General features: G+C 65.6%; 29 protein-coding genes and 1 other RNA gene (1 of these 30 cut by a window edge). 15 read left to right on the forward strand and 15 right to left on the reverse strand.

Features of this window, described 5'->3' with window-relative positions:
* The 9 genes from ffs to recR all read left to right on the forward strand — a co-directional run.
* An RNA gene (gene ffs, locus IAE34_RS20190) (signal recognition particle sRNA small type) lies at nucleotides 1-60 on the forward strand (it extends 37 nt beyond the left edge of the window).
* A gap of 240 nt (nucleotides 61-300) precedes the next feature.
* Nucleotides 301-1,083, forward strand: coding sequence for a transporter substrate-binding domain-containing protein (locus IAE34_RS20195; RefSeq protein WP_200140718.1), 783 nt, complete (start codon nucleotides 301-303; stop codon nucleotides 1,081-1,083).
* 198 nt (nucleotides 1,084-1,281) lie between these two features.
* The gene (locus IAE34_RS20200; protein WP_200140719.1) at nucleotides 1,282-2,328 is read left to right on the forward strand and encodes an N-acetylmuramidase family protein; all 1,047 of its coding nucleotides are present in this window, start codon (nucleotides 1,282-1,284) and stop codon (nucleotides 2,326-2,328) included.
* A 1-nt stretch (nucleotide 2,329) separates the two neighbouring features.
* A complete protein-coding gene (locus tag IAE34_RS20205; protein ID WP_233631264.1) occupies nucleotides 2,330-2,950 on the forward strand; it encodes a hypothetical protein in 621 nt (206 codons plus the stop codon).
* A gap of 81 nt (nucleotides 2,951-3,031) precedes the next feature.
* Nucleotides 3,032-3,457 carry a hypothetical protein gene (locus tag IAE34_RS20210; protein WP_200140720.1) on the forward strand — a complete coding sequence of 142 codons (426 nt, stop codon included), beginning with the start codon at nucleotides 3,032-3,034 and terminating at the stop codon, nucleotides 3,455-3,457.
* Between the two features lie 9 nt (nucleotides 3,458-3,466).
* Entirely contained in the window at nucleotides 3,467-5,404 is a 1,938-nt protein-coding gene (locus IAE34_RS20215) for a hypothetical protein (RefSeq protein ID WP_200140721.1), read from the forward strand.
* Between the two features lie 141 nt (nucleotides 5,405-5,545).
* On the forward strand, nucleotides 5,546-7,600 hold the full coding sequence (dnaX, locus tag IAE34_RS20220; RefSeq protein ID WP_200140722.1) for a DNA polymerase III subunit gamma/tau: 2,055 nt from the start codon (nucleotides 5,546-5,548) through the stop codon (nucleotides 7,598-7,600).
* A 63-nt stretch (nucleotides 7,601-7,663) separates the two neighbouring features.
* Nucleotides 7,664-7,999, forward strand: a complete 336-nt coding sequence (locus IAE34_RS20225; RefSeq protein WP_200140723.1) for a YbaB/EbfC family nucleoid-associated protein — start codon at nucleotides 7,664-7,666, stop codon at nucleotides 7,997-7,999.
* An 82-nt stretch (nucleotides 8,000-8,081) separates the two neighbouring features.
* Nucleotides 8,082-8,684 (forward strand): recombination mediator RecR, encoded by a 603-nt coding sequence (gene recR / locus IAE34_RS20230; protein WP_200140724.1) that lies wholly within the window; start codon nucleotides 8,082-8,084, stop codon nucleotides 8,682-8,684.
* A 49-nt stretch (nucleotides 8,685-8,733) separates the two neighbouring features.
* Here the strand turns inward: recR and IAE34_RS20235 are convergent, their stop codons facing one another.
* From IAE34_RS20235 to gcl, 8 genes are all read right to left on the reverse strand, one after another.
* The gene (locus IAE34_RS20235; protein ID WP_200140725.1) at nucleotides 8,734-9,732 is read right to left on the reverse strand and encodes a sulfate ABC transporter substrate-binding protein; all 999 of its coding nucleotides are present in this window, start codon (nucleotides 9,730-9,732) and stop codon (nucleotides 8,734-8,736) included.
* Nucleotides 9,733-9,825: 93 nt separating this feature from the next.
* Nucleotides 9,826-10,656, reverse strand: coding sequence for an ion transporter (locus IAE34_RS20240; RefSeq protein WP_200140726.1), 831 nt, complete (start codon nucleotides 10,654-10,656; stop codon nucleotides 9,826-9,828).
* 46 nt (nucleotides 10,657-10,702) lie between these two features.
* The gene (locus IAE34_RS20245; protein WP_200140727.1) at nucleotides 10,703-11,578 is read right to left on the reverse strand and encodes an urea transporter; all 876 of its coding nucleotides are present in this window, start codon (nucleotides 11,576-11,578) and stop codon (nucleotides 10,703-10,705) included.
* A 74-nt stretch (nucleotides 11,579-11,652) separates the two neighbouring features.
* The gene (pyk, locus tag IAE34_RS20250) at nucleotides 11,653-13,068 is read right to left on the reverse strand and encodes a pyruvate kinase (RefSeq protein WP_200140728.1); all 1,416 of its coding nucleotides are present in this window, start codon (nucleotides 13,066-13,068) and stop codon (nucleotides 11,653-11,655) included.
* On the reverse strand, nucleotides 13,065-14,339 hold the full coding sequence (locus IAE34_RS20255) for a glycerate kinase type-2 family protein (protein ID WP_200140729.1): 1,275 nt from the start codon (nucleotides 14,337-14,339) through the stop codon (nucleotides 13,065-13,067). The genes pyk and IAE34_RS20255 overlap by 4 nt, the downstream gene beginning before the upstream one ends.
* Before the next feature lie 81 nt (nucleotides 14,340-14,420).
* Nucleotides 14,421-15,305, reverse strand: coding sequence for a 2-hydroxy-3-oxopropionate reductase (locus IAE34_RS20260; RefSeq protein WP_200140730.1), 885 nt, complete (start codon nucleotides 15,303-15,305; stop codon nucleotides 14,421-14,423).
* Between the two features lie 88 nt (nucleotides 15,306-15,393).
* Nucleotides 15,394-16,176 (reverse strand): hydroxypyruvate isomerase, encoded by a 783-nt coding sequence (hyi, locus tag IAE34_RS20265; protein WP_200140731.1) that lies wholly within the window; start codon nucleotides 16,174-16,176, stop codon nucleotides 15,394-15,396.
* A 60-nt stretch (nucleotides 16,177-16,236) separates the two neighbouring features.
* Complete coding sequence (gene gcl / locus IAE34_RS20270; RefSeq protein WP_200140732.1) at nucleotides 16,237-18,012, reverse strand: glyoxylate carboligase; 1,776 nt, start codon at nucleotides 18,010-18,012, stop codon at nucleotides 16,237-16,239.
* 233 nt (nucleotides 18,013-18,245) lie between these two features.
* Here gcl and IAE34_RS20275 point away from each other — a divergent pair, with 233 nt between their 5' ends.
* Complete coding sequence (locus IAE34_RS20275; protein WP_200140733.1) at nucleotides 18,246-18,686, forward strand: GlcG/HbpS family heme-binding protein; 441 nt, start codon at nucleotides 18,246-18,248, stop codon at nucleotides 18,684-18,686.
* Nucleotides 18,687-18,714: 28 nt separating this feature from the next.
* Here IAE34_RS20275 and IAE34_RS20280 read toward each other — a convergent pair whose 3' ends face one another.
* Entirely contained in the window at nucleotides 18,715-19,326 is a 612-nt protein-coding gene (locus IAE34_RS20280) for a TetR/AcrR family transcriptional regulator (protein ID WP_200140734.1), read from the reverse strand.
* 174 nt (nucleotides 19,327-19,500) lie between these two features.
* Here IAE34_RS20280 and IAE34_RS20285 point away from each other — a divergent pair, with 174 nt between their 5' ends.
* Both IAE34_RS20285 and IAE34_RS20290 read left to right on the forward strand, forming a co-directional pair.
* Entirely contained in the window at nucleotides 19,501-19,659 is a 159-nt protein-coding gene (locus IAE34_RS20285; protein WP_200140735.1) for a hypothetical protein, read from the forward strand.
* A gap of 128 nt (nucleotides 19,660-19,787) precedes the next feature.
* Entirely contained in the window at nucleotides 19,788-20,708 is a 921-nt protein-coding gene (locus IAE34_RS20290) for a DUF808 domain-containing protein (protein ID WP_200140736.1), read from the forward strand.
* Nucleotides 20,709-20,753: 45 nt separating this feature from the next.
* On the opposite strand, the gene IAE34_RS20295 is transcribed toward IAE34_RS20290, so the two are convergent.
* The 6 genes from IAE34_RS20295 to puuE all read right to left on the reverse strand — a co-directional run bounded on the left by IAE34_RS20295 (nucleotide 20,754) and on the right by puuE (nucleotide 26,834).
* Complete coding sequence (locus tag IAE34_RS20295) at nucleotides 20,754-21,536, reverse strand: outer membrane protein OmpK (protein WP_200140737.1); 783 nt, start codon at nucleotides 21,534-21,536, stop codon at nucleotides 20,754-20,756.
* Nucleotides 21,537-21,954: 418 nt separating this feature from the next.
* Nucleotides 21,955-23,310 (reverse strand): nucleobase:cation symporter-2 family protein, encoded by a 1,356-nt coding sequence (locus tag IAE34_RS20300; RefSeq protein WP_200140738.1) that lies wholly within the window; start codon nucleotides 23,308-23,310, stop codon nucleotides 21,955-21,957.
* Nucleotides 23,311-23,447: 137 nt separating this feature from the next.
* Nucleotides 23,448-24,776, reverse strand: a complete 1,329-nt coding sequence (locus IAE34_RS20305) for a urate hydroxylase PuuD (RefSeq protein WP_200140739.1) — start codon at nucleotides 24,774-24,776, stop codon at nucleotides 23,448-23,450.
* A 57-nt stretch (nucleotides 24,777-24,833) separates the two neighbouring features.
* Nucleotides 24,834-25,337: an ureidoglycolate lyase gene (locus IAE34_RS20310; RefSeq protein WP_200140740.1), complete on the reverse strand. Its 504-nt coding sequence runs from the start codon at nucleotides 25,335-25,337 to the stop codon at nucleotides 24,834-24,836.
* A gap of 55 nt (nucleotides 25,338-25,392) precedes the next feature.
* Nucleotides 25,393-25,908 (reverse strand): 2-oxo-4-hydroxy-4-carboxy-5-ureidoimidazoline decarboxylase, encoded by a 516-nt coding sequence (gene uraD, locus IAE34_RS20315; protein ID WP_200140741.1) that lies wholly within the window; start codon nucleotides 25,906-25,908, stop codon nucleotides 25,393-25,395.
* Nucleotides 25,905-26,834, reverse strand: a complete 930-nt coding sequence (gene puuE, locus IAE34_RS20320) for an allantoinase PuuE (RefSeq protein ID WP_200140742.1) — start codon at nucleotides 26,832-26,834, stop codon at nucleotides 25,905-25,907. The genes uraD and puuE overlap by 4 nt, the downstream gene beginning before the upstream one ends.
* 396 nt (nucleotides 26,835-27,230) lie before the next feature.
* On the opposite strand from puuE, the gene uraH reads away from it, so the two are divergent.
* From uraH to IAE34_RS20335, 3 genes are all read left to right on the forward strand, one after another.
* A complete protein-coding gene (uraH, locus tag IAE34_RS20325) occupies nucleotides 27,231-27,584 on the forward strand; it encodes a hydroxyisourate hydrolase (protein ID WP_200140743.1) in 354 nt (117 codons plus the stop codon).
* A 270-nt stretch (nucleotides 27,585-27,854) separates the two neighbouring features.
* On the forward strand, nucleotides 27,855-29,576 hold the full coding sequence (locus IAE34_RS20330; protein WP_200140744.1) for a ShlB/FhaC/HecB family hemolysin secretion/activation protein: 1,722 nt from the start codon (nucleotides 27,855-27,857) through the stop codon (nucleotides 29,574-29,576).
* A gap of 34 nt (nucleotides 29,577-29,610) precedes the next feature.
* The coding region (locus IAE34_RS20335; protein WP_200140745.1) for a two-partner secretion domain-containing protein at nucleotides 29,611-44,010 on the forward strand (14,400 nt) is incomplete at its 3' end.

Consider the following 44,010-nt stretch of genomic DNA (forward strand, 5'->3'; position numbering starts at 1 on the left):
CAGGCCCGGAAGGGAGCAGCCACAGCGGGAACATCGAGTGCCGGGGTGTGGCTGGTGGGGCTGCCTCCATTTCAGAGCTTGGAAATTCTCTCCGGCGCTGCCTGAATAGCCTTCGATTACCTCATCGATCTCCACTTGGCCGTTGATTCGCTCGTCGAGGCTAACTTGTCGCGATACATCCTGAGCTTGGGCCTCGATCCCCATGTGATCGATTTCCGTAGTCAAACCGCCCTCAAAGCCCTATGTTCTCTTGCCCACCGTGCCACCAGGCGCGGCCTCGATCGGTCAGGAGACCCTCCCATGAAAGCGCTGCTGCTTCCCCTGTTGGCCTGCACCTTGCCGCTGGCCGCTCACGCCGCGGACATCGCCGCAGTATCACCCTCGCGGCTGGACAGCGTGCTCGAATCCGGCCAACTGCGGGTGTGCATGACCGGCGACTACAAACCCTTCAGCTACTACCGCGCCGACCAGACCTTCGAAGGCATCGACGTCGACCTGGCACGATCCCTGGCCACCTCGCTGGGGGTCAAGCCGGTGTTCGTCAAGACCACCTGGCCGACCCTGCTCGATGACTTCTCCCGGCAGTGCGACGTGGCCCTGGGCGGTATTTCCATCACCACCGAGCGCCTGAAGCGGGTGGCCTTCGCCGAGTCGCACCTGGTCGATGGCAAGGCGCCCATCATCCGCTGCGCCGACCAGGGCAGGTTTCCCGACTTCGCCGCCATCGACCAGCCTGGCACCCGCGCCATCGTCAATCCCGGCGGCACCAACGAGCGCTTCGCCCGCAGCCATTACCAGCACGCCCAGCTGACTCTGCACCCGGACAATGTCAGCATCTTCCAGGAGATCGTCGACGGCCGCGCCGACGTGATGGTCACCGATGCCAGCGAGACGCGCTGGCAGGCCCGCCTGCACCCGGAGTTGTGCCCGGTCAAGCCGGACCAGCCGCTGCAGTACGCGCAGAAGGCGATCATGTTGCCGCGCGGCGACGTGCCGTTCAAAGCCTACGTGGATGGCTGGCTGAACCTGGCCAAGGCCAATGGCGAGTTTGGGCAGATCATGGATCGCTGGTTGAAGCAGTGAAGCCGCGATGAATAGGGCGTTCCCGCCGGCGTGACGAATGCCAGTTCGAAGACCTGTTCCACATCTGCAAGCGCCGCATCTGGACAACTCAAAACGCCCTTGCTAGTTTCCCCAGCCATGTATTTCGAAGTGTAACTAAAAGTCCGCATTTGATACTGAAATGCTATTACTTCGCTCACTTGGCAAGGACGCAATCCTATGAAAAGCCTGCAAGGCCTTCCCAGTCTTATCAGCGCTTCGGTAGGCACTCCCGGCAAGGCGCGTAATGTGCCGACCGATGTCCAGTGCATTCAGTACCTGTTCAACCTGATCGGCGCGCAGATGGGTTTCCCGCTGCCGGAAAACGGCCGTTGCGACAACCAACTGGTGCAGCGCATCAGCCAGTATCAGTTCCGTCAGCTCAAGTACGCGCACCCCGATGGCGTGGTCGATCCCCGTGGGCGTACTTTCAACAGCCTGATCGAACAGGCCGTGCGCGTGCCGGTCAAGCTCAGCCCGGCGCTGCGCCTGCCGACCTTCATCAATGCCTTCGCCAACAACGGCGATGCCCAGGTGCAGGGCACGGTCAACCATTACCTGGACCGTGTGCGGGCGATGATCGAGGCCGAGCGGCGCAATCGGGCGATGGTCCTGCAGGTGACCTGCGACGGCAATACCAGCCTCAGCGACACCGATTACGACAACGCCGCCAAGCAGTTGGGCAACGGTATTTCAGCCAACTTGATCAAGGCCTTCGCCACCGTCGAGTCCGGCGGGCGCTCGGGTTTCGGCCCAGCGAAGCTGCCGGTCATCGCCTTCGAAGGCCACGTGTTTCAGCGCCTGACCAAGCACAAGTACGACCAGACCCATCCGCTGCTGTCGTACAAGTACGTCAAGAAGGCCGGGCCGCAGTGGCAGACCAACAACAAGGACCAGGCCAAGGCCTGGGAGACCATGGCCACGGCCTTCGGCCTGGATCAGGATGCCGCTTTGCAATCTGCATCCTGGGGCATGTTCCAGATGATGGGATTCAATTTCGCCGACTGTGGTCACGCCAACGTGTTCGAGTTCGTCGCGGCCATGAAGCTCAATGCCGGCGCCCAGCTCAAGGGTTTCCTGGGCTTCTGCACCAAGCGCCCGGCCTTCATCAAGGCGGCGAAGAACAAGGACTACGTCGGCATGGCGACCAGCTACAACGGCTCGGACTACGGCGACTACGACGTTCGCATCAGGAAAGCCTACGAGGCCCTCGAAGGGAAGAAATGACATGAGCCATTCGTTCACTCGCCGTTTGTTCGCCACTGCCACCTTGCTGATCGGCGTGGTGGGCGCCGTACAGGCCGACGCCGCCGCCTTCAAGCCCGGCAAATACGACGCGCTGATGCTGGCCGTCACCCCCGATCATCAGGTCGAGGGCTTCTATTCCGAAACCCTTGGCCAGGGCGTGACCCGCACCTGCGCGTTCTACTTCAAGGGGCCGATCCAGGCCGACGGCGTCGCGCCGCTGGCCACCTGGGAACACGACCGGTTCCCCGGTAGCCTCAAGGCCACCGACGACGGCGTAACCCTCACCATCCCCAAGGGTCGCGAGCATTCCGGTTGCCCCAGCGTGATCATGCCGCAGATCGCCACGGGGCTGGATCTGAGCCGTTACGCCGACAAGCCGTGGATCGGCCTGCTGAAGGTCACCGCCGACAAGGCCTACCTGCGCAAGCAGGCCCGTGGCAGCGCCGCCAAGCGCCCCTACATCGTCAAGGACGATGTGGTCGGCGTGCTCGCGGTGAAGGATGGCTGGGCCAAGGTGGAATACCTCAACGACGAGGACCGCTCGTTCACTGGCTGGATCAGCCAGGACCAGTACACGGGGCTGGTCCCGCCCAAGGAGTGAGGCGCCGCACCTGCATTTCTCGGCAAACAGGCTTATGATGCGCCTCTCGCAGCCCACCCATTCCTGAGAGAGGCCTTCAGCATGGATCAGGTCGACGATCTGACCCGCCAGCGCATCCGCGACTGGCAAGCCCGCCGTTTGCTCATCAAGGACCAGATGGCCGCCGAGCCCGAGCGCGTGCTCGAACTGTCCCGCCTGCTCGACCAGATGGAAGAGGAGCACGAGCGCATCCTCGGCGAGGCCACGCAGGGTACCGCCGAAGCGCCGCAGGCGCCCGACACCGCGCCTGTGCCCGGCCTGGACTTTCGCCTGAGCATCTCGGCACGCAATGCCGCCGACCTGCGCCAGCTGCTGAGCCTGGCCTTGCACGAGCTGGACGGCGCGCTCCTCGCCCAGGCCGGCGCGGAGCAGGGGGCGCGGCACGTCTACCCGGGCGGCATGTCCGGCTCGCTGGGCACGTATGCCTACGAGCTGGACGCCAACCCCCATCCCGATTCCGCTGAATGACCGGCGCCGATGCAACCTGAACACTACGATTTCGCCGGTGCGGCGTTCCTGCCGATCAGCCTGGACGTCTGCCAGGGCCTGCTCGAAGACGCCGCCGGGCTGGACGCGCTGGGCGATCCGCAACTCGCGGCGCTGCTGGTGATCCAGAACCTGCCCCAGGCGCGCGAGCAGGTCCTCGACCCGAGTGCGGCCGAGCGCATGCTGGCCAAGCTGCTGCAGTGGTCGGTGCATGGTCCGCGTTCGCCCGGCGTGAGCCTGGCCAGCGAGGCGCGGCGCGTGTTCGATGCCCACCAGCTGTACTTCGGCCTGGAGCTGCTCAAGGGCTCGCGCCTGCACCTGCTCGACGCCGATGAAGTGGCCGAGTGCGCCTATCTGCTGCCCGACGGCACCTGGGACAGCCGTTTCCGTGCGCGACGTCACCAGCGCCACAACCCGTTCAGCCAGCAGGCGGTGACGGGCCTGAACAAGGAGCGCTGGCTCACCGCCGAACAGGACAAGCTGCTGCGCGTGCTGCGCGCCAACCCCGACGAGGACCTGCACGTGCAGGGCTATGCGGGTATCGGCAAGAGCTACCTGCTCGGCGCGTTGATCGACTGCCTGCCCAGGGGCCGGGTGCTGGCCCTGGCGCGCACGCCGAACAAGCTCGACGCCCTGCGCCGGCGCATCGGCGGCGGGCGCCGCGGCAGTACTTTCGGCGACCTTGCCCAGGCCCTGCTCAGCGGGCCTGGACGGGCACCGGCGCGTGCGGTCGCGCGTCTGCCGAGCAAGCGCGCCGTGGCCGAAACCCTGGCCATCATGGGCTTTCGCCAGTACGACGGCGAAAAGACCCTGGACATCTGCCTGGAGGTGCTCAGGCTGTACTGCGAATCGCGCGACCACAGCCTCGGCCCGCGCCATCTGCCGCATTTCGCCCAGGCGCTCTCTAGGGTGGACGGCCAGGTGCTGCTCGAATATGCCAGCCGCCTGTGGACCTACCTGCAGGATCACCCGGCGTGGGATCGCCACACCGGCATCACCACGCTGCTGCTGCTCAAGCGCGCCTGCCTGGCCGGGCACGAGGTGCCGAGCCGCTACAGCCATGTGATCGTCGACGAGAGCCAGGACATGCCCGGCCCGCTGTTGCAGATCATCGAGCGGGGTCGGCAGGTATTGATCACCCTGGGCGACGAGTACCAGCGCGCGGACGGTCCTGGCCTGCGCCGGGGCCGCCAGGTACGCCAGCGCGACATCGCGTTCTCGGTGCGCTGCGGGCCGAAGGTCGAAAAGCTGATCAATCCGCTGATCGGCGTACATTCGAACAAGTCCAAGCTGGCCTTCGAAGGCGCAGGCAGCGTGGACGTGGGGCTGGAGCACTACCCGCTGGATTTCGTCCCGCCACCGGGCTGCGTGGTGCTCACCGCCTCGCACTGGGACTCGATGAAATGGGCGCTGCAACTGGCCGACAATCAATGCCGCATCGGCTTCGCCGACAACGCCGCGATGAAGCGCTTCATGCTCAATGCCGTGCGCCTGTTTCGCGCCGACCTGTACGGCCCGGACAGCGACGAGGAGCCTGCCCACCCGGCGTTCGCCCACACCCTGGACTGGACTCAAGTGCGCCAACAGCACCGCTTCGACGAGTCGTTCCTGTGGGTCGAGGCCCGTCTGCACGAGGGTTTTCGCGTCGCCCAGGTCAATGCGCTGGCCGCGCGCCTGAGCGAGGAGGCCGACCGGCTGCTGCTGATGCCTGCCCACGAGGCGGGAGGGCAGGAGTTCGATCAGGTTTTGCTGACCCAGGAGCTGATGGCGCTCAACCCATTCCAGGACGCCTACGCCTTCGACAACCGCATCTGCGCGGTCTACATCGCCCTGTCACGGGCGCGTCGGCACCTGTACCTGCCCTATGACGTGGACGAATGGGTGGTCTACCACAAGGGCCAGCCATTCAGGCAGGTGCACGGTTACTGAGGTGCGTGTAGAGCGCGGCGCGACGCCGTTGATCTCGTTTGCCGCGCTGCCAGGCCAGGGCGAGCGGTGCAGGGTGCAATTTTGCCCCCGCTCCGCTAGCATTGGCGATCTTCCGCTGGTTCTGGCTGCGATGGTTTTTCGATGAGTTATCAGGTTCTTGCACGTAAATGGCGGCCCCGCTCGTTCCGCGAGATGGTCGGGCAGACCCATGTGCTCAAGGCATTGATCAACGCCCTGGACAACCAGCGGCTGCACCATGCCTACCTGTTCACCGGCACGCGAGGCGTGGGCAAGACCACCATCGCGCGCATCATCGCCAAATGCCTGAACTGCGAGACCGGCATCACCTCGACGCCCTGCGGCACCTGCTCGGTGTGCCGGGAGATCGACGAGGGGCGTTTCGTCGACCTGATCGAGATCGACGCCGCCAGCCGCACCAAGGTCGAGGACACCCGCGAACTGCTCGACAACGTGCAATACGCACCGAGCCGCGGGCGCTTCAAGGTCTACCTGATCGACGAAGTGCACATGCTCTCCACCCACTCCTTCAACGCCTTGCTCAAGACGCTGGAAGAGCCGCCGCCCTACGTCAAGTTCATCCTCGCCACCACCGACCCGCAGAAGCTGCCGGCCACCATCCTGTCGCGCTGCCTGCAGTTCTCGCTGAAGAACATGAGCCCGGAACGGGTGGTCGAGCACCTGAGCCATGTGCTCGGCGCCGAGAACGTACCGTTCGAGCAGGACGCCTTGTGGCTGCTGGGTCGCGCCGCCGACGGCTCGATGCGCGACGCCATGAGCCTCACCGACCAGGCCATCGCCTTCGGCGAGGGCAAGGTGCTGGCGGCCGACGTGCGGGCGATGCTCGGCACGCTGGACCATGGCCAGGTCTACGGGGTGCTCCAGGCGCTGCTCGAAGGCGACGCACGGGCATTGCTGGAGGCCGTGCGCGAACTGGCCGAGCAGGGTCCGGACTGGAGCGGCGTACTGGCCGAGATGCTCAATGTGCTGCACCGCGTGGCCATCGCCCAGGCGCTGCCCGAGGCGGTGGACAACGGCCAGGGCGACCGCGAGCACGTGCTGGCCCTGGCCGCCGCATTGCCCGCCGAGGACGTGCAGTTCTATTACCAGATGGGCCTGATCGGCCGCCGCGACCTGCCGTTGGCGCCCGATCCACGCGGTGGTTTCGAAATGGTGTTGCTGCGCATGCTGGCCTTCCGGCCGGCCGATGCCGACGGCGCACCGACACCGGTGCTAAAGCCGGTGGGGATCAGCCAGGCCACAGCTGATCCTGCCAAGCCGGTGGCCGCGGCGGCCGCCGTGGTTGCAGCCGCCCCGGCGATCGCGGACCTGGAGCCTGAAGCCGATACGGCGCCTGCTGCCGTCGCGGCGGCAGATGCAGCGCCCGTCGCGCCTGAGCGTGAATCCCAGGCAACCGAGGCGATGCCTGCCGACGCCGAGCCTGCCGCCGCGTCGAGCGCTGAGCACGTGACTGATCTGCCATGGGAGGAGCCCGAGGCACCCCAGGTCGAGCAGCGTTCAGCGGACACCGAGCCCCGAGCGAGCACCCCGGCACATGCCGCCCAGCCCGACTACGACGAGCCGCCGTTCGATCCACAGGCCTACGCCTCGGTCGACATGAGCGGTGACGACGACGCCTCGGACGAGGACGACTACGCCCCTGAGGCCGATCCAGCCAGCTTCACCTACCTGGACGAACTGGCCGAGCACGTGCAGGAAACCGAGCCGCTCACGCCGCCCGAACCGCCGCCGGCCTCCAAGCCGGCCACGGGCCTTGCCCTGCAATGGCTGGAATTGTTCCCGCAGTTGCCGGTCTCGGGCATGACGGGCAACATCGCCGCCAACTGCACGCTGATAAGCGCCGAGGGCGACGATTGGCTGCTGCACCTGGATCCTGGGCAGGGCGCGCTGTTCAACAGCACCCAGCAGCGCCGCCTGAACGAGGCGCTCAACCAGCACCTGGGCCGTACCTTGCGCCTGCAGATCGAGCTGATCCGCCCCGAGCAGGAAACCCCCGCCCAGGCTGCTGCGCGCAGGCGCGCCGAGCGCCAGCACGAGGCCGAGGTGTCGATCGAGCAGGACCCGCTCGTCCAGCAGATGATCAAGCAGTTCGGCGCGCGCGTGCGCCACGATACAATCGAACCCGTGGAGGCTGCGCCGAGCGTTTCGCAGCCGTAGAACGAATACCTAGTGCCTGGCCCCGCGCCAGGCGCGCACATCACCCAATCGAGGACTCATCCCATGATGAAAGGTGGCATGGCCGGCCTGATGAAGCAGGCCCAGCAGATGCAGGAAAAGATGGCCAAGATGCAGGAAGAGCTGGCCAGCGCGGAAGTCACCGGTCAAGCCGGCGCAGGTCTGGTCAGCGTGGTGATGACCGGTCGTCACGACGTCAAGCGCGTCAACATCGACGCCAGCCTGATGACCACCGATCCGGACGACAAGGAAGTGCTCGAGGACCTGATCGCCGCGGCGCTCAACGACGCCGTGCGCAAGATCGAGCAGAACAGCCAGGACAAGATGGGCAACATGACCGCCGGCATGCAACTGCCGCCAGGCTTCAAGATGCCGTTCTGATCAGCACCACGTCGCGTACAGGGAGCACGACCGTCCGGTCGCTGCTCCCTTCTTCATTCTGTTCCAGCACAGGCCTGTCCCCATGAGCTTCAGCCCTCTGATCCGCCAACTGATCGATGCCCTGCGCGTGCTGCCCGGCGTCGGCCAGAAAACCGCCCAGCGCATGGCCCTGCAACTGCTCGAACGCGACCGCAGCGGTGGCACGCGCCTGGCCCAGGCCCTGGAGCAGGCGATGGAGGGCGTCGGTCACTGCCGTCAGTGCCGCACCCTCACCGAACAGGACCTGTGCCCGCAGTGCGCCGACCCGCGCCGCGACGACACCCAGTTGTGCGTGGTGGAGGGGCCGATGGATGTCTATGCGGTGGAGCAGACCGGCTACCGCGGCCGCTATTTCGTGCTCAAGGGGCACCTGTCGCCGCTCGACGGCCTGGGGCCGGAGGCCATCGGCATTCCGCAGCTGATGGCGCGGATCGAGGAGCAGGGCAGCTTCACCGAGGTGATCCTGGCCACCAACCCGACGGTGGAAGGCGAAGCGACGGCGCACTACATCGCCCAGTTGCTGGCCGAGAAGGGCCTGACCGCCTCGCGGATCGCCCATGGCGTGCCGTTGGGCGGCGAGCTGGAGTTGGTGGATGGTGGCACTTTGGCCCATGCGTTCGCCGGCCGCCGACCGATTACGCTGTAGTCCTGCAGGCGCAACGGTCGGTCGTGCCTGCAGGGCCTGCGCGCCGAGGTTACTGGCCGCTGTAGATCTGGTCGAACACACCGCCGTCGTTGAAGTGGGTTTTCTGCACCGTACGCCAGTCGCCGAAGGTCTTCTCCACCGAGAGGAAGTCCACTTTCGGGAAGCGGTCGGTGTACTTGGCCAGCACCGTGGCGTCACGCGGGCGCAGGTAGTTCTGCGCAGCGATTTCCTGGGCGGCCGGGGACCACAGGTACTTCAGGTATTCCTCGGCCACCGCCTGGGTGCCCTTGCGCGCGACCACCTTGTCGACCACGCTCACCGGCGGCTCGGCTTCGGCCGACACGCTCGGGTAGACCACCTCGAACTGATCGCGGCCGAACTCGCGGGCGATCATCTCGGCTTCGTTCTCGAATGTCACCAGTACGTCGCCGATCTGGTTGGTCATGAAGGTGGTGGTCGCCGCGCGGCCGCCGGTGTCGAGCACCGGTGCCTGCTTGAACAGCTTGCCGACGAACTCGCGGGCCTTGGCCTCGTCACCCCCTTGCTTGAGCACGTAGCCCCAGGCCGACAGGTAGGTGTAGCGGCCATTGCCCGAGGTCTTGGGATTGGGCACGATCACCTGCACGCCGTCCTTGAGCAGGTCCGGCCAGTCCTTGAGCGCCTTGGGATTGCCCTTGCGCACGATGAACACCGTGGCCGAGGTGAAGGGCGCGCTGTTGTTGGGCAGGCGGGTGACCCAGTCGTCAGGCACCAGCTTGCCGTTGTCGACCAGCGCGTTGATGTCGGTGGCCATGTTCATGGTGATGACATCGGCCGGCAGTCCATCGATCACCGCGCGAGCCTGCTTGCTCGAGCCGCCGAAGGACATCTGCACGTTGACCTTCTCCTTGTGTTCCTCTTCCCAGTGTTTCTGGAACGCCGGGTTATAGTCCTTGTAGAAATCGCGCATCACGTCGTAGGAGACGTTCAGCAGGGTGGGGGCGGCCTGGGCGAGGGTGCCCAGGGTCAGCCCGGCGGCGAGCAGCGAGGCACTGAAGAGTCGTTTCACTGGATGAGTCCTTGTTGTGCGTGAAAGTTTGGCAAACTGCCAGCAACTATAACCGTGTGCTCTGGGGGCCTTAAAGATCAAAACGATCTGGGCTTATGCTGCACCGCTGCGCGGGAACAGCGGGTTGCCGCAGCGGGAGCAGAACGCCGCTGACGGTTCGTGGGTGTTTTTCGCGCAGCTCGGGCAATCGTGGCGCAGCTGTTCGCCACGCATGGCGTTGGCCAGCTCGGCGGTGAAGATGCCCGTGGGCACGGCGATGATCGAGTAACCGATGATCATCACCATCGACGACAGCACCTGGCCCAGCGGCGTCTTCGGCACGATGTCGCCGAAGCCCACCGTGGTCAGGGTGACGATGGCCCAGTAGATGCCTTTGGGAATGCTGGTGAAGCCGTGTTCGGGCCCCTCGATCACGTACATCAGGGTGCCGAACACCGTCACCAGGGTCGAGACGCTGACCAGGAACACGATGATCTTCTGCTTGCTGCCGCGCAGCGCCTCGAGCAGGTAGTGCGCCTGCTTGAGATAAGGGCCGAGCTTGAGTACGCGGAAGATCCGCAACATGCGCACCACGCGCACGATCAACAGGTACTGCGCGTCGCTGTAGTACAGGGCGATGATGCCCGGCACGATCGCCAGCAGGTCGACCAGCCCGTAGAAGCTGAAGGCATAGCGCAGCGGCTTGGGCGAGCAGTACAGGCGGGTCAGGTACTCGGCCAGGAAGATCGCGGTGAAGCCCCACTCGATGCCCGCCAGCAGCCCTGAATAGCTGCGATGCACGGCATCGATGCTGTCGAGAATGACCGTCACCAGGCTGGCCAGGATGATGACCAGCAAGGTCTTGTCGAAGCGTCGGCCGGCCACGGTGTCGGATTGGAAGACGATGACGTAGAGCCGCTCGCGCAGGCTCGCAGGGGTGTCCATAGAAGGTGTTCCACAAGGCGTAGCGGCTGAGCCTATGGCCTGGCCGTCAGCCGTGCAAGCGCGGCGCGCCGCGTCGTCGTCCCAGAGGCGTCAGGTACTCGCCCAGGTGCATCAGCCAGCAGGCGATGACGAAGGGCGCGGTGAGCGCCGGCAGCGCCGCACGCGCGAACAGCGCCTGCACCAGCAGCGCCAGTAGAATCGCGAGCAGGGTCTTGTGGGGCCGCTCGCCCTGGCGGCTGAAGGCCAGAGCGGCGAGGGCGCTATTGAACCCGTACAGCCCCATGGCCGCCGCCTCGCCGTGACCGGCCAGCAGCGCGGCGCCGCCGCCCAGGGTCGAGCCCAGCAGCGCCCAGAGGCCGGCATAGGGATGAGCGATGAGCAGGCCCAGCGCGATCAGCGCGCCAGCCAGAGGGGTGTCCAGCACGAATACCTGCGCTAGTCCGCGCAGTACGCCATGAACCGAGTTGCCCTCTGCTTCCAGGCCGGGTGCCAGCGGGGCGATCGCCAGGGTGGCCCAGCCCAGCAGCACGAAGGGTGCGGTGTAGACCGTGAGCCGGGCACCGCCGCGTCTGCGCCAGTGATGCGTGAGCAGGCTCGACAGGCCGCCCGCCGCCAGGATCGCGGCTGGCAGGATGACCGTCCAGGGCAGTGCCGCGCTCATCAGCAGGCCGATCAGCACGCCGTTGTAGCCGTACAGGCCGGCCTGCCGGTCGCTGCGTGGGTAGCCCCGTCCCTGGGCCGTGAGCAGACCGGCGAGCGCGCCGAGCAGGGCGCCGCCGACCAGCTGCGGGGCACTGAACAGGATCGCCAGCAGGCAGCACAGGCCGCACAGGGGGTTGCGCAGCAGCAGCACTTGGCTGAAGCCGTTGAGCAGTGCCGTGGCCCAGTCGGGGCACGGGTTGACGCTGTCTCTGGTGTACATGGCAGTCTGGAAAAAAGAAGAATGGTGGGCCTCTGCGGGCCTTGGGTTCGCTGATACGGGTGTCACGAGCGCAGCTAGATCAGGGTCTCGATCCTCAGGGTATTGGTGGTCCCCGGCGTGCCGAACGGCACACCGGCGGTGATCAGCAAGGTGTCGCCGCGGCAGGCCATGCCTTGGGCCTGGGCGATCTCCAGCGCCGTGGAGCAGATCTCGTCGACCTGGTGCAGGCGATCGTTGACCACCGAGTGCACACCCCAGGTCAGGCTCAGCCGGCGAGCGGTGCGCAGGTTGGGGGTCAGGTTGAGGATCGGCGCGGCCGGGCGCTCGCGGGCAGCGCGCAGGGTCGAGGCGCCCGACTCGCTGTAGTTGACCAGCACCGCCACCGGCAGGATGGCGCTGATACGGCGGATCGCGCAGCTGATGGCATCCGACACCGTGGTTTCGGCCTTCGGCCGACCCACGTCGAGTTGGGCCTGGTAGTCCGGCCCGTTCTCCACCTGGCGGATGATCTTGCTCATCATCTGCACCGCTTGCAGCGGGTAGTCGCCCGAGGCGGTCTCGGCCGACAGCATCACTGCATCGGCGCCTTCGGCCACGGCATTGGCCACGTCCGTGACCTCGGCACGGGTCGGCGCCGGCGCGAAGCGCATCGATTCGAGCATCTGCGTGGCCACCACCACTGGCTTGCCCAGCTGCCGACAGGTGGCGATGATGCGCTTCTGGATCTGCGGCACGCGTTCGGCCGGTACCTCCACGCCGAGGTCGCCACGGGCCACCATGATCGCATCGGACAGTTCGGCGATCGCCTGCAATTGCGTGACCGCCGAAGGCTTCTCGATCTTGGCCATGAGGTAGGCCCGCTCGCCGATCAACTGCCGCGCCTCCACCAGGTCATCGGGCCGTTGCACGAACGACAGCGCCACCCAGTCCACGCCCAGGGCCAGGCCGAAAGCCAGGTCGCGACGATCTTTCTCGGTGAGCGGGGAGAAATCCAGCAGGGTCTGGGGCACGTTGACGCCCTTGCGGTCGGACAGTTCACCACCGGCCAGCACTTCGGTATCGATGGCCTCGGGATGCTTGGCAGTCACCCGCAGGCGCAGCTTGCCGTCGTCGAGCAGCAGGTCCATCCCCGGCTCCAGGGCGGCGATGATCGGCGGATGCGGCAGATTGACCCGGCGCGCATCGCCTGGCGTTTCATCCAGGTCCAGGCGTAGCGTCTGGCCGGTCTGCAGCTGTACCTTGCCCTCGGCGAAACGGCCGATTCGCAGCTTCGGTCCTTGCAGGTCCATGAGGATGCCCAGTGGGCGGTTGAGCTGGTGCTCCACTTCGCGGATCCACTGGTAGCGCCGGGCGTGGTCGGCATGCTCGCCGTGGCTGAAATTCAGGCGAAACAGGTTCACGCCAGCCTCCACCAGTTGGCGGATGTGCTCGCTGCTGTCCACTGCCGGGCCGAGGGTGGCGAGGATCTTCACTTTCTTGTCGGGCGTCATGGGTGCGGGGCCTCGAGGATCAGGATGGCGCGAAAGTCGTTGACGTTGGTACGCGTCGGCTCGGTGACGATCAAGGCGTCGAGGGCGGCGAAATACCCGTAGCCGTCGTTGTCGTCCAGCGCGGCGCTGCTCGACAGGCCCTTGGCCTGGGCGCGGGCGAAGGTCTCAGGGCTCATGACCACGCCGGCGTTGTGCTCCGAGCCGTCGATACCGTCGGTGTCGGCGGCCAGGGCATGGACCCCTGGCAGGCCCTTGAGGCTGTCGGTCAGGCTCAGGAGAAACTCGGCGTTGCGGCCCCCACGTCCGTTACCGCGCACCGTCACCGTGGTTTCGCCGCCAGAGAGGATCACGCAGGGTGCCTTCAGCGGCTGGCCGTGCAGCACGATTTGTCGGGCGATACCGGCATGCACCTTGGCTACCTCGCGCGCTTCGCCCTCCAGATCGCCGAGGATCAGCGGACTGAAACCGGCCTGGCGCGCTTTCACGGCCGCCGCTTCGAGCGACTGCTGGGGTTTGGCGATGAGCTGGAAATGGCTGCGCGAGAGGGCTGGATCGCCAGGCTTCACCGTCTCCGAAGCTGGATCGCGCAGCCAGTCGCGCACCTTCTGGGAGGCGTCGATGGCATAGCGATCGAGAATCGCCAGCGCCTCGGCCGAGGTGCTGGGGTCGGCCACCGTAGGCCCCGAGGCGATCACCGTGGCCAGATCGCCCGGCACGTCGGAAATGGCGTAGGTGTGCACGGTCGCCGGCCAGCAGGCCTTGGCCAGGCGCCCGCCCTTGATCGCCGAGAGGTGCTTGCGCACGCAATTCATCTCGCCGATGGTGGCGCCGCAGCGTAGCAGCGCCTTGTTGACCTGTTGCTTGTCGGCCAGGGTCAGGCCCGGCGCGGGCAACGCCAGCAACGCCGAACCACCCCCGGACAGCAGGCAGATGACCTGGTCGCCCTCGTTCAGGTCGCTGACCATCGCCAGCATGCGCCGGGCGACGTCCAGACCGGCCTGGTCGGGGACCGGGTGCGCGGCCTCGACCACTTCGATCGCGCGACAACAGGCACCGTGCCCGTAGCGGGTGACCACCAGCCCCGAGACCTCGCCTTGCCAGTGTTTCTCGACCACCTCGGCCATCGCCGCCGCGGCCTTGCCGGCACCGATGACGATGACCCGACCGCTTCTGTCGGTGGGCAGGCAGGGCTCCAGCACCTGGGCGGGATGGGCGGCGGCGATGGCGGTGTCGAGCAGCGCGCGCAGCAGGGTTTGCGGATCGACCGACATGGCGGGCTCCGTGAGTTTCAAATGAGAGGAAAGCCGCGGCAAGCGGCCAGTGTCGAACTGGTCGCCTGCCGTGCGTGGCGTCTACCGAATGGAGAAGTCGGCCATGTGCTCTAGGCCCTTGATCAACGCCGAGTGGTCCCAGTTGCCGCCGCCCAGGGCCTGGCAGGTATTGAACACCTGCTGCGCGTTGGCGGTGTTGGGCAGGTTGATGCCCAGCTCGCGGGCGCCCTGCAGGGCCAGGTTGAGATCCTTCTGGTGCAGGTTGATGCGAAAGCCTGGATCGAAGGTGCCCTTGATCATTCGCTCGGCGTGCACCTCGAGGATCTTCGACGAGGCGAAGCCGCCCATCAACGCCTCGCGCACCCTGGCCGGGTCCGCGCCGTTCTTGGCCGCGAACAGCAGCGCCTCGGCCACTGCCTGGATATTCAGGGCGACGATGATCTGGTTGGCCACCTTGGCGGTCTGGCCATCGCCGCTCCCGCCCACGTGGGTGATGTTCTTGCCCATGGCCTGGAACAGTGCCAGGGCGCGCTCGAAGGCCTGGGCCTGTCCGCCGACCATGATGCTCAGGGTGGCGGCCTTGGCGCCCACTTCGCCACCGGACACCGGAGCGTCCAGATACGCCGCGCCGCCGCGTTCGATCTTCTCGGCGAAGGCCTTGGTCGCGGTGGGCGAGATCGAACTCATGTCGATCACCACCTTGTTCGGGCCCAGGCCCTCGGCCACGCCCTGCTCGCCGAACAGCACGCTTTCCACCTGCGGCGTGTCCGGCACCATGACGATGATGAATTCAGCCTCTTGCGCCACCTCGGCAGGGGTGGCCAGCGCTACTGCGCCTGCCGCCACCAGCTCGGCGGGCGCGGCGGCATGGTGGCTCGAAAGGAACAGGCTGTGGCCCGCCTTCTGCAGATTCTGGGCCATGGGCTTGCCCATGATGCCGGTGCCGATGAAACCGATCTTGGCCATGTGAGATACCTCGTTGTTATTGTCGAATCTCGATGAAGCAGGTGCCACGACTGCCTTGGGCGCGGGCTCACCCACGAAGCGGGCGGTGTCACACGACGTTGTGGGTCTTCAGCCAGCCCAGTCCCGCCTCGGTCGTGCCCTTGGGCTTGTATTCGGCGCCGATCCAGCCCTTGTAGCCGATGCGGTCCAGATGCTCGAACAGGAAGCGGTAGTTGATCTCCCCGGTGCCTGGCTCGTGTCGACCTGGGTTGTCCGCCAGCTGCACGTGGTTGATCAGCCCCAGGTGAGCCTCCAGCGTGCGCGCCAGATCCCCCTCCATGATCTGCATGTGGTAGATGTCGTACTGCAGGAACAGGTTGGCACTGCCCACCTCGGCCTGTATCGCCAGCGCCTGCTCGGTGGTGTTGAGGTAGAACCCCGGAATGTCGCGAGTGTTGATCATTTCCATGACCAGGCGGATGCCGGCACCTTCCAGCTTCTGAGCTGCATAGCGCAGGTTGTCGACGAAGGTCTGGCGAATGCGGGCGTCGTCCACACCTTGCGGGCGAATCCCCGCCAGAGCGTTGACCTGCGTGTTGCCCAGCACCTTGGCGTACTCGATGGCCTTGTCCACCCCCGCGCGAAATTCCTCGACCCGCTCCGGAAGGCAGGTGATGCCCCGTTCACCCGCAGCCCAGTCGCCAGCCGGCAGGTTGAACAGCACCTGTGTCAGGCCGTGGGCGTCGAGCTCGCGCTTGATGTCGCTGGCGCCGAAGTCATAGGGGAACAGGTACTCCACGCCGCTGAAGCCGGCATCGGCGGCGGCCTTGAAGCGGGCCAGGAAGTCCTGCTCGGTGAACAGCATGGACAGGTTGGCGGCGAAGCGTGGCATGGCGATCTCCTTGCACAAGCAAAAGGGGGGGGCTGCCTGGCGCGGCAGGGGTGTCGACGGTCAATCGAGCAGCGAGACGGCGGTGGGGGCGTCGTTGCCGACCAGCGCCAGGTCCTCGAATTCGTTCACCGCATTGATCTCGGTGCCCATGGAAATGTTGGTGACGCGCTCAAGGATCACTTCCACCACAACCGGCACCCGGAACTGTTCGGCCATCTGCTGCGCCTTGCGCAGAGCCGGGGCGATCTCGCCCGGTTCGAACACCCGCAACGCCTTGCAGCCCAGCCCTTCGACCACCGCGACATGGTCCACGCCGTAGCTGCCGGCCTCGCTGGCATTGATGTTTTCGAAGGCGAGTTGAACACAGTAGTCCATCTCGAAGCCACGCTGGGCCTGGCGGATCAGGCCCAGGTAGGCGTTGTTCACCAGTACGTGTACATAGGGCAGGTTGAACTGGGCACCCACCGCCAGCTCCTCGATCATGAACTGGAAATCGTAGTCGCCCGAGAGCGCCACCACCTGACGCGCGGGATCGGCCTTGACCACCCCGAGGGCCGCCGGCACCGTCCAGCCCAGCGGCCCGGCCTGGCCGCAATTGATCCAGTGCCGTGGCTTGTACACATGCAGAAATTGCGCGCCGGCGATCTGTGACAGGCCGATGGTGCTGACGTAGCAAGTGTCCTTGCCGAACACCTGGTTCATCTCCTGGTAGACCCGTTGCGGCTTGACCGGCACGTTGTCGAAGTGGGTCTTGCGTTGCAAGCTGGCCTTGCGCTGCTGGCAGTCCTGCAACCAGGCCTTGCGGCACTTGAGCTTGCCGGCCGCCTGCCATTCGCGGGCCACTTCGATGAACACCTCCAGCGCGGCACCGGCGTCGGAGACGATGCCCAGGTCGGGGGTGAACACTCGGCCGATCTGGGTCGGCTCGATGTCGACGTGAATGAACCGCCGGCCCTCGGTGTACACCTCCACCGAGCCGGTGTGGCGGTTCGCCCAGCGGTTGCCGATGCCCAGCACCAGGTCGGACTCGAGCAAGGTGGCGTTGCCGTAGCGGTGCGAGGTTTGCAAGCCGACCATGCCGACCATCAGCGGGTGGTCGTCGGGCAGGCAACCCCAGCCCATCAGGGTCGGGATCACCGGCACGCCGGTCAGCTCGGCGAAGGCGACCAGCCGCTCGCTGGCATCGGCGTTGATGATGCCGCCGCCTGCCACCAGCAGCGGACGCTCGGCCTCGTTGAGCAGTGCCAGGGCTTTTTCGGCCTGGACCCGCGTGGCGGCCGGCTTGTGCACGGGCAGCGAGGCGTAGGCCTCGATGTCGAATTCGATTTCGGCCATCTGGACATCGAACGGCAGGTCGATCAGCACGGGCCCCGGTCGTCCGCTGCGCATCTCGAAGAAGGCTTTCTGGAACGCGTACGGCACCTGGCCGGGTTCCAGCACGGTGGTCGCCCACTTGGTCACCGGCTTGACGATGCTGGTGATGTCCACGGCCTGGAAGTCTTCCTTGTGCAAACGCGCGCGGGGCGCCTGGCCGGTGATGCAGAGAATCGGGATGGAGTCGGCCGAGGCGCTGTACAGGCCGGTGACCATATCGGTACCCGCAGGACCGGAGGTACCGATGCACACACCGATGTTGCCGGGGTTGGCACGGGTATAGCCTTCGGCCATGTGCGAGGCACCTTCGACATGACGGGCAAGGACGTGATCGATGCCGCCGGCTTTGTTCAAGGCGGAATAGAGCGGGTTGATGGCTGCACCCGGAATGCCGAAGGCCGTAGTGACACCTTCGCGGCGCATGACCAGGACCGCGGCATCGATTGCTCTCATTTTACTCATGATTTGTGCCTCATTAATTTTGTAATTGTATACAAACTGAGTGTTTCACGAGTGTATTCAGGTATGGCTTCGTAGGTCAATGGCTTTCGACCTCTCGTTCATACCGCCTGGAAATTGGGGGAATAATAACTTTGTCGAAAATATTGTATACAAAAATATGTAATAATGTTCTCTATTGATTGACGATTTTCAATCGCCCCTTGGGCCATGCACAACAATAAGAGGACCCACCCATGAACCCATTGACCCTTCACACCGCCAACAGCCTCGTACTGGCCGCCTTGGCGGCAGGCCGCAGGATCGACGCGGCCCCGCTGACGGTGGCCGTACTGGATGCCGGCGGGCACCTGCTGGCCTTGCAGCGCGAGGACGGCGCCAGCCTGCTGCGTCCGCAACTGGCGACCGCCAAGGCCTGGGGCGCCGTGGCGCTGGGCAAGGGTTCGCGCCTGCTGGCGCTGGACGCGCAGCAGCGCCCGGCGTTTTTCGCGGCGCTCAACGGTCTGGGTGGCGGCGCGGTGGTGCCGGCGCCGGGAGGCGTGCTGATCCGCGATCAGAACGGCACGGTGCTGGGTGCGCTGGGCATCAGCGGCGATTCATCGGATATCGACGAGCAATGCGCCATCAGCGCCATCGAGTCAATCGGCCTGCTGGCCGATGGCGGCGTGGTGGTCTGAGCCGCTCGCGCCCGTAGCGCGTAGGAGGTCAGGCGGGTTCCGGCGCGCAGCCTTTGAGCACCAGGCGGATGATGGTCTCGGCGGCTGCGTCGTAATCGCTGTCGGCCAGCTTTGCCTTGCCGGTGACCGCTGCGATCTGCCAATCGAAATCGGCGTAGGTCTGCGTGGCTGCCCAGATACTGAACATCAAATGGTAGGGGTCCACGGGTGCCAGTTGGCCACGCTCGATCCAGCGCTGGATGCACTCGATATTGTGCCGCGCCTGCTCGTTGAGCTGCTCGACCTGCGACGGCGACAGATGCGGGGCGCCGTGCATGATTTCACTGGCGAACACCTTGGAGGCGTGGGGCAGGTCGCGGGAGATGCGGATCTTCGAGCGAATGTAGTGGCTGAGCACCTGCTGCGGATCACCCTCGACGTTGAAGGGCGTGGAGGCCTGCATGATCGGCGCGATGATGCTTTCCAGGACCTCGCGGTAGAGGTTTTCCTTGGATTTGAAGTAGTAGTACACATTCGGCTTGGGCAGGCCCGCCTTGGCCGCGATGTCGCTGGTCTTGGTGGCCGCGAAGCCCTTGTCGGCGAATTCCTCGCTGGCCGCGCGCAGGATCAGTTCCTTGTTGCGCTCGCGAATGGTGCTCATGGTGCTGGACGGTCCTGATGGGGCTGCGAGCGGCGATGGTAACAAATATCCCACGAGGCCCGCACCCACCGTGGCGCTGCGTGCGGCGGTCAGTGCTGCAGCGGCGTAGCGACGACGCAAGGTGCATCCCGGCCAGCGAACCCGTATCCTGCCGCCTCGAAAACAGGAGGCGTGATGAACAGACTGATGGTGCCCGTGGCGATCTTCGTCAGCGTACTGGCGGCCGGCAAGGTGTGCGAGCACCTGGGGCTGAGCGCCAGTTGGACGATCGGGATCAGTTGCCTGGTGGCGATGCTGGTCACAGCGTGCGTGAACCGCTATCAGCGGCGCTGAGCCGACCTTGCGCCGGCCCAGGTCCGGTGCAATCTTTGCAGCACTGTCGGGTCTACGTTGCTGATGCGTGGTGCGAACGGTCGCAGCCGTTCGCCAGGCTCTTCGTTTTCTACTAAGGATCAAAGGACATGGCAGGCAGCAGTTTCTTTGCGTTGCTGGACGATATCGCAGCCTTGCTGGACGACATCTCGCTGATGAGCAAGGTCGCGGCCAAGAAGTCCGCGAGCGTGCTCAGCGACGACCTGGCGGTCAACGCCGAACAGGTCACCGGCATGAAGGCCGATCGGGAGCTGCCCGTGGTGTGGGCGGTGTTCAAGGGGTCGTTGCGCAACAAGGCCATTCTGGTGCCCTGCGCCCTGGTGCTCAGTGCCGTGTTGCCCGCCGCGGTCAAGTGGTTGCTCATGGCCGGTGGGCTGTACCTGTGCTATGAGGGCTTCGAGGCGATCAAGGACAAGTTCGCCCGCGAGCCCTCCGGCGAGCAGGCCCGCTCGACCCGGTCGGTGCCGCGTACCCCCGAAGAACTCGCCGCGTACGAGCAGCGCAAGGTGAAGGGCGCGATCAAGACCGATTTCATCCTCAGCGCCGAAATCATCGTCATCACCCTGAACGTGGTCGCCGAAGCCCCGCTGCATCAGCAGATCCTGACCTTGGTCATCATCGCCTTGCTCATGACGGTGGGGGTCTACGGCCTGGTCGCCGGTATCGTTCGTCTGGACGACGCCGGCTTCGCCCTGGCCAAGTCCAAGGCGCAGGGTGTGTGGGGCCGATGCGTCAAGGCGCTCGGTCGGGGGCTGGTGTCGGCGGCGCCGTTGCTGATGAAAGCCTTGTCCTGGATCGGCACCCTGGCCATGTTCCTGGTCGGCGGCACCTTCATCGGCGAAGGCATTGCGCCACTGGAGCACGCCATCGAGTCGCTTGTCGCCGCCAGCGGCGCCTGGGGGCCGGTGGTCAAGTACGGCCTGTTCGGGGTGATCGGTGCGGTGGCCGGGTGTGTGGTGGCGCTGGTGGTGGGCGGTGTCTCGCGCCTTCGGACCTCCACCGCGCACTGATCGCATCGCAGGCCGTGCGGGCTGCCGGAGCAGCCCGCCACACCCTCAGAAATGCACCTTGACCAGCAGGCTCATGGTGTTCTGGTCGGTGGTGAAGGCATCGCTGTCCTTGATGCCGTACTTGTTGCTCCAGTAATCGTACTCGATCCCCACGTACAACTGCTTTTCGCCCATGTGCAGGGCCTTGCCCAGGTCGTACTTCACCTGCGGGTTGAAGTGCAGGTTGGCGTGGTAGGTGCCGCGACGGTTCTGGTCGTTGTCCACCACCCAGTCCATGTAGCCGTCGATGAGCAGGTCCGAGTCGCCCAGCGGCAGGGTGTAGCCCCACACCGGGGTGATCTGCCAGACATGATCGCCCGGCCGGCTGCCATCGGTGGTGCGCTGGTAGAAGTTGAGCTGGAAGTAGTCGAAGCCCGGCACCGCCAGGTCGAAGCCCGGACCGATCAGGTAGGCTTCGCTGTCGCCTTCGCCGAACTCGTAGGTCATGGCCAGCAAGACATCGGTCACCGGGCCGAAGGCCAGCTTCTGGTCGAAGATCTTGCCGAACGACAGGCGCGGGGTGATTTCGCCATAGTAGGTGTTGGCGCCCTTGCTGCTGTCCTTCTTGCCTTGATAGAAGATCTTGTCGACGAACAGGAAGTTGTCCCCGTACTTCCACGAATCGACGTGCTCGAAGGTCAGGGTCTGCTGGGTCTCGGGGTTGACCTTGAAATTTTTGCCCCAGAGGTAGGTCAGGCTGTTGTTCTGCCAGTTGAGCAGATCGCCGGCCTGTCCGGTGGCGCAGGTGAGCAGGCCGCCGGCCAGCATCAGGCTGTTGAGAATACGCATTGGATGTTTCGCTCCCTTGATTGGATAAGTAGCGGCGCTCGTTTCGGCGCCTTTTTTTCTGTCTGTCTGGTCAGTTTTGACGCATGGGCCGCAGTTCCCTGGCAAGTGCCGAGCCAACATCGGGTGTTGGTCGCGGCCATCCTGCTCGACAGCGTTCTGAACAGTTGAACAAGGGGGCTGCTGGCTGGCAGAACATCGACCAACCGCCCGAATTCATTGACTGAGCGGTCAGTGGACGCGGGCAGCATCCGGTCTGCCCTGAGCGAGGGGGCGCGCAGATTACTGGCTTGCGCGCCGGGCCTCAAGTGCTCCTTCCTGGAGCGGGGTGTCGCAAAATTGGGCGTTCGGTCAGGTTGTCCGAGTGCGCTTGGAATCTGGCCACTCGGCGAGGCCAGGACCGACGCGGTCCGGCCAGGGTTCAGTGGCGATCACATGCCAGGTTGTGGGCTGCCCGCTCGGCGCCGCCGAGAATGTTGAACAGCAGGTTGAGCAGCAGGGCGCTGAGGGTCGCCATGGCGATGCCGCTGTGGGTAATCGGCGCCATCCACAGCGGCATCTGTGCGAAGAACTCCGGACGCACCACCGGGATCAGGCCGAAGCCGACGCTCACGGCGATCAGCAACTGGTTGCGCCGATCGGCGATGTCCGCCTCCTGCAGGATCTTGATGCCCGTGGCGGTGACCATGCCGAACATCGCGATCGACGCCCCGCCCAGGACCGCCGGCGGAATCGAGGCGATCAGGAACGCGGCCTTGGGCAGCAGGCTCAGCCCGATCAGCAGTGCGCCGGCCACCGCCGTCACCGAGCGACAGCGCACTCCGGTCATCTGCACCAGGCCGATGTTCTGGGCGAAGGACGAATGGGTGAAGGTGTTGAAGAACCCGGCCACGAACGATGCTGCGGCGTCGCACAGCAAGCCACGGCGCAGCAGGCGGGGCGTCACCTCGCGTTCGGTCACCTTGCCCAGCGCCAGGAACATGCCGGTGGACTCGACGAAGATGATCACCACCACCAGGCACATGGACAGGATCGGCGCCAGGCTGAAGGTGGGCAGGCCGAAGTGCAGGGGGGTGACCAGCTGCAGCCAGGGCGTTCGCCCCAGTCCGTCGAGATCGACCATGCCGATGGCGCCTGCCAGGATGTAGCCCAGCCCCATCCCCACCAGCACCGAGACATTGACCCAGAAACCGCGCATGAACCGGTTGATCAGCAGGATCACCGCCAGCACCAGCCCCGCCACCATCAAGTAGACGGGCGCGCCGAACGCTGTCGCCTGCTGACCGCCGCCGGCCCAGTTGACCGCCACGGGAAACAACGACAGGCCGATGGAGGTGATCACCGTGCCGGTCACCAGCGGCGGGAAGAAGCGCACCACCCTGGACATGAACGGCGCGATCAGCAGGCCGAACACGCCGGCGGCGATGGTCGCGCCGAAGATGCCTGGCAGGCCGACACCCGGCATGCCGGCCATGGCCACCATGCTGCCGACCGCAGCGAAACTCGCGCCCATCATCACCGGCATGCGAATGCCCACCGGCCCGATGCCCAGCGACTGCACCAGGGTGGCGACGCCGGCCACCAGCAGGTCGGCATTGATCAGGAAGGCGACCTCTTCACGCGGCAGTCCCGCCGCCTGGCCGATGATCAGCGGCACGGCGATGGCGCCGCCGTACATGAGCAGCACATGTTGCAGCCCCACCAGGATCAGCTGAAACAGCGGCAACGCCTGACGCGGTGGCGCAGCAGGACTCTGCGCCAGGGATGACTCGGACATGCAGCACCTCGGATCTTGTTCTTGTTTTGGGGGTGGCGGGGCACTGGGCGATTGGCGACTGGAAGCGGCTGCCAGTCGCCTGCCTGGCCAGGCTTGCCGCCTGGCCTGCCTATCGCCGGCACTCGCCGGGGCTCATCTCAGTTGACTGCAGCACCCTTGGCGATCCAGTCACCGACCAGCTTGCGTTCTTCCACGGTCATCTGGGTGATGTTGCCCAGCGGCATGATCTGGCTGGCCACGGCCTGGGCCTGGATGCGCGCGGCCTGGGCCTGGATCTGCTGCGGGGTGTCGAACATCACGCCGGCCGGCGCCGTGCTGAACAATGGGCTGGTGGGCCTGGCCGAGTGGCAGACGGTACAGCGCTCCTGGATGACGTGATGGATCGCCTCGAAGTTGCCGGGCGCGGCCTCGGCGCTGGCCTGGGCCGGTGCCGGTGCCGCCTGTGCCTGCGCCTGCGCCGCCTTGGCAGCTTCCTCGGCGCGGTGCTCGGCGGCGGTCTTGCCGCCGACGGCGCTGGCGGGCAGCGGCTGGTACTGGATCGGCGCTGCGGCCTGCTCGGGTGCTGTGGGCAGCGGCATGGGCGCGGTGACGTAGGCCAGGCAGATCATCGCCAGGGCGCCGGCTGGCAGGGTCCAGGCATACTTGTTGCTGGCATGACGGGTATTGAAGTAGTGCCGTACCAGCACTGCTGCCACGGCGATCCCGGCCAGGATCAACCAGTTGTACTGGCTGCCGTAGGTGCTCGGGAAATGGTTGCTGATCATGATGAACAGCACTGGCAGGGTGAAGTAGTTGTTGTGCCGCGAACGCAGCAGGCCCTTGGCCGGAAGCAAGGGATCAGGCGTCTGGTTGGCAGCGATCGCCGCCACCAGCTGGCGCTGGGCCGGCATGATGATGCGGAACACGTTGCCGACCATGATGGTGCCGATGATCGCGCCGGTGTGCAGGTAGGCGCCACGGCCGCTGAACACCAGGCTGAAGCCCCAGCAGGCGGCGATGATCAGCACGAACAGCACGGCGCCGAGCAGCGCAGGGCGCTTGCCCAGTGGCGAGTCGCAGAGCAGGTCGTAGACGAACCAGCCGGCGATCAGCGAGCCGATGCCGATGGCCACGCCCTCGGCGCCGCTCAGGCTGCTGCCGGGCGCCAGCAGGTAGAGGGTCGGGTTCCAGTAGAACACCACGCACAGCAAAGCGATACCCGACATCCAGGTGAAATAGGCTTCCCATTTGAACCAGTGCAGGTCATCGGGCATCTTCGGTGGCGCGAGCTTGTATTTCTCCAGGTGGTAGATGCCGCCACCGTGGATCGCCCACAGGTCGCCCGAAAGCCCGTCACGCGGATTGCTGCGGTTGAGGTTGTTCTCCAGCCAGACGAAATAGAACGATGCACCGATCCAGGCCACGCCGGTGATCATGTGAACCCAGCGAATGCTCAGGTTCAGCCATTCGTGAAGATGTGCTTCCACAGTATGTACCTCTGCCGGTCACCGGCAGGCTGCGGACCCGTGATGACCGACCTTCTCTTATTGGTGGGGATCGAGGATCAACATCTGCTCCTCGGGGAAGTAATGCTCGTCGCAGTTGTTGCCGGAACCACTGCGATCAACCACCAGGAAGTCATCCCGCTTTTCGATCGTCAGCACCGGGTGGTGCCAGACGCCGCGATGGTAATTGACGCCCTGCCTGCCGTTACTGCGGAAGGCGCGGACCAGACCCGATACAGGTGCATCGCCAAGAGGCGCGACCGCGATCAGAAAGGGGTTGCCGAGCAGCGGCATGAACGCCTGGCTGCCCAGCGGATGGCGCTCCAGCATGCGAATGGTCAGCGGCATTTCCAGGGCCTGGGCGCGGAAAATGCTGATGATCGCCTGATCTTCCGGCTCGGCGGTCTGCACCGTGACGAGCTTGTGGAAGCGCATGGTCGAGCCATTGTTGATCATGAAGTGGTCGCTGCCGTCGGTTTCGATCACGTCACCGAAGGCGGCGAAGGCTTCTTTGGTCAGGGGCTCGATCATCAGGGTACGCATGCTGGGTTCTCTTGTTCGTTATGAGGGATGAGGCAAGGCTACCTGCAGGCTAGCCTCAAAGCTGCTGCAAACGCAGCAGGGCGATTCGGTCGATCTGCGCCAGCGCTTCGCGGAACTCGGTCTCGGGGTCGTTGTGGATACGCTGCTCGAACGCGGCGAGGATCTGGTGCCGGTCGCTGCCGCGCACCGCCATGATGAACGGAAACTGGAATTTTGCCTTGTAGGCGTGATTGAGTTCGGTGAAGCGGGCGAATTCTTCGGCCGTGCACAAATGGATGCCGGCGCCGGCCTGTTCCTGGGTGCTCGACTCGGTCAGCTCACCGCGCACTGCCGCCTTGCCGGCCAGATCCGGGTGGGCGTTGATCAGCGCCAGTTGTTCGGCATGGCTGGCGGCCGCGAGCACCGAGCCGAGGCGTCGGTGCAGGCGCTGCACATCATCCAGTTCGGCACTGTCGGCCTGATCGAAGGCCCGCTCGGCGACCCACGGCGAATGCTCGTAGATGTCGGCGAAGGTCTCGATGAAGGCGGCGCGGTCCAGCTTCGACGGCGTGACGGTCTTGAAGGCGGTCATCGGGCGCTCCCTGCGCGGTACGGGTGGGTCGCGTGCCAGTGGCGGGCGATGTCCACGCGCCGGGCGAACCACACCTGCTCGTGGCCCTTGGCGTAGTCGATGAACCGCTTGAGCGCGGCGATGCGCGCCGGACGCCCGACCAGCCGACAGTGCAGACCGATGGAGAGCATCTTCGGCGCCTCGGCACCCTCGGCATAGAGCACGTCGAAGGCGTCCTTGAGGTACTGGAAGAACTGCTCGCCGCAGTTGAAGCCCTGAACCTGGGTGAAGCGCATGTCGTTGGTGTCCAGGGTATAGGGGATCACCAGGTGCGGCTTGTCGGTGGGCGTGTTCTTCTCCCAGTACGGCAGGTCGTCGTCGTAGGTGTCGCTGTCGTAGAGGAAACCACCTTCTTCCATCACCAGGCGCCGGGTGTTGGGGCCGGTGCGCCCGGTGTACCAGCCCAGCGGCCGCTCGCCGCTGATCTCGGTGAGGATGCGGATGGCCTCGAGCATGTGCTCGCGTTCCTGGGCCTCGTCCATGTACTGGTAGTCGATCCAGCGGTAGCCGTGGCTGCAGATCTCATGGCCGGCCTGGACCATGGCACGGATCACGTCCGGATGGCGCTGGGCGGCCATGGCCACGGCGAACACCGTCAGCGGCACGCCGCTGTCCTTGAACAGCTTCAGCAGGCGCCATACCCCGGCACGGCTGCCGTATTCGTACAGCGATTCCATGCTCTGGCAACGCACGCCCTGTAGCGGCTGCGCGGCGACCATCTCGGACAGGAAGGCTTCGGACTCCTTGTCCCCGTGCAGAATGCAGCGCTCGCCGCCTTCCTCGTAGTTGAGCACGAAGGACAGGGCGATGCGGGCGTTGCCCGGCCATTGGGCGTGGGGAGGTTGGCTGCCGTAGCCGATCATGTCGCGAGGGTAGTCAGCGCTCACTGCGGTATTCCTTATGAACGTGGAAGCGGGTGGTGACGACCGCGGCGGGTTGTCGCAGGCACCGGAGTGGGCTGATTGTATACAACCTGTACGGTAATTTGTAAGCCCGAAATGTCGTGTTTATCTTCGGTCGTCGTCTTTGGGCAGGTTTTCACTGCCTTGCAAGAAACCTGCCCATTCAGTCAGGTATCAACACGCAGAGTGGCATAGTCACAATGGGCGCACAATCATCTGTGTCAGAAGCACCCCGTCTGACCCAGAGCGGCAGTTGGTCGTAAAAATTGTGTACAATTTTCCAGCCAGATGCCCTAATGAGCACGTTTTCGGCGCTCGCTGCCCTGCAATGGGACACGCCGCCGCTCTTCGCCCAGATCAATCACAAGAGGCCTCATACCGATGGGACGTTTGACCACTCACGTGCTGGACGCCGCACACGGCTGTCCGGGCAGCTCCATCACCGTGGAGCTCTACCGGGTGCAGGATCAGCATCTGGAGCTCGTCACCCAGACCACGACCAACGGCGATGGCCGCGTGGACGCGCCGCTGCTGGAAGGAGAAGGTTACCGTACCGGTGTCTACCAGTTGCAGTTCAGCGTCGGTGACTACTACCGGGCGCGGGGCGTTGCGCTGGGCGATGCGGCGTTTCTCGATGTAGTGGTGCTGCGCTTCGGCATCGATGAAGGCCAGGACCACTATCATGTGCCGCTGCTTATTTCACCGTATAGCTATTCGACTTACCGCGGAAGCTGACGGGTAGTCGAAAGTCTCTTCGTAGGTAGTTGCCCGCTCTCGCATGGGCGGGCTTTTTTCATTTCGTAAAAGCTGTGACAGACGCGGCTTTTGCCGCTCCATGGCGCGGCTCGGCATGCTGGCGGCGTGCCTGAGCGCAGCGCGCTGAGCATCTGCTTTTCACTCCAAGCAAAAAGTTCCCGAATAGTCATGTTTATTTGACGCCACTATATTGCCACCTTATGATGCGCGCCGGTTACTGGCGTATGGCCATATAGAAGGGATCTACCGATGTGGCGTTCGGAACGCCGGACTTGGCTTGCGCTGCTGTCCGCACTTGCATACCTGAGCACCTCCGGCATGGCGCACGCCGCCTCGCCGCTGGACACGCCGGGGACCACAGACCTCATCCGCGAGCGCCAAGATCGCCTGCTCGAAGAGCAGCAGCGGCGCCTGGAGGAACTCAAGGAGCTGCCTGGCAAGTCGACGCTACCCGCCACTCCTGCGGCGCCAGTCGACAGTCGCTGCTTCGAGATCGAGCGCATCGAACTCGTCGGCGCCGATGCCCTTTCGCAGCGCGAGCGCGACGCGTTGGTTGCGCCCTACATCGGCCAGTGCCTGGGTGTGCCGCAGCTTAACGCGGTGCTCAAGGCGATCACCGATCACTACCTGGCCCGTGGCCTGGTCACCAGCCGGGCCTACCTGCCGCAGCAGGACCTCTCCAGCGGCACCCTGAAGATTCAAGTCGTCGAAGGCCGGCTCGAAGGCTTGAAGGGCGCGGACGGCAGCGGTGTCACCCCCCGACAGTTGGCGATGACCTTTCCCGGCAGCCGCGGAGAGTTACTCAACCTGCGTGAAGTCGAGCAGATGGTCGATCAGCTCAACCGCTTGCCCTCCAACCAGGTGCGCATGGAGTTAGCGCCCGGCAAGGCCGTAGGCGGCAGCGACGTGGTGGTGCAGAACACCCCGCAAAAACCGTGGCGCGTCGGCTTGTCGCGGCACAATGGCGGCCAGCGCAGCACCGGCGAGCAGCAGTGGGGCGCCAGCCTGGACTGGGACGATCCGCTGGGGCTGGCGGATCAGCTGTCGTTGCGCGGTGGTCACGACGCACTCAGCGATCACCAGAAGAGCTCGCGCAACTCGGCGCTCAGCTATAGCCTGCCGTTGGGCTGGTGGACCCTCAGCTACAGCTTCAGCCAGAGCGACTATCGCTCTGAGGCGCAGGCCAACGGCTTCACCTTCAAGCAGACCGGCGACAGCCAGAACCACCAGGTGCGCCTGGAGCGTGTCATCCATCGCGATGCCCTGAGCAAGACCTCGCTGAACACCGGGGTGGCCTACCTGCGCACCAACAATTACATCGAAGACAGCAAGCTGGCGCTGAGCAGCAACCGCCTCAGCGAAGCGCAGTTCGGCATCAACCATGGCCGGCGTATCGGCGGTGCCTTCCTCAACATCGACCTGGGCATGCAGAACGGCATCGGAGCCTTCGACGCCCAGGGCAATCATCACCCGCACCCAGGTCAGGCGGATGCGCGCTACCGCAAGTACACCGCCACGTTGAGCTACCTGCATCCGTTCACGCTGTGGGGCGAGTCGCTGAGCTTCAGCAGCCTGATGACCGGCCAGCGCAGCGAGGATGTGCTGTTTTCGCCACAACGCATGAGCCTGGGCGGGCAGTCGTCGATTCGCGGCTACAAGGACCAGATGCTGGCCGGCGACAGCGGCGGCTACTGGCGCAACGACCTGCGCTGGAGTCGCCCGATGACCTGGGCCTGGCTGCAACCGGTATTCAGCCAGTACGGCGCCAGCCTGGGCTACGACCAGGGCGTGATCAGCCACGGCCGCTACAACGCCGAGCAACATGGGCGCATGAGCAGCCATTCGCTGGACCTGTTCGCTGGCGGAAAGAACCTCTCGCTGGCGGTCACCTTCGCCCGTTCTCTGGAGCGACCGGCCGCCGTCACCGAGCGTGAGGCGCCGATCTACTTTCGCCTGGACCTTCTCCTGTAAATTTTCGTCGTGCCTTCGGGCACTGGGGTAACACATGGACGTTCGCCAGTACGCCTTCCTCGTGCGTCAGCCTTCTGCTGCCGTGAAGAGCCGTTCCCACTTCCTGGGAATGCCCAAGCGCGGGCTGGCCTTCATCCTGGCCAACGCCATGTTCTGGCAGCCCTTGCTGGTGCAGGCCGAGGGCATCGTGGTCAGTGCGCCGGGCACCACGCTCGGCCAGGCCGGCAACGGCGTGCCGATCGTCAATATCGCCGCGCCCAACGGCAATGGCTTGTCCCACAACCAGTACCAGGACTACAACGTCGGCGCCAACGGGGTCATCCTCAACAATGCCACCGCGCGCACCCAGGCGACTCAGTTGGGTGGCATCATCGTCGGCAACCCGAACTTCAACGGCAGCGCCGCCAACGTAATTCTCAACGAGGTCAACGGCGCCAGTCCCTCCCAGCTACGTGGCTACACCGAAGTGGCGGGGCAGGCCGCCCATGTGATCGTCGCCAACCCCTACGGCATCAGTTGTAACGGGTGCGGCTTCATCAACACGCCCCAGGCGACCCTCACCTCCGGCAAGGCGGTGATTGAAAGCGGCCAGGTCGCGCGCTATCAGGTCGACCGCGGCAGTGTGGCTATCGAAGGCTCAGGCCTGAACGCCAGCAACGTCGATCAGTTCGAGATCATCACTCGCGCTGCCACCCTCAATGCGCAGATCCAGGCCAACAAGCTGGCGATCGTGACTGGTCGCAACGACGTCGACGCGCGTACCTTGAGCGCCACCGCGCGCGCCGCAGATGGCAGCCAGACACCTGAGCTGGCCATCGACGCCTCGGCGCTTGGCGGCATGTACGTAGGCGCCGTCAAGCTGATCGGCACCGAGGCTGGCGTCGGTGTACGGCTGGCCGGCGACATGGTCGCTGGGGGTGACATCCAGATCGATGCGGCGGGTCATGTGGTCATGGGCCAGGCCTCCGCTGGCAGCAGCATCAGCGTCCAGGCGCAGAGCCTCGATGCTCAGGCGCCGGTGTACGCCGGGACCGATCTGTCGATCAAGACCCGCGCAGCGCTGAACAACCAAGGCAGCTTGGCGGCCCGGAACACCCTGACGCTGGACGCCGACGGACGCCTCACCAACCGCGGCATCATCGAGGCCGGCGTCAACGCTGACAACAGCCGCAATGGCCAAGGCGATGTGCGGGTCAAGGCACAGCATATCGACAACACCGGTCGCAGCGTCATCGCCAGCCGCGCGTTGAGTCTCACCAGCGGCGAAGTGTTGAACCAGGGTGGCACCCTCAGCGGTCAGCACAGTGCGCAGGTGACCGCTTCTATACTGGACAACCAGAGCCAAGGTCGCGTGCTCAGCGGCGGCAGTGGGCTGATCGCTGCCGAACGTCTGCTCAATGCCCAAGGCGGCCTGATCACCGCTAGCGGCCCCTTGACCGCTTCGGTGGGCCAGCTCATCAACGCGCGTGGCGAGCTGTCCAGCCTGGCGCAGGTCACGCTGCAAGTGGCTTCGCTGGATAACGTCGCGGGGCTGGTGTCGGCAGGGCAGGGCCTGAGCCTGACGGCCCAAGGTGCGGTCGACAACCAAGACGGTCGGATCGTTGCGCAGCAGGCCGTGCAGCTCGCGGCCGCCGCGCTGAACAACGGCCAGCAAGGCGTGCTCAACAGCCAGGGCAGCCTGGGCATCGAGGTCGGCGGCGCCCTGGTCAATCGACAGGGGCGCATCGAGTCCAGCACAGCCGCCTTGGTCAAGGCCGGTACGCTGGACAACCAGGGCGGCAAGCTCATCAGCCAGCAGACCCTGGACCTGAGCGCCGGTGCGGTCGACAACGGCGCCGCCGGTGAGATCGGCAGTGCCCAGGGGCTCAGTGCCAACCTTGGCAGCCTGGACCAGCACAGCGGCGGACGTTTCTACAGCAACGCCGATCTGGGCCTGAACCTCAACCAGGGCCATCTGGACAACCGCAGCGGCCTGATCAACGCCGCCGGGCAATTGACCTTCGCCAACCTCGGCGGCGTCGACAACCGCCAAGGCGAAATCTCGAGTGCGCGCGCCTTCGCCATAGCGGCGCGCAGCCTGGACAATGGCGCTGGCAAGCTGCTCAGCGATCAGGGCCTGACCCTGCGCATTGCCCAGGTCCTGAACAACGGTGCAGGCTCGATCGTCGCCAGTGGCCTGCAGATCGAGGCTGCCACCGTGGCGAACGACCAGGGCGGCACCTTGAGCAGCCGCGACACCCTCGGTATGCGCATGACGGGGGCGCTCGACAACCGCGGCGGCCACCTCGCCAGCACTGCCGCCAGCCAGCTCGACGTGGGCAGCCTGAACAACGCGGGTGGCCGGCTTTCCAGCCAGGCCAGCCTGCGTCTGGACCTCAACCGCGGTCACCTGGACAACCAGGGCGGTCTGATCAGCGCCCCTGGCCAACTCCTGCTGAACAACCTCGACAGTGTCGACAATCAAGGCGGCGAGCTGTCCAGCGCCACCGGCTTCACACTGGTCGCCGACACTCTGGACAACCGCAACGGCAAGGTGCTGAGCGACCGATCCCTGAGCCTGACGCTCGCCCGGGTATTGAATAACGCGGCAGGCCGGCTCAGTGCCGCGTCGCTGCAAGTGCAGACCGCCAGCATGGACAACAGCGCCGGCCATCTGCTGGCGCGTGACGGGTTGGGTCTGGGCGTTGCTGGCGGACTGCTCAACCGTGGTGGCGAGGTAGTGGGCCAGGATGTGCAGCTCACCGCCGGATCGCTGGACAACGGCCAGGGCCAGGTGCAAGGCGAGCGCTTGCTGAAGATCGTCAGTGGCCAATTGAGCAACCGCCACGGCACGCTCGCCAGTAACCAGAATCTGCAGATGACCGCTGCCAGCCTGGACAACGCCTTCGGTCGTCTCACCAGCAGTGCCAGCCTGAGTGCGGCGATCGCCGGTAACCTGCTCAACCAGAGCGGGCTGCTGACCACAGGCGCCGACCTGGACCTGAGCGCTGCCAACCTGAACAACCAGGCCGGCCAACTGGTCGCAGGCGGCGCCCTGCAATTGCGCGGCGCGCAGCTGGACAACAGCCAGGGCGGTCGCGTCACCGGCAACACCGTCAATGCCTCCGTGACCGGCCTCGATCAGCAGGGTGATGGCCGCCTCTTCAGTCAGGCAGGCCTGAGCCTGGACCTGGGCGGCGGCCACCTGAACAACCAGGGAGGGTCGATCACCGCCCCCGGTGCGCTGCTGCTCACCGGACTTTCCAGCGTCGATAACCAGGGTGGGCAGATCTCCAGTGCCCAAGGCTTCGGCCTGCAAGCGGACAGCCTGGACAACACCGGTGGCAAGGTCTTGAGCGAGCGGACCCTGGAGCTGCGCATCGCCCAGGCGCTGGAGAACGCCAAGGGCATGATCGCCGGTACTCACCTTCAGGTGCGCAGCGCGCGCCTGGGCAACCAGCAGGGCACCCTGAGCGCCCAGCACAGCGCCAGGCTGAACGTCGATGGCCTGCTGGACAACCGCAGCGGCAAGCTATTGGCCAGTGAGCTTGGGTTGGACGCAGGCGCCCTGGACAACGGTGCCGGGCAGGTCCAAGGCGACCGCAGCCTTGCCCTCGCCACGGGTGCGCTAACCAACCAGCGCGGAAGCCTGGCCTCCGTCAACAGCCTCGCACTGACCGCCACCAGCCTGGACAACACCGAAGGCTCGCTGACCAGCGAAGGTACCCTGACCGCCGCCATCGCCACCCACCTGCTCAACCAGGCAGGCATGCTGGCCGCCGGTGGCAACCTCAGCCTGACAGTGGGCAGCCTGGACAATCGAGGTCAAGGCCGTATCAGCAGCAAGACGGACCTGAGCCTGGCCGGCACGACACTGGACAACCGCACCGGCACGCTCGGCGCGGTCGGCGCACTCGAGCTGGTTGGGTCGAGCCTGGATAACCGGCAGGGTAGCCTGTACGCCAACCAGCGCCTGGAACTGGCGTTGACCGATGCGCTGGACAACAGCCAGCACGGCAGCCTGCGCGGTGAAGTGGCGCTGCGCCTGAAGGCCGGAGAGGTGAACAACAGTGAGGGTGGACGCATCAGCGCCGGGCAGTCGCTCGAGGCCAGCGTCACGGGGCTGGACCAGCACGACGATGGCCGCCTGAGCGGCCAGGGTTCGGTTCGACTGGATCTCAACCTCGGCCTGCTGAACAACCAGGGCGGGACCCTCAGCGCCACGGGCCCGTTGCTGTTGAGCAACCTGCGGCAGGTCGACAACCAGGGCGGGGAGATCTCCAGCGGCCAGGCCTTCACGTTGATGGCCGACACGCTGGACAACCGCAACGCCAAGGTGCTCAGCGAGCAGGCCCTGACCCTGCGGATCGCCCAGCTGCTGGACAACACCAGAGGGCAGGTGTCCGCCAAGCGCCTGGCGGTGTCCGCTGGCACGCTGGACAATCTGAGCGGCACGCTCGGTGCCGGCGAAGACCTGACCTTGCAGGTCGAGGGTGCCCTGGACAATCAGGGCGGCAAGCTGCTCGCCCGCGCCGCTTCGCTCCAGGTGGGCGCCCTGGACAATCGCCAGGGCTTGGTGCAAGGCGACACCACCCTCGAGCTCGCCAGCTACGGCGCCGTGGATAACCGCCAGGGCACGCTGTTCGCCACCCAGGCCCTGGATCTCAGCGCGGCCAGCCTGGACAACAGTGGCGGTAAACTGAGCAGCGATGCGCAGCTCACGGCGACCCTCGCCGGCAACGTGCTCAACCAGGCCGGCCTGTTCATGGCTGGCGCCAGCCTGCAACTGAGTGCCGCCAGCCTGGACAACCGCAACGGCAAACTCGCCAGCCAGGCACACCTGACCGCGTCCATCGCAGGCCAGGTGCTCAATCAGACCGGCGACCTCAGCGCAGGCGCCGACCTGCAACTGCGCGCCGACAGCCTCGACAACCGTGTGCGGGGTCGCGTCCATGGCCATGACCACCTGAACCTGTCGGTCGCCGGCAGCCTAAACAATGCCCACGGCACCCTCCACAGCGACGCCGGCCTTGCGCTCGCAGCCGCTCAGGTCGACAACAGCGGCGGCGGGCGCATCACCAGCCAGCAGCAGCTCACGGCCTCGGTCACCGGCCTGGACCAGCATGACGACGGCGGTCTCTACAGCCAGACAGGGCTCAGCCTGAACCTGAACCACGGCCATCTGGACAATCAGGGTGGGTTGATCCACGCCCCAGGCGCGCTGCTGCTGAGTAACCTCGCCAGCGTGGACAACCGTGGCGGGGAAATCTCCAGCCCCCAGGCGCTGACCTTCGCTGCCGATACGCTGGACAATCGCCACGGCAAGTTGCTCAGTGAACAGGGGCTGCTGGTGCGCATCGCCAATGCGCTGGACAACACCCAAGGCCTGGTGCGCGCCAACGCTGTGGACCTGCGCGCCAACAGCTTGGTCAACGCCGCCGGCACGCTCAGCGCCCGGGACGCGCTGACGGCGCAGATCGCCACGACCCTGAACAATGACCAAGGACAGATCCTCGGCGCTACCACCCACCTCACCGGGGCCACGTTGGACAACGCCCAGGGCCTGATCCAGGGCGACCAGCAGCTGGCACTGCGCGACTGGCAGACGATTTCCAACCATCACGGTCGCCTCGTCAGCGGCCAGGCCCTGAGCCTGGACGTCGCCAACCTGGACAACAACCAGGGCACGCTCACCAGCGACGCCACCCTCGACGCCCTGGTCAGCGGCCAGTTGCTCAACCAGGCAGGGTTGATCGGGGCCAGCGCCCGCCTGCGGCTGAACGCCGCCAGCCTGAACAACCAGGTCAAGGGCCGGATCATCGGCCGCAGCGACCTGGATCTCACCTTCGGCCACTTCGACAACCGTGGCGGCAGCGCCGTGGCTGTGGCGCAACTGCGGGCCAAGGGCACCTCGCTGGACAACCGTGACGCTGGCCTGGTCAATTCAGGCCAGGCCATGAATCTGACGCTGGACACGTTGGACAACCGTGCCGGGGAGGTCTCCAGCGTGAGCGCGCTGACCCTCGCCGCCGGCGAACTGGACAACAGCGCCGGCGCCCGGATGCTGGCCAACGGTGACCTGCAGCTGACCGTGCAGCGCCTGAACAACCAGCTCAAGGGCATCATTGCCGGTCAGGCTTCGGTCACGCTGAACACCGTGCAGTTGCTCAACAGCGGCCAGGGCAGCCTGTATGCCAAGGGCGGCATGACGGTCACGGCCAGCGAGCAGTTCGACAACCAGCAGGGCGCGCTGCGCAGCGATGTTGGCCTGGACGTGAAGGCCGGCACCCTGGATAACGCCAATGGCCGTATCAGCAGCGCTGCGCCGCTGGTTCTGGCAAGCACTGGCATGGTCGGCAACCGCCAGGGCGAACTGCTCAGCGCCGCAGCCTTGACCTTGTCAAGCGCCGGGTTCGACAACCAGGGCGGCACCCTGGCCGGCGACGGCGCCGTGCAGGTCACCACCGGTGCCTTGAACAATCAGCAGGGCGGCCGCCTGACCAGTGCCGAGCGCCTCGACCTGGTGGCCGGGGCGGTGGACAACCGTTCCGGCGGACGCATCGCCAGCAACGACGCTCTCACCGCCAGCTTCGCCAGTCTCGACCAGCGCGGCGGCGGCAAGCTGTACAGCACGCAGGCCCTGACCCTGGACATGCACCAGGGCCACCTGAACAACGCAGGTGGCCTGATCAGCACGCCCGGCCCGCTGGTGCTGAAGAACCTCGCCAGTGTGGCCAACCAGGGCGGCGAGATTTCCAGCGAACGAGCCTTCGTGCTGGCGGCCCAGCGCCTGGACAACAGCGGCGGCAAGCTGCTGAGCGACGAGGGCCTGACCGTCGTCCTCGAGCGTGTGCTGAGCAACGTGAAGGGGCAGGTGTCTGCGGCAGGGCTGAAGGTGAAGGCTGCGACTCTGGACAATACCGACGGCGTGCTCGGCAGCGAACAGGATCTGGCACTGACCGCCACCGGCGAACTGATCAACCTGCGCGGCGAAGTCTCCAGCGCCGGCGCCAGCCGGGTCGAAGCCGCGAGCCTGGACAATCGCGCCGGTCAGGTCATGGGCGATGTCAGCCTAGACCTGTCGACCCGCGACGGCCTGAACAACCGGGGCGGCACCCTGGGTGCCGGACAACGCTTGCAGGTGACCAGCGCCAGCCTGGACAACAGCCAGTCCGGCAGCCTGGTGAGCGACGGCGCGCTCAGCGTGAAGGTCGACGGTCTGCTGGACAACCAGACCAAGGGTCGGGTGATGGCTAACGCCGGCATGGAGGTGCAGGCCAAGGTGCTCGACAACCGTGGCGGGCGCGTCTCCGCGCAGCAGCAACTCATGGTCCGTGGCGAGCGCCTGGACAACCGGGGTGGTGCAGTGCGTGCCAACCAGGACCTGAGCCTGCACATGGGTCAGCTGGACAACCGCGAGGGGGTACTCAACAGCAAGCAGGCCCTGGCCATCGCCGGCCAGGCGCTGCTTAACCAGGCTGGCCTCGTCAGTGCCATCGGCCCCGTAAGCCTGACCCTGGACAGTGTCGAGAACGCCCAGGGCCGTATCGCCAGTCAGAGCGACCTGCGCGCCGCGGTTGGCGTGCTGAATCAGCAGCGCGGCGAGCTTGTGGCCCAAGGTGAGCTGACCCTGAGCGGCACCACCCTGGACAACCGCGACGGCGGTCTGGTCGGCGCTACAAAAGCGCTGAAACTGACCCTCGACAGTGTCGATAACCAGGCCGGGGAAATCTCCAGCCAGGCCGGCGCCGAGCTGGGTGCCCAGCGCCTGGACAACAGCGGCGGCAAATTGCTCGCCGGCACAGCCTTGCACCTGGCCGTGGCGCAACTGATCAACCAGGCCAAAGGCCTGGTATTCGCCCAGAATGCGCGCCTGACCGGCGTGAGTCTGGACAACAGCCAAGGCACGCTCGCCGCCCAGCGCGCACTGGCGATCGAGCTGGGCGCCGGCCTGGACAACACCCAGGGCCTGCTCAGCAGCGAAGGCACCCTGGCGCTCGCGGGCCAGCGTATCGTCAACAGCGACGGGCGTATCACCAGCGCTGCTGCACTGGGTCTGACCAGCGCCGGCGAGGTGCTTAACCAGCGCGGCGTCATCGAGACCGCGCAGAGCCTCACGCTGGCCAGCGCCAGCCTGGACAACAGCCAGCAGGGCCTGCTCAAGAGCCAAGGCGCCGCGAGCCTTACCACCGGTATCTTCGACAACACTTCGGGCGGTCGTCTGCTCGCGGCCGAGGGGCTCGACCTCAAGGCCACGCAGCTCGCCAACGGCGGCCGTATCGCCAGCGCCGCGACCTTGAATGCCAGCCTCGATGGCCTTACCCAGCAAGGCGGCGAACTGCTCAGCAATACCCAGCTGAACCTGGACCTCAATGGCGGTGACCTGATCAACGCCGGGTTGATCAACGCGCCCCTGCTGATGCTGAAGAACCTGGGCACCCTGGACAACCGCAACGGCGAGGTGTCCAGTCAGAACGCGTTCGCCCTGGCGGCGCGCAGCCTCGATAACAGCCACGGCAAGCTGATCAGCAACCAGGGACTGACGTTGCGCATCGAGCAGGTCCTGGCCAACGCCAAAGGCCATATCAGCGGCGCCGGCCTGTACAGCCGCAGCGCCGGCCTGGACAACAGCGACGGCGTGTTCAGCAGCCGCGGCGGTCTGGACATCGGCGTCGACGCTCTGATCGACAACCAGCGCGGCACTCTGATCGGCGACGGTCAGGTGCTGCTCAGCGCTGCGAGCCTGGACAACCGTGGTGGCGAGATCGCCGGCAAGGCCGATCTGACCGTCAACGCGACCCTTCTGGACAACCGCAGTGGTCAACTGGTCGGCACCCAGGCCCTGCACCTGACCGGCGCCAGCCTCGATAACCGGGCCGGTCTGGTCGGCGCCACAAACGCGCTGAAACTCGACGTCGACACGCTCGACAACCGGGCCGGCGAGCTGACCAGCAACGCCGACCTCAGCCTCACCGGCCAGCGTCTGGACAACGGCGACGACGGCCTGATGTTCGCCGCCAGCGGCCTGACCCTGGCCGTCGAGCAACTGTTCAACCGCCAGGGCGGCACGCTCCGCGCCCAGCACGTTGACCTGACCGGTGCCAGCCTGGACAACGCCGGCGGCAGCGTCCTCAGCCAACAGCCGTTGCACCTGCGACTGGCCGGTGATCTGGACAACCGGGGCGGCCTGCTCAGCAGTGAAGATCGCCTGGACATCGAAGCCCGCAGCCTGGACAACAGCGGCGGCAGTGTTTCCAGTGCCCAGGGCCTGACGGTGGCGGTCAGCGGCCATTTGAACAACCAGAACGGCCAACTGGTCACCGACGGCGCCTTGGCCCTTGGCAGCGCCGCCTTGAGCAACCAGCAAGGCGCCATCAGCGGCAAGGCTCAGGTCACCGTCGACACCGGCGTGCTCGACAACCTCAACGGCCGCCTCAACAGCGGCGACACCCTGCACCTCACCGCCAGCCAACTGAACAACGGCGGCAGCGTCGGCAGTGCCAAGGCGCTGAGCGCCAGCGTCGGCGGCTTCGACCAGCAGGGCGGCAAGCTCTTCAGCCACCAAGGCCTGACCCTGGACGTGAAGTACGGCCAGTTCAGCAACCAGGGCGGCTTGATCAACGCGAGCGGTCCGCTGGTGTTGAACAACCTCGCCGAGGTCAGCAACCAGAACGGCGAGATCTCCAGTGCCGAAGCCTTCACCCTTGCCGCGCAGAGCCTGGACAACAGCAACGGCAAGCTGCTCAGCAACCAGGCCCTGGTGCTGCGCATCGATCGCGCCCTGACCACCGTAAAAGGCCTGATCGGCGCGGCCAGCCTCGATGCGCGCGCCGCCACCGTCGACAATCGCGGCGGTACGCTGACCAGCCGCGGCGACCTGCAACTGACCAGCGATGGCCTGCTCGACAACCGCGACCAAGGCCTGATCAGCGCCCGGCAGACCCTGGCAGTGCGCAGCGCCGACCTGAACAACCTCAACGGCAGCCTGCTCGGTACAGCAGGCGTGACGCTCACCGCCCTGGCCCTGGACAACAGCCTGGGCGGCCTGATCAACAGCCAGGGCACCCTCGACCTGAACGCCGCCAGCCTGAACACCGGCAGCGGTGGCGAAGTCTCGGCCCGGGGCGCAATGGGCCTGACCCTGAGCGCCCTGGCGCTGGCGGGCGGTCGGTTGATGGGCGAGCAGGGCGTGACCCTGGACCTCAACGACAGCGACCTGGACAATCGCAGTGGGCAGATCCTTGCCAAGGGACCGCTGACCCTCAAACGCCTGCGCAGCTTCAGCAACCAGAACGGCGAACTGTCCAGCCAGGGCAGCCTGAACCTGAGCACGGGCACTCTGGACAACAGCGGCGGCAAGCTGATCAGCAGTGAAGTGCTGACACTCGAAGCCGCCAGGCTGATCAACCAGAACGGCCTGATGTCGGGCTGGCAAGGGCTGAACGTCGGCGGCGGCAGCCTCGACAACCGCCACAACGGCACCTTGTCCAGCCGCAGCGGCGCGGTCGATGTGCGGCTCTCCGGCGAACTGCTCAATGCCGGGGCCGGCGCTCTGGTCAGCCAGGGCGCGCTGACCGTCAGCGCTGCCAGCCTGGATAACAAGGGCGGCATACTGTCCAGTGGCGCAGGGCAGACACTGGTGGTCAGCGGTACGCTCGAAAACGCCAGCGGCGGCCTGATCGACAGCGGCGCGGAGCTCGATGTACAGGCGGCCAGCCTGAACAACACCGCTGGCACTGTCACAGCCCAGCGAGCGCTGGCCGTCACCGCCACCGACCTGGGTAACCAGAGCGGCATCCTGGCCAGCAATGGCCGCCTGACCCTCGATCTGCTGGGCCGCCTGGTGAACACTCAGGGCAAACTGGCCAGCGCCGGTGCATTGCTGTTGCAGCGCGCCACCCAGGTGGACAACCAGGGCGGCCAGATCGCCAGTCAGGGCGTGCTGACGCTGCTGGCCGGCGGCATCGACAACCGCCAGCGCGGCACCCTCGCCGGCAAGGACCGAGTGACGCTCACCAGTACCGGCGTGGTGCAGAACGATGCTGACGGCTTGATCTACAGCCAAGGCGCGGACGTGCAACTCAGTGCCGTCAGCCTCAGCAACCGCGCGGGCGTCATCCAGGGCCAGCAAGGCCTTGGCCTGAGCATTACGGGCGGCCTGGACAACGAAAGCGGTACGCTGCTGGCCCAGACAGGCGACCTGACCGCCACGGCCAGCACCCTCGACAACCAGGGCGGCACGCTGGCCAGCGTGGCGGGGTTGCTCGATGTCCGCGTTGACGGCCCGTTGCTCAACGGCGTCGATGCCGCTCACAAGGCAGGCGTGATCCAGGGGCAGCGCTTGAACCTGGTGGCCGCCAGCGTCGACAACCAGCGCGGCGGCATCGCGGCGCAAAACGGCGACGCGCTGATCAATGCCCGCTTCTTCGCCAACGCCTACGGCGGCCTGTATGCCAAGCACCTGCTCCAGGTAGTGGGCGCAGCGCTGGACAACAGTGCCGGTCAAATAGCGGCCAATCGCCTGGACCTGATACTCGACGGCCAGCTCGGCAACCGTGGCGGCATCGTCGAAAGCGACACCGTGCTCAACGTTCGCGCCAGCGCCGTTGATAACCAAGGCGGTCAATTGCGCGCCCTGGGCAGCAGCGGCAAGACCGATTTCCAACTGCTTGGCGGATTCGATAACCGCAGCGGTCGCCTCGAAACCCGCAACAGCGACCTGACCCTGAACGCCACTGGCTTGCAGAACCAGGGCGGTAGTGTGCTGCACGGTGGCACCGGCACCTTCGACATTGCCACTGCTACCCTCTTGGCGGCGGGCGGCGACGTGGTCACCAGCGGTGGCCTGACCCTCACCGCCGATACCTGGACCAACAGCAGCGTGATTCAGGCGGGCCGGCTGACGGTGAATGTCGCTGAGCTGAGCCAGACGGCCACGGGGCAGTTGCTGGCAGCGGAGCGTTTCTCCGGCAGCGGCAACAACTGGAGCACGGCTGGGGTCATCGCCAGTGACGGAGGGCTTGACCTGAACTTGATCGGCCGCTTGAACACCAGCGGCCGCGTCAGCAACCTCGGTGTCATGGACCTCAAAGTGGGTCAAATGGTCCTGGGCAGCGGCGCCAGCATCGCCTCAGGTGCGGATGCGAACTTCACGGTCGGTGGCCAGTTGAGCAACGCCGGACGACTGACCTCAAGCGCCAATCTGACCATTCACGCCGCGGGTATCGACAACACGGGCTCGCTGGGCAGCGGGCAACGGCTGACCCTGAGCGCTGGCGATCTTTCCAACCAGGCCGGCTTTATCTACAGCGGGGCCGACATGGCCCTGTATGGCCAGCGAGTGACCAACCGCCAAGGGGATATCTACAGCCTGGGCGACATTCGTGTCGCCCAGGATGCGCAGGGCACGCGGTCAGCGTTGCTTGAGAACCTGTCCGGCACGTTCGAGAGTGTTGGCGATTTCACCATTGCCGCCAGCAGCGTTCGCAATGAGCGCGTGGATTTCACGCTCAGTTCGACGCTGCAATCCGGTTACATCGGGGTGCGCTGCTACAGCTGTACCAGCTATATGGACCACAGAGGGCAAGTCATCTCGGAGTCGCATCTTGTATGGGGCAAAACCTACACTTTCCAAGCGGTTGGGCAGGTAGAGAAAGAGTCAAGTCTAGTGGCCGGGCGCAACTTGAGTGTGATGAGTGAGACATTCGCGAATACTAACTCGACGATTTCCGCAGCCGGCGATATCACAATCAATACAGGGCTATTCAGCAATACCGGGACCTCGTTAGGTGACTATTCCGAACTCACGTACATCGATGTCGGTTATGTAGATCCTAGACTGTGGTTAGATATCACACGCTACAACGCAGACAATGATGCAGGTTACACCGGCGGCGTCCGTTTTTGGAACGCTGCGGATGAACAATCGATGAGTTCAATCACTCGTGGTAGTCGAACGGCTGGAAACGGTAATACTTACGCTTGGTTGAACATTGCTAGTATGGGAGTAACTCTTGCTGAGGGAACCCACGTCCCGACCAGTTTGACTGCCTACACCCCCACCCCAAATTACGGCAACGGCCAGCCTCGCACTGCGCCGGCAGTCATCCAGAATGCCACACCGTTCCGCATCGAGCGTGTGGAAAATGCCGGCTCCAGCTACTTACCCTCGGTGGTGCAGGCAGGCGGTGCAGTCGCCATCACAGCGGCCAGCACCCTTTCCAATGGAGTGGAGCGGGCGCACAGCCCAAGCGCCTCGACAGCTGCGAGAGGTCTGGACACCGCCGCTCTGGGTGCCGGTGCGGCACCCATCATCGTCGTGAACCGGCAGCTGCCGCCCGACCTGGCCCAGCAGCAGGTCAACCCCGTCGCGCTTCCAGGCTTCAGCCTGCCCACCGGCCAGCACGGTCTGTTCCGTTTGAGCGGGCAGGGCGCCAGCAGTGTGCAGATGACCCAGGCCGACGCTGGGCCTGCTAGCTGGACCCTAGGCGCCTCGACCGTCGGCCTGGCGCAGCGCCAGCAGCACCTGCCCGCCACCCTAGGCCGCACGATCCAACTGGCCGAGGTGGCCCAGGTAGCGGCCGACAGCCGTCAGGTATCGGTGGAAGCGCGCGACGCCAGTGCCATCCACGCCGACATCCGCGCGGTCCGCGTCTCCGGCGTGGGCGATGCCGAAATCGGCACCTTGCAACCCGGACGCAGCGGCGGCGGCACCATCAGCACAGTCGACGGCATCACCGTACGCAAGCCCGGAGGCGGTTTCCAGGCTGTGCTCGACCTGACGCGTCCAGATACCGATCTGTCTGGCCTGACGCTCGCCGAGCGTGACGCGCGCATCGTACTGACCACCCACGACGTCAACCGTCCCGACGACACCGGCCCCGAGTTGAACGTCCCCGGCCTGTCCACAGCCGAGCGCGGCACTCAGGTGATCCCCGGTGCAGTAGAGAGCGTACGTCCAAAACTCGATCTGCCTGACGTTGCCCCGCTGGCGCCCGCGCTGCAGGTCTCCGTCGAGCGGCCGCAACCGTCGACCGTGGTCACGGTAGCCCCCATCCAGCGAGATCTGGTGGCAGCCACCTCTGTGGCCGGTCAGCCGGTGCCCGCGAGCACCATCACCCGGCCAGGCCCGATCACCCTCGAGGCGATCGCCGCCGAGCCGACCCCGGTCACCAGCCAGACCATCGAGCGCGTCCAGGGCCTTCCGGAGAAACGTGCGGTGACGCAGCCGCACAAGTATCTGGTCGAGACCAATCCGGTGCTCACCGACCTGAAGCAGTTCATGAGCTCGGACTACCTGCTTGCCGGCCTGGGCTACAACCCCGACGAAAGTGCCAAGCGCCTCGGCGATGGCCTCTACGAGCAGCGCCTGGTCCAACAGGCGGTGGTCGCCCGCACCGGCCAACGCTTCCTCGCCGGCCAGACCACCGACGAAAAGCTGTTCAAGCACCTGATG

Source organism: Pseudomonas sp. S30, assembly GCF_016518545.1.
Lineage (GTDB): Bacteria > Pseudomonadota > Gammaproteobacteria > Pseudomonadales > Pseudomonadaceae > Aquipseudomonas.

What these genes read in the sequence shown, in the direction of transcription:
- IAE34_RS20195 (WP_200140718.1), top strand. Translation starts at nt 301, where the DNA reads ATGAAAGCGCTGCTGCTTCCCCTGTTGGCCTGCACCTTGCCGCTGGCC.
- IAE34_RS20200 (WP_200140719.1), top strand. Translation starts at nt 1,282, where the DNA reads ATGAAAAGCCTGCAAGGCCTTCCCAGTCTTATCAGCGCTTCGGTAGGC.
- IAE34_RS20205 (WP_233631264.1), top strand. Translation starts at nt 2,330, where the DNA reads ATGAGCCATTCGTTCACTCGCCGTTTGTTCGCCACTGCCACCTTGCTG.
- IAE34_RS20210 (WP_200140720.1), top strand. Translation starts at nt 3,032, where the DNA reads ATGGATCAGGTCGACGATCTGACCCGCCAGCGCATCCGCGACTGGCAA.
- IAE34_RS20215 (WP_200140721.1), top strand. Translation starts at nt 3,467, where the DNA reads ATGCAACCTGAACACTACGATTTCGCCGGTGCGGCGTTCCTGCCGATC.
- dnaX (WP_200140722.1), top strand. Translation starts at nt 5,546, where the DNA reads ATGAGTTATCAGGTTCTTGCACGTAAATGGCGGCCCCGCTCGTTCCGC.
- IAE34_RS20225 (WP_200140723.1), top strand. Translation starts at nt 7,664, where the DNA reads ATGATGAAAGGTGGCATGGCCGGCCTGATGAAGCAGGCCCAGCAGATG.
- recR (WP_200140724.1), top strand. Translation starts at nt 8,082, where the DNA reads ATGAGCTTCAGCCCTCTGATCCGCCAACTGATCGATGCCCTGCGCGTG.
- IAE34_RS20240 (WP_200140726.1), bottom strand. Translation starts at nt 10,656, where the DNA reads ATGGACACCCCTGCGAGCCTGCGCGAGCGGCTCTACGTCATCGTCTTC.
- IAE34_RS20245 (WP_200140727.1), bottom strand. Translation starts at nt 11,578, where the DNA reads ATGTACACCAGAGACAGCGTCAACCCGTGCCCCGACTGGGCCACGGCA.
- pyk (WP_200140728.1), bottom strand. Translation starts at nt 13,068, where the DNA reads ATGACGCCCGACAAGAAAGTGAAGATCCTCGCCACCCTCGGCCCGGCA.
- IAE34_RS20255 (WP_200140729.1), bottom strand. Translation starts at nt 14,339, where the DNA reads ATGTCGGTCGATCCGCAAACCCTGCTGCGCGCGCTGCTCGACACCGCC.
- IAE34_RS20260 (WP_200140730.1), bottom strand. Translation starts at nt 15,305, where the DNA reads ATGGCCAAGATCGGTTTCATCGGCACCGGCATCATGGGCAAGCCCATG.
- hyi (WP_200140731.1), bottom strand. Translation starts at nt 16,176, where the DNA reads ATGCCACGCTTCGCCGCCAACCTGTCCATGCTGTTCACCGAGCAGGAC.
- gcl (WP_200140732.1), bottom strand. Translation starts at nt 18,012, where the DNA reads ATGAGTAAAATGAGAGCAATCGATGCCGCGGTCCTGGTCATGCGCCGC.
- IAE34_RS20275 (WP_200140733.1), top strand. Translation starts at nt 18,246, where the DNA reads ATGAACCCATTGACCCTTCACACCGCCAACAGCCTCGTACTGGCCGCC.
- IAE34_RS20280 (WP_200140734.1), bottom strand. Translation starts at nt 19,326, where the DNA reads ATGAGCACCATTCGCGAGCGCAACAAGGAACTGATCCTGCGCGCGGCC.
- IAE34_RS20285 (WP_200140735.1), top strand. Translation starts at nt 19,501, where the DNA reads ATGAACAGACTGATGGTGCCCGTGGCGATCTTCGTCAGCGTACTGGCG.
- IAE34_RS20290 (WP_200140736.1), top strand. Translation starts at nt 19,788, where the DNA reads ATGGCAGGCAGCAGTTTCTTTGCGTTGCTGGACGATATCGCAGCCTTG.
- IAE34_RS20295 (WP_200140737.1), bottom strand. Translation starts at nt 21,536, where the DNA reads ATGCGTATTCTCAACAGCCTGATGCTGGCCGGCGGCCTGCTCACCTGC.
- IAE34_RS20300 (WP_200140738.1), bottom strand. Translation starts at nt 23,310, where the DNA reads ATGTCCGAGTCATCCCTGGCGCAGAGTCCTGCTGCGCCACCGCGTCAG.
- IAE34_RS20310 (WP_200140740.1), bottom strand. Translation starts at nt 25,337, where the DNA reads ATGCGTACCCTGATGATCGAGCCCCTGACCAAAGAAGCCTTCGCCGCC.
- uraD (WP_200140741.1), bottom strand. Translation starts at nt 25,908, where the DNA reads ATGACCGCCTTCAAGACCGTCACGCCGTCGAAGCTGGACCGCGCCGCC.
- uraH (WP_200140743.1), top strand. Translation starts at nt 27,231, where the DNA reads ATGGGACGTTTGACCACTCACGTGCTGGACGCCGCACACGGCTGTCCG.
- IAE34_RS20330 (WP_200140744.1), top strand. Translation starts at nt 27,855, where the DNA reads ATGTGGCGTTCGGAACGCCGGACTTGGCTTGCGCTGCTGTCCGCACTT.